We start from the raw sequence: 57,671 nt of genomic DNA on the forward strand, positions 1-57,671 counted from the left end.
TTTTATCCAAAAGCAAAAGCGGTATTGATTTGGACGAACTGCCTATTTTTGCTTCAGACGGTTATCCCATTTTTCAATTATCAGATGAAGAAGTCGAAGAAGTGGCTTTGATCTTCAAAAAGATACAAAAAGAAATCAATTCAGATTATATCTATAAATACGATTTAATCCGAAATTATGTTGCTGAACTAATTCACTTTGGGCAAAAACTACAGCCTATAACTGCTTTATATTCTAAACACAATTCGGCTGCAAGAGTTTCTTCTTTATTTGCTGAATTATTAGAAAGACAATTCCCAATTGAATCTCCGAATCAAAGATTAGAACTTAGAACTGCAAAAGATTTTGCCGCCAGATTAGCTGTTCATGTAAATCATTTAAATAAGGTTTTAAAGGAAAACACTGGAAAAACCACAACAGAATTAATCAGTACAAGATTAACCAACGAAGCCAAAATACTTTTAAAGCAGACAGATTGGAATATTTCTGAAATCGCTTATTCACTTGGTTTTGAAGAATTAGCGCATTTTTCTAATTTCTTCAAAAAACAAACTTCCTTGACGCCTTTAGCTTTTAGAAGTTAGTTTTTTTTTTTCAAGTTTCAAGTTTTACGAGCTGTAACCATACAGTTTGTCATCCCGAGTAACGAGGGATCTTCGCAAGAAGCTCCACAAAGTTTTTGGAATTTGGAACTTAAAGAATTGGAATTCCAAACCACTTTGATTTGAATTTCGCAAACATCGATTTGATATTTACAATTCCCCACATCTGCTTTGCTCCTACCTTTGTCTCATCAAATTAAAAGAACGAAAAGATGAATTTATCAAACAACAAAATACTGATAACTGGAGGTGCAAGCGGTATCGGACTTGGACTTACCGAACGATTTATTCAGGAAAACAATACCGTGATCATCTGCGGCAGAAGAGAATCAGTTTTAAACGACGTTAAAGCAAAGTTTCCTTCTATAATTACAAAAGTCTGTGACTTATCTATTGAAACAGAACGTATAGCTCTTTATGAATGGATTTCTGAAAATCATCCTGATCTAAACGTACTAATCAACAATGCAGGAATTCAAAACTGGAAATCGATAACAGATGCTGATTTTTACGAAAGCATGAAGGCAGAAATCAATACTAATATTGAAGCTCCGTTGCATTTAACTTCTTTATTTATTCAGTTAAAATCTTTAATGACAGTAATGAATGTGACTTCAGGGCTGGCATTCTCTCCTTTTGCAAAGGTTCCAGTTTATTCGGCTACAAAAGCTTTTTTTAGATCATTTACACTTTCACTTCGTCATTTATTAAAAGCAAAAAATATCGAAGTAATTGAAATTATTCCACCAGCCTTAAATACAGATTTAGGCGGAGTTGGTCTTCACGACGCACATCCAAGCGTAAGCAGTTTTATCGAATCTATTTTTGAACAATTAAAAGAAGGAAGATCAGAACTTACTTTTGGAACCAGCGAAACAAGATTAAACGCAAGCGCAGAAGAGTTGAGAAATCATTTTAATGCGATGCATTCTAATCTTTAACATTTAATTTTAAACACATAGAAACATAGTTTCGCTTTGTCTATAAAGGCGTTTTACTCACATAAATCCACATAGCTATGTGTTAGAAACTAGTTTCTTTCTGTAATCTTTAAAAGAGAATAAAAATCTATGTTTCTATGTGTTTTAAAAATAATCGTATTAAATGTCTTCGACTTCGCTCAGACTGACAATAAACAATAAACAACAAACAATAAACAATTAAAAAAAAATGGCAGTAAATACAAAAATAGCTCTGGTTACAGGCGGCAGCAGAGGTTTAGGAAAAAACATGGCAATTGCGATTGCTAAAAAAGGAATTGACGTAATCATAACGTACAACAGCAAAAAAGAAGAAGCTGATTTGGTGGTAAAAGAAATCGAAAACTTAGGTCAAAAAGCGGCTACTTTACAATTAAATGTTGCTGAATCAAAAACTTTTGATGCTTTCTATAAAGAAATAGAATCAACTTTAAAAAGTACTTTTAAAACTGATAAATTCGACTTTTTGATAAACAATGCCGGAATCGGAATTCATAATTCTTTTATTGGAACAACAGAAGCTGAATTTGATCAATTGACTAATATTCAGTTTAAAGGACCATTTTTCTTAACGCAAAAAGGATTAAACTTTATGAATGATGGAGGTGGAATCGTAAATATTTCAACTGGTTTAGCAAGATTCTCTTTCCCTGGTTACGCTGCTTACGCCTCTATGAAAGGCGCAATGGAAACTTTGACTAAATATCAGGCAAAAGAATTAGGCGCTAGAAAAATCAGAGTAAATATTGTTGCTCCAGGTGCTATTGAAACTGATTTCGGTGGCGGAGTAGTTCGTGACAACGAACAAATGAACCAACAGATTGCTTCAGTAACCGCTTTAGGAAGAGTAGGATTACCAGATGATATTGGCGGTGTTGTTGCCTTTTTATGTACTGAAGATGCTCGTTGGATAAACGCTCAAAGAATTGAAGCATCTGGTGGAATGATGTTGTAATGGAGTTTCAGGATTCAAGGTTTCAGTTTTAACCGCAAAGAACGCTAAGGTTTACGCAAGGTTCGCAAAGTTTTCTACATATAGCTTTAAATAACTTGAGCCCTTTGCGGTTAAAAACACAAAGAATATCAACCTGAAACTTTAAAACTGAAACAAAAAACTATAAAAAACAAAACCCGATAAGCATTAAAAACTTATCGGGTTTGTCGTTTCAAAAATAATTTGAATTAGTAAGCCGTTTTATTTTATTTGTACTTTCTTTAGAAATTCGCCATCCTGATCAAAAATTAAATTATAGAACTTTGAATCTTTAATTACTCCTACTTCGTATCTTTTTTTATCTACATTATCTACTACAGAAAAGACCTGTTTAACAGACTTTACAGGATAATTCGTTTTTAAATAGACTTGTGCTTTTTTAACCAATTTTAATAATGGAGTCTGCACTTTATAAACTTTAAAAATTCCATTTTCATCATATTGCGCATAAGCTACTAACTTTGGAGGCTGACTAAATTTAGCTTCAAAAATTATATCATCGTTTTTACCGCTGTATTCCACATTCCAAATAGCTTTCTTTTTGGGATATTGTTTTTCAAAAGTACTAATGACAATATCTGGAGGCACAATACTTGCTCCCTGCCCTGCTGCCCAACTACTATAAATAAAAATAGAAAATAGAATAATTGTTCTCATGATTAGTTTCTAATAAAAACGTAAAACTAAACAAATAAAAGTATTTTCCTACTTTTTATTTAATTTTTTTCAATAATTACATCAAAACCACCGTCTTTATCAAATTGAATATCAAAAAATTTAGCATCTTTTGTTATTCCAACTTCATAGGTAGTCACTTTTTTATAATCTACTACAACGGCTATTTCTCGAATAGCTTTTGCTGGATAATTTTTCTTTAGATAGGCCTGTGCTTTAACTGGTAACTGGCTTAAAGGAATCTGCAATTCATAAGCTTTCATATTACCTAAATTATCATAGATTGCAAGTGCCTTCGTTTTGTTGTCTACATTATATCGTGCCTCATATCGAATCTCGTCATTATCATCTCCTACATATTCTTCTGCCCAAACAGCTTCTTTACCAGGATATTCTTTTTCAAAAGCAAGTCTCACCTGTTCTGGTGGTGTAATTACCTTTTTCATGTTGGTTCCTTCTTGCGCAATTAAAAAACTGCTGCATAAAAAAGTCAAAATCAAAAACACGTTTTTCATAGTTTCTTTTTTAAATTAAACTTCAAACAACGTATTAAAAGTACTACTTTTTAATGACGTACAAATGAAGGGAACAAAATTTTTAAGAACGTTTTTTAATATTAAAAATCAAACCGTTACCTTAAGTTACAATCACAATTCTAACTTTTTTAGTCTATCAGTTAATTCTCGTTTATAAGTGATGCCAATTGGAATTCTTTCATTTTTAATTACGACAAAATCTTTTTCTGTTGCATCAATTTTGTCTAATGCTACAATATAAGATTTATGAATACGCATGAAATTCTTTTCTGGCAAACATTTCTCAAATTCAGTTGTCGTAATCGACGCCAAATAAGTACGTTTTGTGGTATGCAACTTTACATAGTTGCCAAAACTTTGTGCATATAAAAGCTGATCTAATTCTATTTCAATAAAATAGCCATCGACTTTTACACTGACAGAATTGATAATAGCTTCTTCTGTTTTCTTTGCATTTTCTGTTGCAAAAAAGCGGTCAATTGCTTTTAAAAACCTCGGGAAATAAATAGGTTTCAACAGATAATCAATTACGCCATAATCGTAGCTTTCGAGAGCAAATTCAGAATAAGCTGTTGTTAGAATAGTTTTAGGATGTGTTGGCAGAATTTTAAGCAATTCCATACCTGAAATCTCAGGCATATTGATATCCAAAAACATTAAATCTACTGTGTTTTCGCGAAGGAAATTCATAGCTTCAATACCATTATAGCCTTGAAAAACCAACTCTAACTGCGGGTTCTGTTTGATATAATTCGCCAAAACATAATGCGCAGCAGGTTCGTCATCTACAATGATACATTTTTTGGTTTCTCTCATCCTACAAACTTTTTAAGCTGTATTTCCAAATCTACAACGTAGGTCTTTTTATCATCTTGAATATCCAATTTATAATCTTTTCCATAAATCAGGTTCAAACGTTCTATGGTATTTTTCAAACCGATTTTAGTCGAAATCACATCATTTTTCTTCGGAATTGAATTCGTCACATGAAGACTTAACAATCCATTTTCAACAGTGATATTAATTTTTACAAAGCAGTTTTCAATTGCGCAGGTTCCATGTTTAAAAGCATTTTCAATAAAAGCGATTAATAACATCGGCGAAATTTTATACGCATTTTCGTTGTCCACATTACTTTCAAAAGCAATATCACAACGATAGCCTACTCTTTCTTTTTCCAGCTGCACATAACTGTTGATAAACTCCAGTTCGTCTTCTAAAGATACACATTGTTTACCGTTGCTTTCCAATTGATAACGCATTAACTGCGAAACTTTCATAATCAAATCCGGTGTTCTGTCTGGAAACTGAAGGCTGATTCCGTAAAGCGTATTAAAAGTATTAAAAAGAAAATGCGGATTTAATTGTCCTTTCAAAGAGTTCAACTGCATTTGATTAAACAATAAAGCCGCATCGGTTTGTTTTCTATGGATTCGATAAAACTTAAAGACAATTATCGGACTCAGAATACAGACCAAAGTCCCTAAAACACTCGCTAATTGATACGCATAACTTCTTTGATGCGAGTTTTGATACAAATGGCATTTGGCAAACATATCGAGCATTGTAATTTCATACAATATGACTGAAAACACAAAAACTCCAAAAAGCGTCAGAATAATGTAAGTAAAAGGTTTATTGGCTTTAAACAAAATTGGAAGCAGAAAAAAGCGGTTAAACTGGGCATGCATGTACAAAATGCAATAGAAAAATATACCCATAGCAATAGAAATGAAGGAACTGAATAACATCCAATCATTTTTCAAGGTATAAATTGTAAATGAAAAAAGGACAACTGCTACTTCCTGCCACCATTTGTTGTCCAATATGTTATCGATTCTTTTATTCATTCTTAATTTTCAAATAGGGTACAAAGTTCGAACAAATATTTAAGTTATATTTCGTAAAAATGACCAATTCAATTCGTCATTTACTAGTGCAGTACATCACTTAACCTGACTTTTATCAGGGTAAGAGAAATAAATTTGTTTCATCAAAAACATTTTATATCACACCTTGAGTTTATGTATTTCAAAAAAATTACCATTTTATTTTTATTGATTTTTGCCTCAATTGGTTATTCTCAAACCCTGTCTTTAAAAGAAGCAGTAAAAACAGGACTTGAAAATTACGGTTCCATCCGAGCAAAAAACAATTACACCAATGCATCAAAGGAAACTCTAAAACAATCTCGTCGTGATTATCTGCCCAACCTGAATTTATCGGCGCAGCAGGATTACGGAACTGTAAACGGACAAAACGGACCGCTTTACGGATTTGGAGGTTTAGGAGTTGCTTCATCAGGTCTGCCCCTTCCGGAACAAAACTGGAATTCGGCTTTTGGTGCACTTTATTTAGTCAACATGAACTGGGATTTTTTCACTTTCGGAAAAACACAGGAAAAAATCAATTTATCTAAAATTGATGTTCAGGCTAAAGAAAAAGATTTACAGCAGGAGAAATTCCAGCAGGAAATCAAAATTTCGGCTGCTTATTTAAATTTATTGGCAAGCCAGAGATTATTGATTTCACAACAGAAAAACTTAGACCGCGCAGAAGTCTTCAAAAAGACGGCTGTTGCGAGAGTTAAAAACGGATTATTGGCAGGAGTCGATTCTACATTGGCTACAGCCGAAGTTTCTAAAGCTAAAATTGCTTTAAACTTAGCTCGAAATTTCGTTAAGGAACAAAACAATAAATTAGTTGATTTAATGGGTGTTGCACCGCAGGATTTTGTTACCGACACCCTTTTTGTAACGCAGATTCCAAAAGAATTGATTCAAGGAAATGCTGCGAATGACAGTCTTCATCCATTGTTACAATTGTACAAAACGAAAATCGACTACAGCAATCAGCAGGTTAAATTGTACAAACGTTTCTATTATCCAACCATGAGTGCTTTTGGAGTTTTACAAACCAGAGCTTCAGGATTTGATTCGTCTTATGCTACAGACCAGACTGCCTTTACTAGAAATTACTGGGATGGTGTAAATCCGGATCGTACCAATTATTTAATTGGAGTTGGAATTACTTGGAATTTAACTACTCCATTTCGTTCCAGCAAACAAGTTATGGCTCAGAAATTTGTTTCTCAGGGATTGCAGGAAGAATACAATCAGGCGGACAGAGAATTAAAATCGCAATTGAACTTTGCCGAAGACAAGATCAAAATTACTTTGGAAAATTATGCCGAAGCGCCAATTCAGGTTGATGCAGCCAAAAGAGCTTACCTTCAGAAATCGACTTTGTACAAAAACGGTTTAACCGATTTAACCGATTTAACACAAACCATGTATGTCTTAAACCGTGCCGAAATCGACCGTGATATTGTCAACAACAATGTATGGCAGTCGTTTTTACTGAAAGTCGCTGCGACAGGTAATTTTGACTTATTTATAAATGAATTTTAACTATAGATCCAAATGAATTTAATACGTTTTGCACTCCGCAAACCCATCTCTATTTTAGTATTGGTTGCGGGTCTATTTTTCTTCGGAATCGGTGCCATCAAAGACATTAAAGTAGATATTTTACCGAAAATGAATTTGCCGGTTATCTATATTGCGCATCCGTTTGGAGGTTATACGCCAGACCAGATGGAGGCTTATTTTGCCAAAAACTACGTAAACGTTTTACCTTTTTCTAACGGTATCAAATCCGTAGAAACCAAAAATATTCAGGGGTTAATGATTATGAAATTAACCTATTATGAAGGAACCAACATGGCTCAGGCAGCTGCCGAGTTAAGTGCGCTTTCGAACAGAATCCAAGCGGCTTTTCCTCCAGGAACACAGCCTCCGTTTATCATTCGTTTTGATGCTTCTTCACTTCCTATCGGACAGTTGGTTTTGAGTAGTAAAATACGTTCTAACAACGAATTACAGGATTTAGCCAACGTTTATGTTCGTGCTTCCTTTACTGCAATTCCCGGTTTATTATCTCCGGCTCCCTTTGGCGGAAGCCCAAGAACTATTGAGGTTAACGTAGATCCAGATTTACTGCGTTCTCACAATATGACACCAGATCAGATTGTAGAAGCGATTCGTTTGAACAACCAGACGGCTCCTTCTGGAAATATGAGAATGGGTGACATCAATTATATTACGCCAACTAATAATACGATTAAAGAAGTGAAAGATTTTGAGCAGATTCCGATTTTCAAAGGCGGTGTTCAAAACTTAAAATTAGGTGATGTGGCAACCGTAAAAGACGGTGCCGACATTACTGCAGGTTATGCTTTGGTAAACGGAAAACGTTCGGTTTACATTAGTATTGCAAAAGCGGGTGATGCTTCGACTTGGGATGTGGTTCAGAAATTGAAAAAAGAACTTCCTAAAATTCAGAGTACACTTCCTGAAGATGTAAACATTACCTATGAATTTGACCAATCGGTTTATGTAATCAATTCGGTTAAAAGTTTGATTACTGAGGGAATTATCGGTGCGGTTCTTACTGGATTAATGGTTTTATTATTCTTAGGAGACCGTCGTGCAGCGTTAATTGTAATTATGACGATTCCTATTTCGATTATTTCTGGGGTTTTATTCCTGAAATTATTCGGACAGACAATCAACTTAATGTCATTATCAGGATTGGCTTTGGCAATTGGTATTTTGGTGGACGAAAGTACGGTAACGATTGAAAATATCCACCAGCATCTCGACATGGGAAAACCAAAAGCACTCGCCATTTGGGATGCCTGTCAGGAAATTGCTCTACCTAAATTATTGATCTTACTTTGTATCCTTGCCGTATTTGCACCAGCCTTTACTATGGTGGGTATTCCTGGAGCGTTGTTCCTGCCTTTGGCTTTAGCAATTGGATTCTCAATGGTAATTTCATTCTTGCTTTCGCAGACATTTGTTCCTGTAATGGCCAACTGGATGATGAAAGGACATGAAAAACACGAACACGGCCCAGAAATTACAGATGACGAAGCTGAATTTAATGACAGCGGTCTAACTCCGGAATCAGAACAAAATCTGATTACGCAGAAGAAAGGTTACGTAGAAAGAGAAGACACAAACAATAACGGAAAAATTAGTCCTTTTGAACGTTTTAAGATTCGTTTCATGCGAACTTTAGACCGTTTATTTGTCCACAAAAAAATAACTACTGTTATTTATCTAGTTTCAGCTACTCTTTTAGCAATTGTTTTGATCAACTTTATTGGAAAAGATGTATTTCCAAAAACTAACTCCAGTCAGTTTCAGCTGAGAATGCGTGCTCCTGACGGAACGCGTTTGGAAAGAACAGAAGAACAAGCCATTATTGTTTTAAAAGAATTAGAAAAAATGGTAGGCAAAGAACATATCGGAATTTCATCTGTATATGTGGGGCAGCACCCGTCTTTATTCTCTATCAACCCGATTTACCTATTTATGGCAGGTTCTCACGAAGCGGTATTTCAGGTGAGTTTAAAAGACATTCATTTGGATATGGATGACTTTAAAGATGATTTTAGAAACAGAATTAAAAAAGTATTGCCAGACACAAGACTATCTTTTGAACCAATCGAATTAACGGATAAAGTGTTAAGTCAAGGTTCTCCTACTCCAATCGAAATTCGAGTGGCTGGAAAAGATAAAAAACGAAACGAATTGTATGCGACTCAAATTGTAAATAAGCTAAAAGCGATTTCGTATTTCAGAGACGTACAGATTGGTCAGCCTATTCATTATCCAGCCATGAATATTGATATTGACAGAACCCGTGCAGCCGAATTAGGAGTGGATATGAATGACATTTCACGTTCATTAGTAGCTTCGACCTCATCTTCTCGATATACTGAAAAAAATACATGGGTCGATGAGAAAGCTGGTTTATCGTATAGCGTTCAGGTTCAAGTGCCTTTGAACAAAATGAAAAGCAAAACGGATCTTGGAGAAATTCCGGTGCTAAAAAATTCGATTCGTCCCGTTTTGAGTGACGTTGCTAAAATTACGCCTACTTATGTAAGCGGCGAAAATGACAATTTAGGAGCCATGCCATACATTACTGTTACAGCCAACATTAACCAGACCGATTTAGGAACGGCTACAAAAGATGTTGGTAAAACCATTAGTTCATTAGGTGAATTACCGCGTGGTTTGTTCATAACGCCTATTGGATTAAGTACTGTATTGACTGAAACATTAAGCAGTTTACAATCTGGATTATTGGTTGCTATATTTGTAATCTTCTTAATGTTGGCTGCTAATTTCCAGTCGTTCAAAGTTTCGCTGGTTATTTTAACAACGGTTCCTGCCGTAGTTTTAGGTGCCTTATTAATGCTTACGATTACCGGTTCTACGCTTAACTTACAATCGTATATGGGAATCATCATGTCGGTTGGGGTTTCGATTGCGAATGCCGTTTTATTGGTTACGAATGCCGAACAACTTCGAAAAATAAACGGAAACGCCTTAGAATCTGCTAGAGAAGCGGCGGCGCTGCGTCTTCGTCCAATCATCATGACTTCGGTTGCGATGATTGCAGGTATGTTACCAATGGCAATTGGACACGGCGAAGGAGGCGATCAGGTTTCTCCGTTAGGAAGAGCGGTTATTGGCGGCTTATTATTTTCTACTTTTGCCGTATTATTAATCCTGCCTCAGATATTTGCCTGGGCGCAAGCTAAAACAACGACACAATCTGTTTCTTTAGATCCTGAAGACGAAGAAAGTATCCATTATATTTCATCCATAAGCAAGTCGAAAGCTGGAAAGTCATAAAGTTGAAAGTCACATCGTCGTGTAATTAAAAATTAAACACATAGAAACATAGAATTTTATGTCAAAAAAAGAGAGAAGAAGAAACAAGTTTCCACACATAGCTAAACTATGTGCATTTAAATTAGTGAAACGCCTTTTTTAAAGCTTCGAAAACTATGTTTCTATGTGTTTAAAAAAAATACACGCAACGGATTAAAACATATTCATTATATAAAACCAAAAAATGAACACTAAAATTATAAAATATAGCCCGCTGTTTGTAGCAGCATTATTTTTCCTGAACAGCTGTAATTCTAAGAAAGAAGAAGTAGCTGCGCCAGAAATTCAGCCAAAAGTGGAGACGTTTCTTTTAGAAAAAGAAAAACTAACGACAGAACTGCGTTTACCAGCCGAATTAACGGGGTTTCAGCAAGTAGATTTATACGCAAAAGTGAGCAGTTTCGTCAAAACTTTAAAAGTTGATATTGGGACGAAAGTAAAAAAAGGACAGCTTTTAATTGTTTTGGAAGCGCCTGAAATTAGTTCGCAATTGGCTGCAGCCGAATCGAGATTAAAATCGATGGAAGCGATTTACGCCACCAGCAAAAGCACCTACAACCGTTTGTACGAAACGAGCAAAGTGGAAGGAACAATTTCTAAAAACGACTTAGAAATGGCAAGCGGCAAAAAGAATTCTGATTACGCACAATATCAGGCCGCAATTGCCGCGCATAAAGAAATCTCGATTATGAGAGGTTATCTTGAAATTCGCGCTCCTTTTGACGGTGTTGTAGCGGCAAGAAATGTGAATTTAGGAACATTTGTTGGCCCAGCAGGAAAAGGTTCCGATTTGCCATTGTTAACGATTCAGGAGCAAAGCAAATTGCGTTTGGCGGTTTCTGTTCCAGAATTGTATACTGGTTATTTACATCCAGGCGACGAAATGACTTTTAATGTAAAATCGCTTCCAGATAACTTTAAAGCTAAAATTACCAGAATGTCTGGCGCATTAGATTTAAAACTGCGTTCTGAAAGAGTCGAAATGGACGTTTACAACACCAAAGGAAACTTATTACCAGGAATGGTTGCCGAAGTTTTGTTACCGCTTAACGCGAAAGACAGTACGTTTGTAGTACCAAAATCGGCAGTGGTGAGTTCTGCTGAAGGTTTATATGTCGTGAAAGTTGTAAACAAAAAAGCGACAAGAGTTGAAATTAAAAAAGGAAGAGAAATCGACGATAAAATCGAAATATTTGGCGATTTGACTCCAAACGATAAACTGGTAAAAATTGCCAGCGAAGAAACTAAGGAAGGCGATATCATAAACGAATAACCTGCGTTTGTCTTCATTTTAGTGATTACCAATTACTGTACGCATTCTTAGGAGTGCAAATTTTTAAATTTGCCTTAACAGCCTTCATGAATTTGGGGGCTGTTTTTTGTTTTCTTTTGAAAATTCAATTTTGCGTGCTATCAGGTAAAACTACTTATCATAATTGTAATCAAATTAAATATATTTGATTATATATAAAATAACTTTAATCAAAAAATTATGATTGATCAGAAATTAGAAGTAAGTAACTTAATAAAACCGATAATTGACTCTTACAAAACTCTTAATGATGAATGGGATAATCTGCTAGAAATTGGACTAAAAGATTATTTAACTGATCAAACTGACAAATATTATTTCACTAATACATTCATACACAGAGGAGAAAAAGTTGAGTTTTATAAAATATATTATCCGATCAAAGCAAAATTTAAAAATCTATCATCAAATTTTAATGATTTAAACAAAATATTTGAAAATTATAAATATGTAACTATTATTGGATCTGCTGGCAGCGGAAAAACAACTTTAGTAAAGCATGTTTTTTTGACATCAATCATCTCACAATTTAAAATTCCAGTTTTAGTTGAACTACGATTTATAAATGATTATGGAGGTGATCTTGAAAGATTAATATTTGAAAAGACATTAAAATTATCTGCCAAACCTTCAGAACGTATTTTAAAAAGAGCCTTAAAAAATGGAAGTTTCTTGTTTTTATTAGATGGATATGATGAAATTTTTTCTACAAAAAAAAATGGAAATCAATCGTCAAATTGACTTATTTATTGACTCTTATTCCAAAAACTCTTTTTTAATAACAACTAGACCTGGAAGTGGTGCAGAAAATTTCTCAAGGTTCCATGATTTTTTTGTTGAACCCTTAACAAAATATGATGTAGAAGGTTTTATAAAAAAAATTGTTGAATCACAAGAGCGAAGACAAAGGATTATTGAAATTATTAAAGAGCAAAAAAACTCGGCTTATCTTCATTATTTAAAAAATCCCTTATTACTTTCTATGTTCATTGTCGCATTTGAGAGTCATCCGGAAATTCCTTCACGCAAAAGCTCTTTTTATAGAAATGTATTTGACACACTTTATTCTAAACATGATGGAATTACAAAAAATAGTTTTCCCAGAGAAAAGCTTACTAAATTTGAAAGAGAAGATTTTGAACGTATTTTAAATGTCTTTTCCTACCTAACATTAATTGAAGGTAAAATTGTGTTTACAAATGAATTTTTAACAGATAAACTAGCCGATGTTATAAAGTATTTAGATATTAAATGCAATATTGAAAATCTAATTTATGATTTAGTGACACCTATTTCAATTATAGTAAAAGATGGTTTTGAATATAATTTTCCTCACAGATCCATTCAAGAATATTTTGCAGCCAGTTTATATCAAAATTAAATATAGAAAAAAAAAGGAAAGCCTATGAGAATTTACAATCAACTCTAGTAAATTCAAGTAATGATCAAAGCTTTAACTTTTGGAGTATTTGCAACGAACTTGATGAAGAAGGATTTACTACCTTTTTTATTATTCCTCAACTAGAAAACTATTCATCAATCTTGGATATTAAAGACGACTTGCTTCTTTTTGATAAATATATGGAGTTAATAAATGGAGGAATTATGTATGATAATTTTGTAGATAAATCTTCAGAAGACAATAAAGAATTTATAATATTTAGAACGGTAAATTTCCGCACCCAATTATTACAATTTACAAAAGCTTACACTTACATAAAATTTGCACATTTTTGTAGAAATACTGTTTTAGAAGAAAAATTAAAAATCTATATAGCAAACAAAAAAATTACAAAAGGCGATGTAAAAATGACTAAGGAATTAAAAAAAATCTTAATAGATAATGGAATCGTTGAAATTATAAGAGATTTTAAAAACGAAATCGATAAAAAAATAGAATTTTTAGAAGCAAAATTAAAAAATGAAGATAATAAAACAGATAAATTATTAGGATTGTAAAATATATCTTTTTTTACGATGCATTAAAGATGATATTGTTAAATCTAAACAACGATAGAAATAATAAAACCTCGATCTTAAAAAAATCGAGGTTTTTCAATTTCACAATCCCTACCCCTCACTCAAATAAGGATTCAAAATCTCCGCCAATTCATTGAGCCAATAATAATTGTCTTTAAAATTGGTTAGTCCAATTTGGAGGGTTTCGTGTTGTCACATTACACCGAGAGCTAAAATGCAGTTTACTTGTCTTAGTATTTTAGCAATATCTTCGGGGTCGAAAAGTCTATTCTTGAACTTCAAAAAAACGACAGCCAAAGAGAATTAGAAAAATGGTAAACTTTTTATAAATTTGATTTTTACAAATAACATTCTAGTGTATTAAAATCAATAATGTATGCCTTCTGAAAGTAAATTAGAATACAAATATGGATCGCTTTGGGTCAAAGATGGCTTTTTGTTAGTATTTTATATTTTCCTCTTTAACGAACTTAAAAATGATGATAAAGATTTTATTGAATTAAAAAAGGAGCTCGTGCAAAACATCGATAATATATTTATAGACATGTTTGCCTTTCTTGATTTTAATGAGTTTATAATTTCAGATGAAGTAAAAAATATTTTAATAAATCATATCGAAAACATAATTTTAAAAATGGACGAAGAAAGTGATTATTTTTCACTACAAAATTTAGACGAAATATTATCTCATGTCAGAATTTATCATTTAGAAAATCTGGATTATGAGCCTTCACAGGAAACGATAATCGGTCAGTATTCAAAGGATTTTAAGGAAGTAAGGAATAATTACATAGAAGAGTTCGCTGATATAAAATCATTACTTGAAAAAGATTATCGCATTTAAATAAAAAACTCGATTCTTAAAAAAAAAATCGAGGTTTTTCCATTTTAATAAACCTTACTCCTCACTCAAATAAGGATTCAAAATTTCCGCCAATTCATTGAGCCAATAATAATTGTCTTCAAAATTTGTTAGTCCAATTTGGAGGGTTTCGTGTTGTCGCATTACGCCGAGAGCTAAAATGCAGTTTACTTGTCTTAAGATTTTAGCCATATCTTCGGGATCTATGATGTGGTTAAAAAAATCAATCAGCCTTGTTTCGGCTTCTTTGGAAAGGGTGTTGTTTTTCATAAAGTGAAGAATTTAAGAAAAAACCCTCATACCTTAGCAGTCTTACGCTTCTTCACGGCGTCAAAGTCCTTTCGGAGCTTTACTACATAGCACGAGGGCAAATTTTATGTTGTCTTAATGTGAAGATTTAAGAACTTCAAATATACGTAAAAAACAACAAAAAAGTAAGAAAATTAATATATTTTATTAAAACTCACATAGAAGTGTCACAGGATATTTCTGTTCCCTAAAAACATGCATATGATGATCCAAATCCTTAAAAATATCTTCAAATCGGTCAAAAGAAGATTCGTAACCGTAACCACCATCTCTTTTAAAACTTTCCTTGATTTTTAGTTTTCCTATCACTTCAAATTTATCTTTAAAACTTATAATATCTCTATGGGTTACCAAATGATATGGCAAGCCAAAGAAAATGCCATCTTGTTTAAGATATTTCCAAATTTCATCAACACCTGGCTGATATTCTAGCATTGTTCTCCAATCGTAGCCTGAACCAATTTTTCGTCCAGCAATAAAACAGGATTTTAAGTCTTCTACTGTTGGTTTGTCTTTGCCTTTATAAGTAGTGGCAACTAAATCGTATGTACATTGTCCGCGTTGCTGCGTAACTTTAGCACAAACCACAGCATAGTAATTTTGGTCTGAAAGCTGAAACGTCAATACATCATCGGGTTGAAAATAGAGATTTTTAATGATTCTGTATTTCTTTCTATTTCTAACTTTTACATTCGGGATACTTATTTTCTTCAGCAATTTATCAAGTTCTCTCTGTCTTTTTTTGCCTTCATTAGCATCACATTCCGCTGTCCAAACGTTTACTCCCGCTTTTAAGTCTGTAACTCGTTTTACTTCATCATGAATTTCAGGGGTTAGTTCTCCAATTTCCCAAAAAGCAAGAGCATAGGCAGTAACGAATATTTCATGGTAAAAATCAGAATCGATTCCATAATCCTCTTTTATAAATGGCAATTCTTTTTGGATAGTTTCGATACTTGCATCGCTGTCATACAAATCCATTATTCGTTCGTAAGTATCGCGGGCTAAATCGCCATCAATTATTTTTACTCCGTCCGTTGCCATTTGTTTTAGAATTATTTATAAAAAGAAATTTAGGCTAAATATAAAAGGTTATTTTTACAAAAAAGAATATTCTATTAATAATACAATCAAACTGGAAACAAAAAATTATGCATACTTTTGAGTAACATATCTTTGATTATCTAATAAATGTTTAAAATGAAGTTATCGGTACTTTTATTTCTATTTACTTCACTTTCTTTTGCTCAAATGCGAAACTATGAAATGATGAAAAAAGATTTACTAAATGATGTCATTAGACAAGAAACATTTAATAATAAAGGCGAAACTTTCATTGCTAAAAAAATTGATTCTGTAAACGTAGAACATTTATTAAAATTGATTCTTGAAAAACCATACATAACCAATCCAGACTTTCAAAGTGAAAACCTTATACTAACTGGCGAAGAATTAGAATATCTTTCTAAAGCTATTCGACAACAATATAAAAATGAATGGCAAGAAAAGGACTTTAATAATCGTAAATTACTTCAGAAATCGGATATTTTAGAATATCTCAATAAAGATCTGACTAGTCAGGTTCTTATGATTTCGAAGCCTATATATATTAAAAGTGATAACACAGCATTTATATATATTGCAAGTTTGCATCGTCACAAAGGTTATGGGAATTCAAGTCTTGCACTTTATACAAATAAAGACGGGATATGGAAAAAATCTTTTAATATTATTGAAGACAATTATTAATAAAAGTTTACCCTATAAAGAGACGCTCAAGCAATCAAAGGGCTATCAAACTTGAAAAAAAACTCTGCAACTTTATCCCTTTGTCCCTTTCGACCTTATTTCAAAACAAACTCATTTTCCTTCAAAGTATTCAAAACTTCGGCAATAATTTTAGAACGGCATTCGGAGTTTTTACCATGCGGCCCTGTTTTTACCCAATACCGAATATTAAGCTGAATGACACCTGCTGCCGCAACATCTGTAATCACCGCGGCGTTTTCATAATCTTTGTCGGTTACGTCTTCGTTTTTGTGGAGTACTTCTTTTACGAGTTCAATGGCGTGGTGATAATCTGAACCGTATTCTAGTCCAACGGTAAAAGTCTGTAAAAGAAAGCCTTCGCTATTGTAGTTGATGAGTGTATTTTTAATTAAAAGCGCATTGGGAATATAGATGATTTTAGAATCGCTCTTTACTTCGGTGTCACGCAGATTCAGGTTGATGACTTCGCCTTTTACACCGTTGCTTTCTATAATATCGCCAATATTAAAAGGACGTTTAAAAGCCAGCAGAATTCCAGCAAGGAAATTTTCACCAATGTCTTTAAGCGCAAAACCAATTACAAAAGCTGAGATTCCCGCGCCGGCAAGCATGCTTTGCGCAACTCCATCAAGACCTATAATCTTAAACATAAACAAAACCCCAATAATAATCAAAACCGATTTGATTAAACGGGCAATAAAAACAGCCAGAAGTCGGTCGTGCATTTTGGCTTTTAGTCGGTTTCCCGCAAAAATACCAATGCGGGTCGCAATGAACCACGAAACCAGAATGACAACAACAGCCAGAATAAATTTTGGCGTAAGATCAACAATACTGTAATAATAATTTTCTAAATGTTTAAAAACGTCCTGAACGAAATCTTCCATAATAATCGGCGTAAAAAGTAAAGCTTTAAAATTACGTTTTCAGAAATGGAGAGGTTTACAGGATTTACCTAGAATTTTATAAAATCTGATGTTGCTTGTTCCTTGCTACTGCTTGCGTTTCTCTTGTTTTTTTTTCCACAAAGGCGCTGTGACACAAAGTTTTTTTAAAAATTTATTAATGACAATATTGATCAGTTCTAAGGGCATTCTCCTAAATCAATTTCAGAATAAGTTTAATTTACCTTAGAAAAACAATTTTTAGCCTATTCTGAAAATTAATGCCTTATTTTCGTTTACGGCCATTTCATAAGCGTCTTTAATGTTTTGAAAATATTCCAAAATGAAGGCTTTCTGGCTAGGTCTTGTAAATGAATAATTTTCTTTTTCGCCTGTTTCCCAAAACTCCAAAAATCTTTCAATTGTTATTTGGTCTAATATTGTTTCCTTGTTTTTCTTAACTTCTTCAGAAGTTGAATAACCTATATAACCATCTTCGGGAGAAAATGAGTTATTGCCTTGGATTATTTTGCCCACTGCTTCACTGCCAAGTCCTGAAAACTTATTTAATATTTCAAGTAAATCAATTGCGAAATAACTCAAATCTGCAGTTTCCTTCAAGGATTCTAATTCCGAAAATTTATTCTTTCTCTGATTTTTTAATTCCTCGTTTGAAAGTTTGTATAGTGAACCTGTTAATGACATATTTTTTTTAGTATAAGTTTAGACGTAAAAACAAATATAACATTTAAAGAATGATTTCGACAAAGTATAATCATAAAGGAGAAAAGCCTTTATTCCTTTGTCTCGCTGCTTCTTTTACAGCTTCTTATAAAATCATAACTACTTAAATTTAAACTTTTTATATTGTTTTTATAACTTTTAAGAGCTACACTTAAAAACACTAAAACCCTAAATTTACATAATCCGTAAATTAATATAGTACTTAAAAACAATTGTTATGCAGACTATACAAAAAGTAATCGAATTACTCTCTCAAAAATACAAATCCCGTATTTCTATTCTTAACAATAATTTAGATGGCAGATTCAGTTCTATATTAGATACGAAGAATGGAACCATGTTTTCTGTTTCGTTCGATTCACTTTATGTATTCAAGGATTCAGACAACAATTTTTGGTCCACTACGCCAAGATCTTTCATTTACAACGATAAAAAATATTATCCAAAAGCAGGAGAAGAATATACCCGAAAAGACGGTATCAAATATATTTTTACTACCAGAGAAGAAGTTCTGGAAAAAGCGGCTGCTTATTTTGGAAAATTTATTGATTCTAACTACGGAATCAAAATTGTCAACCAAAAATTATTCTTTTACGAAGGCCGTGATAAAACAGAAAAAATCGATCTGAACCATCAAAAGTTTAAATCTAAATTATTTGGTAAAATTGATACTTATATCTCTTTTAATTAAAATTAACTGGTAAATAGCCAGCAAAGACACAAAAAAAGCGGTTCAAAAACGGAATAACCTACGTTACGCTTTTATTGTTAGTAGTTACCCAAACTGTACGCATTTTTAATGCGGTATTTTAAAATTTTGATTTGGTTTTAAAATACAAAATTACAACTTGTTCAAAGAGACAGCACTTTAATAGGTGCTGTCTTTTTTTGTCTGAATCTTTCATAAAATTAGAAAGCTAACACTCTAAGCTCTAAAAGAATGCTTCTTTTAACTTGAAAAAAAACTTATTTTAATATAAAAAAAACTTTTAGTGGCTGAATCGATAAATTTCGTAATTTTAAATTTACAGTTTCAAAGACAAAAAAAATCCACATGTTATGCCACTAACAAAAAAAATCACGGACTTACTGTCTAAAAAATACAATCATAATATTAGTATTTTAGGCACTTATACCAGCAGTAAATACACGTCTATATTGGACAATGACAATGGGACTATCTTTATTGTGTCTGATACTGACCTCTACTCTTTTAAAGATCAGGACAGTAATCTTTGGGTCAACGTTACAGATTCTTTTCATGCAAACGGAAAAGAACATTACCCAGAAATGGGAGAATCGTACAAGCTCGATCATGGCGTACAATACAGCTTTACCACAAAAGAGGCAATTGTAGAAATGGCATCTGACTATTTCGAAAAACACACACCTAATATTGCTTAGGATACTTATTAAATATTGTTTTTTTTACAGTAACAATTAGATCAAACTCTTCAAAACAGTACACAGCCAAGTGCTGTTTTTTTTTTGTTGCACAATTACTGTTTCCTACAAAAAAAAAGAACAAAACTTATTTCCTTTTCTATATATTTGCTTCCTAACCTATTAAAATTTTAAGTTATGTTTATTGTTATACTAGTTATTGCATTCATCTTTATTGGTGTATTAATTTATAATTCACTTATCGGAAAAAGAAATCAAGTAACCAATGCTTTTTCTGCTATTGATGTGATGCTGAAAAAACGTTTCGATTTGATTCCAAATCTGGTAGAAGTGGTAAAACAATACACGAATTACGAACAAAGTACTTTAACAAAAATCGTGGAACTTCGTGCAAAAGCTACTTCTAGTTCCTTAACCGATACTGAAAAAGCAAGTTTGGATACCGAATTAAGCACTACTGTAAAAGGTTTAATGGTTACGGTTGAAAATTATCCTGATTTGAAAGCCAACACTAATTTCCTGAACTTACAATCGACATGGACAGAAAGCGAAGAACAAATCGCTGCTGCAAGAAGAACCTATAACGCTGCCGTAACCGATTACAACAATGCTATTATGATGTTTCCTGGAAATATATTTTCTGGCATGTTGAATTATACCAAAATCGATGTTTTAGAAACTCCAGAAGAAGAGCGTAAAAACATTAGTGCAAAAGAGCTTTTTAACAATTAATGGATTCAGAAAATACTAGTACTAAAGCCTTGCAAGAGGTTTTGAATACATTAGAAATTGACCGAAAAAAAATATCCGAAACCTACAAAAGTGCTTATATCTTACTTGGCCTTGCTGGACTGGTATTGCTTGTTGGCTTTCTAATCCGTTTTCCTACATTAGCAATATTTGGAGCTTTGGTTCCTGCTATCATTGGCATTATAACCTATTACAGAGTAGATGATGATGCCAGAAAGTATAAAAACACTTATAAAATTAATGTGGTTGGATCTGCTTTAAAAGAGATTAATGAAACTTTGACCATTACACCTCAAAGCGGCTTACCACATTATGAATTTGTGAGTTCCGAGCTTTTTACCACTAGACCAGATCGTTATAAGACACAAGATTTAGTAAACGGAACAGCCGATAAAACCGCTTTTTGGTTCTCAGAAGTACATGCCGAGTACAAAACCGAAACGCATACTAAAAACGGAACCCGCACAGAATGGCATACGATTTTTAAGGGAATTATTTTTGTAGCCGATTTCAATAAAAACTTTAATGTGTCAACTATTGTTCGTCCAAAAAGTTTTGGAGATTCTATTGGTTCCTGGTTTTCTAAGAATGTCTTCAGTTTCGGCAACACCGATTTGGTTCAATTAGAAAACACTGAATTTGATAGTAAATTTGTAACCTATTCCAGAAACCAAATTGAAGCGAGATATATTCTGACTCCAGCCATGATGGAAAGAATTCTGAATTTAAACAACAAAACAGACGAAACAATTTCGATTTCTTTTATACACTCTAAAATGTATATTGCTTTTCCGTTGTCTCACAATTACTTTGAAGCTCCAATTCATTCTTCGCTGTTAGATCCTAATTTACTTACTGACGATCTTTCGATTGTGCGTTTTATGCAGGATATAGTGCAGGAACTGGATTTGAATACTCGAATTTGGGGAAAGGAATAAGAGCAATTTCTTTTATGAATCTAAAAAATTATACATAAAAATGAAACGATTCCAAATCATATCTTCTCTTTTGTCTTTTCTTTCATCAAACCGTAATAATTCAGAAAGGAAAAACTTTACAAATGAACAATCGAAAGAAATGATGGATTCCGATTTAATATTGAAAGTTAAACTCGCTATAAATCCGAAATTTCAAGACTGGGTTTTATTTAAAAATGGAACTTATATCGTTTTTGACAATGCAGACATAATTAGCGATTTAGAAAGTGAAGCTCTACAATTAATGAAAGAATTTGGGCCAGTTTATGCAGGAGGTTCTGCTGGAGACTTTGGAACGGCTAATTTAGGAAAAAATAAAGGCTGGGTAATTTCAGGACATGGATACGGTATGTATACTTATGTAGCGCCAAGCGAAATACCAGAAAAAACAAATGATGTAGAAATTGGTTTGTTTGGTAGGAATAAAAGAGATATGGATAGTCAAAATCCAATTGTAATTCACGTCAATCGAAAAACGACTTAACAATGATTAAGTTTTACTTTATATTTTTTTTGATTTCTTTCCATATACTTGGGCAAGTTATTCCTGAAAAAGAATTTGTTATCAGCTATTCTATAGGTCATTATAATTTTAGCAAAACTGGCGAATTTGAAAAAAGAGAAAACTTTAAATTCGTTCTCGATGAAAACTTTTTTGTTTTAAAAGAATTTCAGTCAATTTCTAATCGATATGCTTACAATTCTCAAACAAAGAAAAACGATCGTAAAGTTTCAGATACGGTATTTCAATTTCCAAATAAAAAAATAGAAAAGTCAGTACTGGAAAATTTAATAAAACAATTAAATCAGAACGGTAATAATTTCAATATTGATTTTATCAATTCTAATATTTCAAAAGAAATATCAAAAAAGCAGATTATAAAAATTGCAAAGAAGCAAGAGAAACTTTACTGCTTTAGAAATGACTCGGGAAAGAATAAGATTAAGGAAATCCAAAGTTTTCAAAATTTTGAAAAATACATTCAGAATATTAATCCCGAAACCAATAATTGGATAGTCTATTTTGATGTTTGGAATTTTGCAGCAATAAACTATTCTGGTTCTAATTATAAAATGAATTTTAATACTGTTTTGGGTCAGCCTATTCGAATTAATAATTCAAATGAAATAGTGAATTTAAATGTCAATTTAGCTTTATTAGAAATGATTCCAAAAAATTCTCTTTTAGCTAAACAAGTGACAGTTGAAAATATCAAAACGGATTATATTAATTGGTTTATTCAAAATATAGATTGAGATCAATCACCTCAAATGTTTCTTGAGGATTAAGCAATCTACTTCGTCTATCACGATCATTTAGTACGGGGCGATCCTGTCATTAAAAAAAATGCAAGACCAAAGTTGATCTTGCATTTTTGTAATTTGATACATCTCAATAAATCGTTTTACACCGTCTGACGCTCATGTATTCCTTCTTTGATTTCTTCCACCATTTTTTTATTAAAAGCAGGCAAATCATTAGGATTTCGGCTGGTTACTAATCCGTTGTCTACAACTACTTCTGAATCTTCCCATTGCGCTCCAGCATTTTTCAAATCGTTTTTAACAGAGAAGAATGAAGTTACTTTTCGACCTTCTAAAACACCCGCATCTACCAGAATTTGAGGACCATGACAAATAGCTGCTACTGGTTTTTTACTTTTAAAAAAGGAACGCACAAAATTTACCGCATTCTCTTCTCTTCTTAATAAATCAGGGTTTATAACTCCTCCCGGAAGAACCAAAGCATCATAATCAGCTTCGTTTGCCTGGTCTAATACCACATCAACATCATATTCCTTACTCCAATTACCGTCTTTCCAGGATTTGATAGTTCCTGATTTCAAACTGATGATATCTGCATTCCAACCTTGCTCTTCTAGATAAGCTTTAGGTGATGCTAATTCTGATTCTTCAAAACCGTTTGTGGCCAATATGGCTATATTCTTTTTCATAATTTTAAATATTTAAACATTACTAAATTTGATTTATCTAAAATTAGTTATTTGATACGGCCAGCGAAAACAGCTGATGTTAAACCTTTCTTTAATAAAAGTTAATTAATTGAATTTCAGTTTTTTATTAAAAATAAAACAAAAATTATATAAGATTCATGTCAGCTTAGTTCCTTATTTTATACCATAAATGCTTCATTAGGACAAACATAAAATCCGGAGACTTCGCCTAGAATTTACTTCAAATCTCTCTTGATAACGAAATATTTAAAGCAGGCCATTGAATCTTAAAAATAATTGTAAGTTTATACTATCATTATCGGCTATAAAAATCCCAAAATATGAATCAAAAGTTTCTTTTAGTATTTCTGATTGTTTTGTTTTCCTGCGAAAATAAAACTGAAATAAAAGACAATTCTTATGACGAATTTACTTCTATTATTTATAAAAACTCAGAGTTGGTTCCTGTAGACGGTTTTCTAAAAAACTATAAAGAAATTGGCTCGGGAAACAAAACCATTTATGCCATTCAACATTGTCATGAAAACGTTAAAGATATTGCAGATACCCGTTCTTGCACCGATTTTTACTTTAGCTTAAAAACAGATTCTTTGAAAGTTGGAGAGGTTTACTTTTTTCAAAACGATGATATTTTCGATACCTATTGCTTACAGAGGGGCGCAGCAATCGGAATAGTAAAATTATATGGAACAAAAGGAAAACTAAAAATAATAAAGTTTGACAAAAACAATCTTAAAATAAAAATCGAAGGTGAAATAGTTTCTGATTTTCTATATAAAGACCAACTTGAAAAAGTTACACTAATAAAGGATACTATACTTGATTTTAAAACAAAATAGTTTTTTCTGTTTTTGAATTTGTAAAAAATCTCTATTCAATTTCTACCTCAAATCCTTTTTAATCACCAAATACTTTAAATCTGTTTTTCCCACATTGCTAATTCCGTGCTCGGCATTTGGCGGACAGTAAAAACTAGTATTTGGGCCAGCCGTTTTGGTTTTTCCGTCAAGATAGAATTCCGCTGTTCCTTCTAAGATGTAAAAAAATTCTTCCTCAGGATGATGATGTGGCGCGTGGGTAGATTTTCCTGGTTCAACAATACTCATTTTTAAGGTGTTTTCCTGAGTAAAATCTTTATCGGCAAACCAATATTGATAGCCGACTTTGGTTTTCTTCGCTTTGTCTAATTCAAAATGATTGACACAGTTTTCAATTGTATATTGAGGCGGTGCGGTTTCTTTTTTGGTTTCCTGAGCAAAGGCAATCTGCTGGAAAAATAAAACAGTGAATGTGATTTTTATAGTAGTTAGTGTATTCATTTTTTTTATTGTAATGTTACGAAAAATATCAATACAGCTAGCTGTATTCTTATTTTCGTTATAAAGACACTCCATAAAAATCAAATATTTAGAGGTGTGGCTTCAACTTCTCTTAGCCTGGCCAAATTGTGGGGTTTGTATTGGTCAACGATAGCTTTTCTTTAGTTCATTACTCCTAAAAATCTACTGCAAGGAAAAGCCATTATGTTACAATTTTTCCAATTTAACATCTCCTTCACTTATTAAATGTTATTTTTGGGAATCTTTATCAAGACAATTTATCTAAAAATTTGATTATCACATTTCAGTTTTAGTCAAAACAGCAACCATTATAATTTACCATTTATGAATGTTTTACTTATTGAAGATGATAAGCGCATCAGCGATTTTATAGTAAAAGGATTAGAAGAAAACAATTTTACTGTTCATCTTGCTGAGACTGGAGAAATCGCCAGAGATCTTATCCAACACGATATTTGGGATATTATTTTAATGGATATTATGCTTCCTGGAATTGACGGTATTCAATTAACTAAATTAATGCGTTTTAAAAAAAATCATACGCCTATTTTAATGCTCAGCGCCTTAAGTGACACCGATGATAAGGTTAATGCTTTAGATTCTGGCGCAGATGATTATTTGGTTAAGCCTTTTCATTTTAAAGAATTGATTTCAAGAGTTAATGCTTTGACAAGACGAACTAAATTTAACTACGACAAAGCAGCAACTTTGTATAATTTAGGAAGTTTAACTATAAATCCTGAAGAACATAAGGTTACAGAAAATAATGAATTGATTGATTTGTCTCCGAGAGAATATAAACTCCTGCTTTTTTTATTGGAAAACCGAAATAAGGTAATTTCAAGAACCCAGATATTAAAAGCCGTTTGGGGAATTAATTATGACAACAACACCAATGTCGTTGATGTTTATGTGTCGTATCTGAGAAATAAAATCGAGCGTAACCATAAATTTATCCATACCATAAAAGGTACAGGATATATGCTTAAAGAATAATCATGAGAATACGTAATCGATTTACTCTAATATCTTCTTTGACTTTTAGCGTTGTATTTGTCATTGCTTCTATTATAACCTATTTTTCATTCTATACTTATTCCGAAAAAATTGTTTATAATGAGCTTCAAAAAACGTGTCTGCTAACGGGTATTTTTTATCTGGAGAAAGATGAATTACCAGAAAATCAGCATTTGTTAATTGGACAGCAATTCCGAGAAAATTCGGTAGAAATCATTACACGGGTTTATGATAAACGAAATCAAATTGTTTATGGAGACAAAACTTCAGATAACAATATAAATCCTGAAAGACTTGATTATATTCGAAAAAACCGAAAATTAAGCTTTAAATCAAAGCATCATTTCTATTTCGGAAGTTATTATCATGACAATCAAGGAGATTTTGTTGTTTTTGTAAAAAAGAACGATGTCGAATTCAAAACCATGACCGATAGACTACAGATTATTATGATTATGGTTCTAATCATTGGATTAATAACTATTTATATTGTAAGCCGTGTGCTTTCTAATTTGGCTTATAGTCCCATAAAAAATATCATCGATCAAGTAAATGAAATTCAGGCTTCATCTCTCGATCGACAAATTGTTACTCCAGATACGAAAGATGACATTCAGGAACTTGTAGCAACTTACAACAACTTATTCAACAGATTATCAGACACTTTTTCCATTCAGAAGAATTTCATCAATTATGTTTCGCATGAATTCAAAACGCCTTTAACCGCAATTTCAGGAAATCTTGAAGTATTTGCCCAAAAAGACAGAACAAGTACAGAATACAAAGAAATGTCTGAGAAAGTATTAGAAAACGTCTATCAGATAGAAGATACTTTGAATACACTCATGATGCTTTCGGGACTTCGAAACAATACAGAACTCAATGAAATTTTTAGAGTCGATGAATTACTTTGGGACATAAACGATCAACTACCAGATATTTATGAACTCAAAAGTTCGCCGATACAAATCGCCCTTGAAGTTGAAAACGACAAACTGCTTTCCATAAAAGGAAACAACAACGAAATTAAAATTGCTTTGTATAATATTATCGAAAATGCTGTCAAATATTCTAACGGAAACCCAATTAAAATAAGTCTGCTTCAGCAAGGTAATCAGCTTAAAATTATAATCGAAGACCGCGGAACTGGAATCAGTGAAGACGATTTATTATTTATCAAACAAACTTTTTACAGAGGCAAAAATGTAAAAGATATAAAAGGCAGCGGCGTTGGACTTTCGTTGGCCAATATTATCTTTAAACAAAACAATATAAACTTTACCATTACTTCCAAAAAAGATCAGGGAACAACGGTAACATTAGAGTTTCCGCCACTCTAATCATTTTCTAATCCAGCTCTAACCGCCTTATAACATACATCAAATTAGTGGCTAATATACCGCAGATAACTTTGCAGGATATTTAAACTACTTAATTTGAAACGTATACTTTTAACCTTGTTTGTTATTGTTTCACACAAAAGTGTGGCGCAGCTTACTGCAATAAACGATACAATTGTTCTTTCCAGATCAAAAGCCGAGGCTTTATTCCTGGAAAAGAATATTTCTCTTATTTCCGAAAAACTAAACATCGATATTGCCGATGCACAGGTAATTCAGGCAAAATTATGGCCTAATCCAACACTGACTATTGGCGAAATCAATCTTTGGAACAATGCTACGGCACAACAACTTCCTCCTCTATGGGGAAATTTTGGTAAAACATCTCAAGTTACTGCAGAATTAGAACAGCTAATTCAGACTGCCGGAAAACGTAAAAAGATGATTGCCATGGAAAAAGTGAATGCGGCTATTGCCAAAGAATACTTCAAGACTTTTTTGCGTAATCTAAAAATCGAATTCAGAGGCAATCTAACGGAACTGCAATACAATCAAGCTCAAACAGCGATTTACAAAAAACAGCTTTCGTCTATGCAGATTTTACTAAAAGCGTACAGCAATCAGGTAAAACAAGGCAATGTCGGCAAAGGCGAATATATTAGATTAAAAGCAACTGAACTTGGTTTTCTAAAAGAAATAAGTGATTTACAAAAAGACAATAATGCACTGCAAAAAGAGCTTAAAGTTTTGATGAATCTTCCTGCTTCAAGCTTTATCAAACTTACTGATGATGGTTTTGTTCCTGATAATAAAAACATTGAAAACATCAACCTAGGAAATCTTATGGCTTCGGCTGTAGAAAATCGTCCAGACATGAAAGTTCTTAAACTTGGAAACGATTACAACGACAACAAATACAAATACGAAAGAGCGATGCGAACTCCAGACGTTACTCTTGGTGTAAGTTATGACCGCGGAGCGAGTTTAATGAATGATTTCGTAGGAGTTGGCTTTTCTCTTGATCTTCCTTTTTTTAATAGAAATCAAGGAAATGTCAAAGCTGCAAAACTGGCAGTAGATCAGGGAAAATTATTAACTGAAGAGAAAACATTAAGCGTACAATCGGAAGTACTGCAATCTTATGAAGATTTATTGGTTACGAAAAAATTATATGAAAATGTAGAAGCCAATTACGAAGAAGATTTGAATAAACTTCTAGAAGCTTATCGTAAAAACTTCATGCAGAAAAACACCAGTATGCTGGAGTTTCTGGATTTTGTCGATGCCTATTTAGACAATAAATCAATCCTTCTTAATGCTAAAAAAGACCTCAACAAAAATCTGGAAGAACTACGGTATATCTCAGGTCAGGAAATCAATTAAAACTTAATTATCTAAAAATAACATCAAAAATGAAAAAATATATTGTATTCCCGATACTTGGGGTAATGCTCGTTTACGGATGCGGCAAAAAAGAAGAAGTAAAAGAAACGAAAGACGAAAAGTTCTGCATTGATAAAGATCTAAAAGAAAAAATTACAATAGAGCCAGTACAAAAACGCGCTGTAAGCGAATCGATAAATCTTACTGGAAATATTACTTACAATGGTGATAATGTCGTTCAGTTTAACAGCCTTGTTGAAGGTATTATTACCAAAACTGCTTTCTCTTTGGGAGATTACGTTAGAAAAGGACAAGTTCTGGCAGAAATAAAAAGTACCGAATTAAACAGCATGCAGTCTGAAAGCAAATCATTGCAATCGCAGATAACAGTAGCGCAGCGCAATTTACAATCGGTTAAATCTATGTTTGAAGATGGAATTTCTTCTCAAAAAGATTTAATGCAGGCACAAAGCGAATTGGATGTTTTAAAATCATCGCTTGAAAACGTAAGAGCCAATCTGGCCATGTTTAGTGCCAGCAGCGAAAGATCTGTATTTCAGATAAAAGCTCCAACGGAAGGTTATATCGTAGACAAAAATATAAGTCCAGGAATGCAGATTACAGATGGCAGCGAACCACTTTTTACTATTTCTGACCTAAAAGAAATCTGGGTTTTGGTAAATGTTTACACCAGTAATTTAAAAAACATCTCTGAAAATATGCCTGTAGATGTTACAACACCAGCATATCCGGGAGAAATTTTTAAAGGGAAAATAAAAATGATGGCCAAAGTTTTTGATGCCGATGAACACGTTTTGAAAGCGAGAATCGTAATGGAAAACAAAAACTTAAAACTAAAACCAGGAATGACCGCAGATATTATTATTGATAAAAGTCTGGGTGGCGAAACATTAGTCGCTGTTCCAGCAAAAGCAGTCATTTTTGATAACAACCGCGATCATATTTTAATCTACAAAAATGACTGTACAATAGAAACCAGAGAAATTAATCCGATTATAAAAAACAACAACTGGGTTTATTTTGACAAAGGAGTCAACGAAGGCGAAATGGTTATTACCAAAAATCAGCTTTTAATACACGAAAGATTAAAAAACTAATTATCCTCAAAAACGGATAAACACAATAAGACATGAAAAAATTTGTACAAGGTTTAGTTGCTTTCTCGCTAAAAAACTCCCTCATCGTTTTTTTCCTGACCGCTATATTACTAGTCGCCGGTATTGTAAGCTACATTCATACACCCATTGAAGCTTTTCCAGATGTGACCAATACAAGGGCGAGAATCATTACACAATGGCCGGGAAGAAGTGCCGAAGAAGTAGAAAAGTTCATCACGCTTCCTATTTCAAAACAAATGAATACAATACCCAAAAAAGCAGAAGTACGTTCTATTTCGCTCTTTGGATTATCGGTTGTAACCGTATTATTTGACGACGGTGTCGAAGATTTTTACGCACAACAATATGCCTCAAATCGCCTTAACGGGCTTGATCTTCCAGAAGGAGCCGATGTAGAAATCGACCCGCCGTCTGGAGCAACGGGTGAAATATTTCGATATGTAATCAAAAGTGATTTACCCATAAAAGAAATCAAAGCCATTCAGGATTGGGTAATCGAAAGAGAATTGATCTCGGTTCCAGGTGTTGCCGATGTGGTGAGTTTTGGTGGTGAAGAAAAAATGTTCGAAATCAAAATCAATCCAACACAATTAGAGAATTACAATTTATCAGCTTTAGATGTTTACGAAGCCGTTTCAAAAAGTAATATCAATGTTGGTGGCGATGTTATTCAGCGTGGCGATCAGGCTTACGTTGTTCGAGGCGTTGGATTAATCAACAAAATCGAAGACATTGGGAATATTTTAATCGAAACAAAAGGTTCTGCACCGATATTAGTAAAAAATGTAGCCGAAGTTTCCATTTCAGCAAAACCAAGATTAGGACAAGTTGGTTTAGATGGAAATGATGATGTTGTTGAAGGAATCGTTGTAATGCTTCGAGGCGAAAATCCGGGAGAAGTAATCAAAAAACTAAAAGTACGTCTTGATGAACTTAACGAAAGAGTCTTATCGGATAATGTCAAAATAGTTCCGTTTATTGACCGTACAGAATTAGTCAATACAACCGTAAAAACGGTTACCAAAAACCTTATTGAAGGCGTTTTATTGGTATCGTTAATTGTGTTTATTTTCCTTTACAACTGGAGAACATCATTAATTGTCGCTTCTGTAATTCCGCTTGCGTTCTTATTTGCCATTGTAATGCTGCGAATTCAAGGATTGCCTGCCAATTTAATTTCGATGGGAGCGTTAGATTTTGGATTACTTCTGGAAGGAACCCTCGTTATTGTTGAACAAGTCTTTGTTTCGCTCGAAAAGAAAGCGCATAAAGTGGGAATGGAACGTTTTAACAGCATGAGTAAAATGGGATTGATCAAGAAAAGCGTTGGAAGTGTTGCTACCTATATTTTCTTTGCGCTTATTATTTTGATTGTGGCGCTAATGCCAATTTTTTCATTCACGAAAGTAGAAGGAAAAATGTTTTCTCCCCTAGCCTTTACTCTAGGTTATGCATTGTTAGGATCATTAATATTATCCCTTACTTATGTTCCCGCAATGTGTAAAGTAATGCTGAAGAAAAATATTGTCGAGAAAGAAAATATGATTTCGCGTTTCTTTAGAGAAAATCTGTATAAATTGTTTCAATGGAGCACCAAACATCGCAAAACAACTATATATGCGTTTTTAGCTTTATTGGCGGTTTGTTGTGTACGATTTGCATTTTACGGTTCAGAATTTATTCCGAAACTGAATGAAGGAGCTATTTATGTAAGAGCAACATTGCCAAACAGCATCAATCTTGACGAATCAGTAAGGTTGACGAAGGAAATGAAAACTAAAATCAGGAAATTTGAAGAAGTAAAATTTGTCCTTTCGCAAACGGGAAGGCCTAATGACGGAACAGATCCAACAGGATTTTTTAATATCGAATTTCATATTGAATTAAAACATAAAGACGAATGGAAACATGATATCAGCAAAGAAGAATTGATTTCCGAAATCAAAAAAATACTCGATGTATATCCAGGAATCGCCTTTGGTTTCAGTCAGCCCATTCAGGATAACGTTGAAGAATATGTTGCCGGAGTCAAAAGTCCGCTGGCGATAAAGATTTTTGGGAATGATCTTTTTGAACTCGAAGCAATGGCAGCCAAAGTGGCCAATTCAATTAAAGACGTAAAAGGAATTGAAGACATTAATGTTTATAAAAACATTGGTCTTCCTGAATTACGAATTCAGCTTCACGATGAAAAAATGGCACGTTATGCCGTAACAACCGCCGATGCGCAAGCTGTAATTAGAATGACAATTGGAGGACAAGCAGCTACCAAATATTATGATGAGGAAAGAATCTTTGATATTACTTTACGTTTTGAAAAAGAATATCGTGACTCAAAAGAAAAAATTGAAGGCATCCTGATTCCAACCATGAATGGTAAAAAAGTGCCTTTGAAAGAAATTGCAACTGTAGAATACAAAACAGGGCCAACTTTTATTTATCGAGAAGGAAACAGCCGTTATATCGCTGTAGGATTTAATATTGAAGGACGAGATTTGGGAAGCACCATTGAAGAAGCACAGAAAAAAGTGGCTACAGAAGTAAAACTTCCTAAAGAAAATGTAATCAAATGGGCTGGAGAATTTGAAAGCAAAGAAAGAGCCTCTAAACAATTAGCGATGATTGTTCCTGTTGTTTTGGTATTGATTTTATGTTTATTGTATTTCAATTTTGGTAATTTCAAAGATACTATGATTGCTGTAACGGCAATGCCTTATGCCTTCATTGGTGGATTCTTGTCGCTTTGGGTAACAGGAACAGTATTCGGAATATCTGCAGGAATTGGATTTATTATCCTTTTTGGTGTCAGCGCAATTGATAGTATTGTCCTCATTGGAATGATTAGGGAAAATATGCGCAGCGGAATGCATTTAAGAGATGCTATTGCACACGGAATTCACAGCAGAATCCGACCAATCGTAATGATTGCGCTTATGGGATCTCTAGGATTATTGCCTGCAGCATTATCAACAGGAATGGGTTCTGAAGTACAAAAACCATTAGCTATTATGATTGTGGGAGGTTTAATAACCTGTATGATTTTATCTTTAACAGTACTACCGCAAGTATTCTATTTGGTGTACCGAAAGAAAGAACAGAACAACGAAGAATCTTAATCTTACTTACTATATAAATCTCAGAAAACCACCTTTAGACATTTTGTCTAAAGGTGGTTTTATTACAATATATCAAATCGAAAAAATACCTTATAATAACATAATTAAGATTTTTAGAGGTAAAACAATTCAAAAACAAGCTTTAACATAAACATCTTTAAATCATTCAAAATACACATTTATTCATTTAAATTCTCTTTATCATGAAAAAGATAGCTGACACTCAAAACACAAATGAGAAGGAAGAAAATAAACTTCTTAATCATGTAAAACTTAGCATAAATGAAAAATTTCAGGATTGGGTTTTATTTAAAAATGGAACTTATATCATTTTTGAGAATGCCAATACGATTCCAGATTTGGAAAGTGAAGCTATAAAACTAATGAAAGAATTTGGTCCAGTTTACACAGGAAGTCCAGCAGGTGATTTTGATTTTACTGATTTAAAAAAGACTGAAGGCTGGATTGTTTCAGGGCATGGATACGGAATGTATACTTACGTAAATCGAAATGAGATAAAATCTGATCTAATAGATATTCAAGAAATTGGTTTATTTGGAAGAAGTAAACGAAATTTAGATGGTCAGAATCCTGTTGTAATCCATATTAATCGGAAAGCGGAATAAATTAGAAAATATCTCCATTCATTATTAAATGAATTCAAATCCGTAACTCCATAATTGTTATTCTTAACAGAATTATTCTTGTAAACTTTAACAAAGTTCTAATGTAAAAATATAAGTTCTCTCCTAGCCCCGATCGAAATGGCATCTTTTTGTGGTGGGGTTCACCACAAAAAATATAATGTAGAGCGGGACAAATGGTCATAAAAAACCGAAAAAGATCTGCTCCTTAAAAAAAAATACACCAATTAAAAGTTCAATAAAATAAGGTCTTTACAAAGAATTTTAAAAACACTTATTGTACGATAAGAAAATATTATGATAAAAATATTTCATTATTAGAAAAACCGTCATACATTTGCCTAACAGTGTTAAACGATTTAATACTCGAATATAATGGCTAGCAAAGATCGAATTTTAAGACAAAAAGAAGAAACAAGGAACAACATCCTTGGCGCTGCTTATGATATCGTAAAAGAAGAAGGCTGGAATGGTTTGAGTATGCGTAAAATTGCCGACAGAATCGAATATACTGCTCCTATTATTTATGAATATTTCTCGAATAAAGAAGCAATATTAGAAGAACTGACAGGCAAAGGTTTTATCAAACTGACAAAAGAACTGCAAATTGCAATTGATAAGTTTGAGAAACCCGAAGATCAATTAGAAGCCATGTGGATGACTTACTGGGACTTCGCTTTTACTAATACTGAAATGTATCAGTTAATGTTTGGTGTTCAAATGACCTGTTGCGCACAGCGATGTTCGGCTCAAGAGGGACCTTACAAATTATTCACTCAGGTAATTGCTGAAGTAATGAAAGACAGCAATCCGAGTCAAGATATCATAAAACAAAAGTATTTCACTTTCTTTTCTGTTATTCATGGCTTAATTGCCATCAACATCATTAACAAAAGTGATATTTTAGAAACAATAAATGCTCAAATTTTGAAAGATGCCATTGGTGGTATCATCAAATCAATACAATAATATTTTTTTCAATTTTTACTTAACAGTGTAAAATAATTTAATTTGGATAATGTAAAATCCTTTTTTTTATAACTTCCACTTAACACTGTTAGAAAATTTAATAGAGATAATAAAAAACTCTTTTTTTAGACTTTTACTTAACACTGTTAAATATTTTAATACTGATTTAAGAACAGATTGAAAAATGATTAAAGTTTGGCAGTTTGCGCACATTTACTTAACAATGTTAGATAATTTAATTCAATTAAATATGAATCCCGAGAATGCCAGAATACCAAAGAATTTTATCCGAGAAAATGTTCAACCAATTAAAACCACAATGAAAATGAAAAATGTAATTATAACCAGTTTTATTCTGGCCCTAGTACTAAGCAGCTGTGCTGATAAAAATCAGGCACCTACTGCTCCACCTCCGCCGGTTTTACCAGTTTTGGCTATCACAAGTGCCAATACAACAACTGACTCTGAATATCCTGCTGCCATACAAGGAACTGTTGACGTTGAAATTCGTCCACAGGTAAGCGGTAACCTTGACAGAATTTTTGTTGATGAAGGATCTTACGTAAGCAAAGGACAAACTTTATTTAAAATAAACGAACGTCCGTATCGTGAGCAGTTAAACAATGCTTTGGCAAGTCTTCACGCAGCTGAAGCGGCTTTAATCAACGCTAATTTAGAAGTTGATAAATTAACGCCTCTAGTTCAAAACAAAGTAGTTTCTGATTATCAATTGAAAACAGCTAAAGCTTCTCAAAAAATTGCTGCTGCCAATATCGAACAAGCAAAAGCAATGGTAGGTTCTGCTAAAATTAATTTAGGCTATACCAACGTTACGGCTCCAGTGAGCGGTTACATAGGAAGATTACCTAAAAAACAAGGGAGTTTAGTTTCGGCCTCTGATGTTGAAGCGTTAACGACTTTATCTGATGTACACGAAGTATTTGCTTATTTCTCTTTAGGTGAAACAGATTTCATTCACTTTAAAGAACAATATGCTGGAAGTTCATTAGGCGATAAAATCAAAAAATTACCTCCGGTTACTTTGATTTTGGCCGATAACAGCGCTTATCCAAAAACAGGAAAAATCGATATGGTTGACGGTCAGTTTGATAAAACTACCGGAGCAATCACGATTAGAGCAACTTTCCCTAATGCAAACGGAATTCTACGTTCTGGAAATACAGGAAGAATCCGTTTAGGATTAAACCACGACGATGCGATTTTAGTACCGCAAGCGGCTACAATCGAAATGCAGGATAAAGTATTTGTTTTCACTGTAGGTAAAGACAACAAAGTAACTAAAATGCCTATTACAGTTGTAGGTAAAAGCGGAACCAATTATTTAATTAAAGACGGCGTAAAATCTGGTGATCAAATCGTGATGAGCGGTATTGACAAACTTCAGGATGGACAAGCGATTCAGCCAGAAAAATCAGCTAAAGTTGCCGAAGTAACTAACAAAAAATAATCAGAAGAAATAATGTTCAAAATATTTATACAAAGACCTGTACTGGCAACCGTAATTTCCATTTTATTGGTGATTCTGGGGGTATTGGGTTTAACTAAACTGCCTTTACAACAGTTTCCTGATATTGCGCCTCCATCGGTTTTGGTAACGGCGGTATATCCGGGAGCCAACGCAGAAACGGTTTTACGTTCTGTGGCACCTTCTATCGAAGAATCTATAAATGGTGTAGAAAACATGACTTATATGAGTTCTACAGCGAGTAACGACGGTACTTTGGCAATTACAGTTTTCTTTAAACTGGGTACAGATGCCGACCAAGCTGCGGTAAACGTACAAAACAGAGTTGCACAGGCAACGAGTCAGCTTCCTGCGGAGGTTGTACAGCAAGGTATTGTTACGGCAAAACAACAAAACAGTTTCATCATGGCAATTGGTATGTACACCGATGATGAATCAAAATACGATCAGACGTTTGTTGCCAACTATGCACAGATTAATATTATTCCAGAGTTAAAACGTATTCCGGGTGTAGGTTCTGCCAGTATTTTTGGTGGTGTAAAAGATTACTCTATGCGTGTTTGGTTGAATCCAACACAAATGTCAACTTATAAAGTGACGCCAAGCGAAGTTATGGGCGCGATTCAGGACAAAAGTTTGGAAGCGGCTCCAGGAAAATTTGGAGAGCGAAGCAAAGAAGTTTTTGAATACGTTATTAAATACAAAGGGAAATTAACTAAACCAGAAGATTATGAAAATATTGCTATACGTTCTAATGCAGATGGCTCAGTACTTCGCTTAAAAGATGTAGCTAGAGTTGAACTTGGTGCTTACTCTTATAACAGTTTAACGCGTTTAAATGGTAAAAAAGGAATTGTAATTGGGGTTATTCAGTTAGCTGGATCGAACTCAAATGATATTCAGATTGCCATTAACAAAATGATGGAAAAGGCTTCTAAAGATTTTCCAAAAGGCATAAAACACAATATTTTCTATAGTACAAAAGTATCTCTTGACCAATCTATCGAACAAGTTGAGCATACATTACTAGAAGCTTTTATACTGGTATTTATTGTGGTATTTATCTTCTTGCAAGATTTTAGATCAACATTAATCCCGGCTATTGCTGTACCTGTAGCAATTTTAGGAACGTTCTTCTTCATGCAGTTATTCGGATTTTCGATCAACCTTTTAACGCTTTTCGCATTAATTCTGGCGATTGGTATTGTGGTCGATGACGCCATTGTGGTAGTCGAAGCGGTGCATGCGAAAATGGAGCATAAACGTTTGTCTCCAAAAATCGCAACCCATGAAGCAATGCACGAAATAACGGGTGCTATTATCTCGATTACGCTGGTAATGGCTGCTGTATTCCTGCCGGTTGGTTTTATGGAAGGCTCAACAGGAGTTTTCTATCGTCAGTTTGCCTTTACGATGGCGATTGCAATTGTAATTTCGGCAGTAAATGCCTTAACATTAAGTCCAGCGCTTGCGGCATTATTCTTAAAAGATAATCACGGAGCACACGATCACGATGCGCCTTATGTGAAAAAAGGATTTAAAGAAAAATTCTTTACCGCTTTCAACAGCAGCTTTGAATCGTTGACAAATCGTTATGTGGGCGGACTTAAATTCTTAATCAGAAGAAAATGGTTGAGTTTAGGCGGATTAGCTTTAGTTGTTGTAGCAACTGCTGTAATGGTTAAAACAACTCCTGCAGGGTTTATTCCAACAGAAGATCAAGGATTTATTGCGATTGCAGTAAATACACCATCTGGAACATCATTGGACGGAACTCAAAAAGTTATGACCGAAGCGGAGAATACTTTAAGAGGTTTAGATGCTTCAAGATTCGTAACAGCGATTTCAGGTTTCAACTTATTGACGAATTCTACAAGTCCATCTTCTGCAGTTGTATTCGTATTGCTTAAACCAAACGAAGAACGCGGCGAAGTAAAAAACATTGACGAAATCATGAATCAGGTTCGTGGTAAACTGGGCAGTATTTCTGGCGGAAGTTTCTTCGTATTCAGTTTCCCAACTGTTCCTGGATTTAGTAACGTTGAGGCTTTAGATTTGGTTCTTCAAGATAAAACGGGAGGAAAACTGGACAAATTCAGTGGAATTTCTCAAAACTTTATCGGCGAATTAATGAAACGTCCAGAAATTGCAGTTGCCTTTACTTCTTTTAAAGCCGATTATCCACAATTGCAATTGGAAGTTAATGATGAAAAAGCAAATCAACTCGGTGTTAATGTAAAAGACATTTTACAAACCATGCAGGCTTATTTTGGTAGCGCACAAGCATCTGACTTTAACCGTTTTGGTAAATATTACCGAGTTGTTGTTCAGGCTGATATCGAAGACCGAGCAGATCCAACAGCAATTGACAGAGTTTTTGTAAAAAACAAAACAGGCGAAATGGTGCCAATAAATACTTTAGTAAAACTAACTCGTATTTATGGTTCTGAAACTGCTTCTAGATATAATTTATTTAACTCAATTTCTATTAATGCGATTCCGAAACCAGGATTTAGTTCCGGAGATGCCATTAAAGCAATTGAAGAAGTAGCAGCACAACAATTACCTGCAGGTTACGGGTTTGAATTCTCGGGCCAAACTCGTGAGGAGATTTCTTCCGGAGGGCAATCGGCTACAATTTTCTTACTGTGTTTGATATTCATTTATTTCCTACTTGCTGCACAGTATGAGAGTTATATCCTTCCTCTAGCGGTTATTTTATCAATCCCTGCAGGTATTTTTGGAGTATTCGTTGCTATTGGTTTAACTGGAATTGAAAACAACATTTACGTACAAGTTGCTCTTGTCATGCTGATCGGATTGCTCGCTAAAAATGCCATCTTAATTGTGGAATTTGCAGTGCAAAAACGAAAATCAGGAATGGCGTTAGTTAAAGCTTCAATCGATGCTGCCAAATTACGTTTGCGACCAATTATAATGACGTCTCTTGCCTTTATTGTTGGTTTAGTACCAATGATGAGCGCCAAAGGGCCATCAGCTCAAGGTAACCACTCTATTAGTATTGGTGCCGCCGGAGGTATGATTTCAGGAGTAATTCTAGGTTTGTTTATCATTCCTGTTTTATTCATCATCTTCCAACATTTACAAGAAAAGGTTTCTGGAAAACCAGTTGCCGTAATTCATAACGAAGAAAAATAATAATGGAAAACTATATCACAACCATACTTGTTGCCATCATATTTGGCATCGGATATATATCGTACAGAATCTCAAAAGATCTAGAAACTAGAAAAGATACTTGTACAGAAATTTAACCCTTTGCGTGAAAAAATGTTTTTAACACATAGAGACATAGTTTTTTTGTCTATGTCTAACAAAAGAGAGCAAAAGAAACAAGTTTCCACACATAGCTAAACTATGTGCATTTAAACAAGTGAAACGCCTTTTTTAAATCCTCAAAAAACTATGTTTCTATGTGTTTAAAAAACTAAACCCTAAGGATAAAAAAAAATTAATAAAAAGACTAAATGAAAAATCATATAACCAAAATCGTGGTCTTCGCCATTCTGATCACGACTTTAATATCCTGTAAAGTTTCGAAGGATATTGAAACTCCAAAAGATGCATTTCCTGAGAATTTCAGGAATGCATCAGTTTCGAGTGATACAACCAGTATTGCCGATGTGGAGTGGAAAAATTTCTTTACAGAAAAAGATATTATAAAATTAATCGACAGCGCCGTTGCGAGAAACAACGACCTTCAGATTGCCGAAAAGAACATTGAAATTGCACAATACAGATTCACTCAATCAAAATGGGGAAATGTACCTCAGGTTAATTTATTTGTAAACGCAAGTACAAGCAATCCGTCTGACAATAGTTTTACGGGATTGAACTTAAATCAGGCAATTGGAGCTAAACATATAGACGACTATTCTGCTGGAGCTTCTCTTTCTTGGGAGGCTGATATTTGGGGAAAGATCAGAAACCAAAAGAAAGGGGCTTACGCGGGATATTTACAATCTGAAGAAGTAAAAAAAGCATTGCAGACCAATATCGTTGCCAATGTTTCAAGAGGATATTATAATCTTTTGATGCTGGATGCGCAATTGGATATTGCCAGACAAAATCTTCGTTTAAACGATAGTACAACCAATATTATCAAATTAAAATACGATGCTGGTCAGGTAACTACTTTGGCGATTCAACAATCGGAAGCACAGAAATTAAACTCAGCGCAATTGATTCCGTTATTGGAACAGAATATTTCGATTCAGGAAAATGCTTTGAGTGTTTTGACAGGTTCGTTTCCAAATTCAAAAGAAAGATCAGTTAAGTTAAGCGCACTTGAAGTAAAACACAATACAGCAATCGGAATTCCCTCTTCATTAGTAAGCAGAAGACCAGACGTAAAAAGTGCCGAATTAGCTCTTAAAGCTGCCAACGCAAATGTTGGAATCACAAAAGCCGATTTATATCCGGCTCTAAGAATTACAGCTCAAGGTGGATTAAATTCTTTCGAAACCAGCAATTGGTTCAACATTCCGGCTTCTTTATTCGGAACTGTTGCGGGAGGTTTAACACAACCGCTTTTGAACAATAAAAGAGTGAGAACACAATATAATATCGCTGTTGCAGAAAGAGAAAAAGCTGTTTTAGCTTTTAGACAACAAGTTTTGGTTGCTGTAAGCGAAGTTTCAGATGCTTTGGTTAAAGTAGAGAAATTACAACAGCAGGAAACTTTCTTAAAAGAAAAAGTAAAAACATTACAACAAGCCATTAAAAATGCCAACCTTTTGTTCAAAAACGGTATGGCAGAATATCTTGAGGTTTTAACCGCTCAGGCTAATTTATTACAAAGCGAATTGGAACTTGCTGACATCAAAAGACAACAACTTACAGCTAATACAGATTTGTACCGCGCTCTAGGCGGAGGCTGGAAATAATACCTGTTACATTACCCGTTAATTATTTATTTTTTGAGATGAAAACGCTGTGAGACCTTTGAGTTTCATGGCGTTTTTTAGTTTTTTGCCGCGAAGGCGCTAGGGCGCGAAGTTTTTTTTAAGTCTCTCGCAGATTTTGCTGATTGTGGAGATTTATTCTCAATTTTTTGTCAATTTCGACGAAGGAGAAATCTCCGCGAGAAACTCTACAAAGATTGGACTCTCGTTGCGGAGCTACTTGTGAAGATTTCTCCTTCGTCGAAATGACAAAATTGCGGTTATTTCTTTATTTTTGAATAGTAAATCTAGTGCCTTAAAAAAATAAAAACTTTGTGCCTTAGCGTCTTCGCGGCAAAACCAAACCAATCTATGACTTTCAATCCAGAAATATACCTCAACAATCTAAAACAAACCATCGAAAGTTATTACCCACTTTCTGATCAGTCTTGGAAACAGATTGAAAGTACTACACATTTCCAAACGCTTAAAAAAGGAGAAACGCTATTACAAAATGGAGAAATTGCTAAAAATCTTCATTTCATTGCGAAAGGTGTTTTAAGAGCTTTTATAACAGATCAGCAGGGAAATTTCTATAACAAAAACCTTTTTATGGAAAATTATTTTGCAGGTTCTAAAGTTTCTTTGATGCTCCAAACTCCGTCCAATTTTACAATTGAAGCTTTGGAAGATTCCGTTGTAATCAACATCAATTATAAAAAATATATGGAGCTGATTTACCAAAATGACGATCTCAAAAACTTCTATATCGCTCATTTAGAAAAAAATTGGATTATTGATAAGGAACAAAGAGAAGTCGCCTTGGTCATGCAAAACGCAACCGAAAGATATATCAACCTTTTGGCGAAACATCCTACTATTGCAGATCGTGTTCCGTTATTGCATATTGCTTCTCATTTAGGAATTACGCCAACACAGTTAAGCCGAATCAGAAAAAGTCTTGAAAAAGATTTGTAAATCAACATATGTAAAGGTTTTTCTAAAAGACCAGAATTATCTTTGCTTTATAATTCAAACTTGTTATTACAATGCACACTATAAACCTCATCAAAGATAATATTGACAATCTTACCACACTTTGGAAAACCGTTGCAACTCCTCTCCTTTCCTATCATAAAAATGATCCTTTTGAATTTTCTCAAATCAAAAATTCAGGCTGGCCCAATAGATTATGGTCTCGAGAAGATATTACCGAAGAAAGTTTTCAGCAGATTCTAGAAACCATGGAGAAAAATCCAGGTTTGGTGGTTCCATATTGGGATATTTTCGGAAGTAATTCTAAAGAAATTTTCGAAAAGAATGGCTTTCATATTCGAATTCAGCTTGTCGCAATGGCTTTAAAACTGCGAGAAAAATTCCCACTTCAAAGCGACCTTACTTTTAAAAGAGTTTTAAATGAGGAAGATGCTAAAACTTGGTCAGATATTTATCCGCTTTCTTTTAGTTATGTGATCAGCAAAGAAACGTTGGTGGCTAATTACGAAAATGTGAAGTTTTATCTGGTTCATTTAGAAGGAAAAGCAATTGGAACATTAACTCTTTTCCAAACCGAAAAAACAATGGGAATTCACGGTGTCGGCGTTATTCCTGAAATGCGTAAAAAAGGTTTCGCCGAAGAAATCATGAAATTTGCTATCAACGAAGCTATTGATGCCAATTGCGAATATGCACAATTACAAGCTTCAGCTTTAGGAAAAGGTATTTATACAAGATTGGGTTTTGAAGATTTGTTTACGATTACGAATTACCAACTCGCGTAAATTCCAAATTTTAAAATCCAAATTCAAATTAATCAAACTGTTAAATCTCTCGCAAAGAAACGAAGTCGCAAAGTTTTATTTTTAAACCACAGATTAAAAAAGATTAAAGGATTTGTTTCCCGCAGATTTGGCAGATTGAGCAGATTAGATTTTTAAGCCCGAAAATAAATAATCTGCTCAATCTGCCAAATCTGCGAGAGCTAAAAAACTTTGCTACTTCGTTTCTTTGCGAGAACTATTTTCAATTTAAAGTCTATCCCGAGGCTTTGCGACTAAAATCTAAAATCAGCATCTTGTCCAAAATGCCCCGAAAATAGTCGCAAATGTGTATTTCGTATAAAATAAAACATTATTAGATTTGTAATACATTAACTAATAATCATTTAAAACAAATACCCAATGAAAACAACCAAAATCATTTTCTGGACTACTACCATCCTTATCTTTTTATTTGAAGGTGTTATGCCGGCTTTAACTTCTCAGACTGAATTAGCGAAAGAAGGAATAAAACATCTTGGCTATCCGGAATACTTCGGAAATGCATTAGTCGTTTTTAAAATTCTTGGCGTTTTAGCTTTAATAATTCCACAAGTTCCAGGACGTATTAAAGAATGGGCTTATGCTGGATTTGCATTCGACTTTATTTTTGCATCAATCAGCCACTTTGCGGTAGACGGAATTGATTTTCAAGGTTTCTTCCCACTAATTGTTCTTGCCATTTTAGTAGTTTCTTATGTGACTTATCATAAAATACAGCGTTATAATAATATCGCGCTCTAAAACTCAAACTTTATGATTGAAGTTTTTAAAACCAATGTTCAGGAAGAGTCTCAATGCCAACTTATCATTGAGCTTCTTCTGGAACATTATCCACACAGTTCAATCAACTTTGATTTAGAAGATTGTGACAAAATTTTACGTGTTCATGCCAATAAAATATCGAATGCCAAAATTATTTCGATCCTAAATTTTCATGGCTATTCCTGTGAAGTGCTTCCTTAAAAAACAAAGCTTACAAACAATTCATTTTTAGTATTTTACAATTATTTGTCGTATATTTGAAATACTATCATTCCCCTAATTCTATAAATTTAATTTGACAAAAATGTACTGTGGGTTCTTTTTAACTCATAGGTTTGCATTTGCTGTCGATTCTCTAATTTCTAAATTAAATAAGATGAAAAGTGCTGTCCAAAATACTATTTTAGAAACCTACACTAAGTTGAATGATATTCTTGAATATTTTTCTCCAGAAGAAATTAATGTAGTTCCCATTGAAGGAAGCTGGACTGGCGGACAAACGGTACAGCATATTATTTTGGCATGTTCTGGAATTCCGATGTTATTTGCTGGAAAAACCGAAAAAACAACTCGTAAACCAGATGAAAATGTCAAACAACTCGATGCTATATTTTTAGACTTTACTACCCAATACCAATCTCCCGAAAATATAAAACCTCCTGAAATTGATTATGAAAAAAGTACTTTGACGGCTTCTGTCAAAAAGATTCAAAATGATTTGTTTGAAGCGGCAGAAACTTACGATTTAACATTGATTTGTCTGGATGCTAAAATTCCTGGTTTTGAAAATTTCACTATTTATGAGTGGCTTCACTTTGCCATAGTGCACACACAAAGACATACGCATCAGTTAAAATCGATTTATGAAATTCTCAAGAAAAAATAACTAGCAGTAACCAAAACCAATTTTTATGAGATCAAAAGTCAAAACCATAGTTTCATCTGGTTTAGTAGCCGGTACATTAGATATTACAGCCGCTATTTTAATTTATTCCGTGATTCTTCATAAAACAACAGCCGAAAAAATCCTGCGGTCTATCGCAAGCGGTATCTTTAAAAAAGAAGCCTATACCAGCGGAATAGAGATGACTTTTTTTGGACTGGGTCTTCATTTCTTAATTACTTTTATATTTGCCTGGTTTTATTTTAAGATCTTTCCTTATATTCCGTTCTTTAAAATAAATACATTATTATCCGGAATCGCTTATGGTTTCTTTATCTGGGTGGTAATGAATTTACTTGTACTTCCGATAGTTTTTCCTGTTTTGCCAGAAAAGAATTTAGACTTTGCATTATTGCTTTCCATATTGCTTGTAATTTTTTGTGTTGGTGTACCCATAGCTTTTATAACACGCATATATTACGCTAAATGGTATTAAAATCTTAAAAAAAAGTCAATTTCTCATTTCTTTATTTCCTACAAATACCATTTATTTCAAAAGTGCTATTTTTTAACAAAAAATTTAGCGAAACACCTGTTTAACAAAGGTTTCAGGATTATTTTGGATTCTTACAGAATTACCATGTCTAAGCTTTTGAGTTAATTTTTTGATCGATTGGATTAATCGTCCCTTTATCACTAAAGTAATTTTATCTAAAATTATTTACGGCGACAAAATCAGATGAAAATATGCTGTATCTAATTTTTAATGGCGCTGCTGACTATCCTATTGAGTAGCATTTCTGAACCTTGACGTGTTATTAACCGAACAAAAATTAATCCTCATGAAAACAATATCAAATAAATCAAAAATAGTTTTTTTATCTACTTTTCCGCCAACGCAATGCGGCATAGCAACTTATACTCAAGATACCATTAAAGGAATTACAGATGTTTACGGTAAATCTATTCAATGCGAAATTTGTGAACTTGTTTTTGAACCAAAAGAACATCCTACACAAGCTTATACCCTGAACACAAAAAACAGAGAAGAATATGCTAAAGTAGCTGAAGAAATCAATAAAGACGAAGCTGTAAAATTAGTTCACATTCAGCATGAGTTTGGTTTGTTTTCAGGGAATTACGGAGATCATCTTTTAGATTTTTTAAATGCCATAAAAGTACCTGTTACCTATACTTTTCACAGCGTCATTCCAAATCCAAATGACGAATTGAAAACATTTGTAAAACTGCTTTTGACTTATAGCAACTCGGTTTTTGTAATGACCAATAAATCTAAAGAAATCCTAATTAACGACTACGATATCAATGAAGAAATAATTACTTGCGTGCCTCACGGAACTCATATCGTTGTTTATGAAACTCCAGAAACGGCAAAAGAAAGATTAAACATTCAGGACAGATTAGTATTATCTACTTTCGGACTTTTAGGCGAAGGGAAAAATATAGAAACAGGATTACAGGCGCTTCCAAAAATTGTAGAAAAAGCACCAAATGCTTTGTATCTAATTATTGGCAAAACACATCCTAATTTAATTAAAGACGGGAAAGATCCTTATCGTGATACATTGGAAGGCATTGTTAAAGAATTAAAGCTTGAAAATAATGTTCGTTTCGTAAATCAATATTTAGATACTGATGAACTTTTAGAGTATTTGAAAGCTACAGATATTTATATGTTTACCTCTAAAGATCCAAATCAGGCGGTTAGCGGCACTTTTTCTTATGCGATGGGTTGTGCTTGTCCGATTGTAGCTTCTAAAATTCCGCATACCACAGAAGTTCTAACTGCAGATTCTGGAATTTTATGTGATATTGGAAATCCAGATCAATTTGCAGCTGCAGCTATTAAATTAATTGAAGATGAAAACTTGAGACATGAAATGGGGATTAATTCATTTACCAAAATGAGAGCCTCTTCATGGGAAAATGTTGCAATCACACAAATGAATACGTATAAAAAATTAATTGAAAATCCGGCAGAAATAAAATTCAGTTATCCTGACATTCAATTACGACATATCAAAAAACTAACAACAGAATTAGGTATTATCCAATTCAGTAAAATTTCAATTCCAGATTTAGAGTCTGGATATACGCTTGACGATAACGCCAGAGCATTAGTTGCTTTCTGTATGCATTACAAACAAACTCAGGATAAAGAAGATTTAGGTTATATTTTAATCTATTTAGATTTTATTCAACGCTGCCAGCAGCCAAAAGGAAATTTCATCAATTACGTAGATCAGGAAAATCGTGAACATGTGGAGCAAAATGCCGAAGTGAATTTAGAAGATTCAAACGCAAGAGCCATCTGGGCTCTAGGAACTGTAGTTTCGATTTCAGATATTCTTCCTGAAGCGATTTCTAAAAAGGCAGCAAAATGTTTACTGCATTCTTTAAAATGGGCAGAAACCATTCAATCTCCACGCTCAATAGGATTTGCAACTAAAGGTTTGTATTTATATCATTCCACAATTCCTAATTTGTATGTAGCCGCAATTATCAATAAACTAAATGCAAAACTACTGGCCAATTACGAGGATACGGCAACAGAAGACTGGCAGTGGTTTGAAAATTATCTAACATACGGAAATGGAATTCTTCCAGAATCAATGCTTTATGCTTATTTAATTACAAACAAACCCGTTTACAAGAAAGTAGCTTTAGATTCGTTAGATTTCTTAATTTCTAAAACGTTTCCAAACGGAAATTTTAAAGCCATATCCAATCAAAGTTGGCATCACAAAGGATCAGAACCGCAAGAATACGGAGAACAACCAATTGATGTAACGTACACAATTATGACTTTAAATGCATTTTATAATGAATTTAAAACACCGCAGTACAAAAAGAAAATGAAAGCGGCTTTTAACTGGTTTTTAGGTAAAAATCATTTGAACCAGATTATGTATAATCCAGTAAGCGGCGGTGGTTATGACGGACTTGAAAAACACAATGTAAATTTAAATCAAGGTGCCGAATCTACAGTTTGCTATTTAACAGCGAGATTATTAATGGAGAAATTAGCCATGTCACAATCTAAAGTGATTCCGTTAATAAAAAACCGATCAGGAATTGCTATCAATTCATAAAGTATAAAGGCGAAGCTAGCCAAATACCTCTCTTTTAAAACCCGGAAAATCCCTTTCTTAATGAAAGGGATTTTTTGTTTACGGAAAAAAGCAACGCAAGTTTGTTTCAATTATTGTGCATTTATGAAAATTATATAAGGCTGTGTAAAATTTGTGTAAAATTTTTTAACAAGTATTGAGCTAACTTTCCTATATAATTCAGTCAGTCCCAAAAACTGTTAAAGAATTGATTTTCATTTTAAAAACATTCATCTAAAACAAAAACATTTTGATTCTCAACCTAAAAAATACATTTGCCGAAATTGGAGAAACTACTTTGTTCGCCAAAAAGTTTTTTAAGGAGGTTTTTATTCCGCCTTACGAAACTAGGGAGTTTTTGAAACAATGTTATGTTATTGGCTATAAATCACTTCCGTTGGTAGCTATTACAGGTTTTATTATGGGTTTGGTACTTACGCTTCAGTCAAGGCCGACTTTAGTGAAATTTGGTGCCGAAAGCTGGCTTCCTGGAATGGTAGCGCTTTCTTTAATTAGAGAAATTGCTCCTGTAATTACCGCCTTAATTTGTGCCGGAAAAATTTCATCAGGAATTGGCGCCGAATTAGGATCCATGAAAGTAACAGAACAAATAGACGCGATGGAAGTTTCGGCTGTTAATCCTTATAACTATCTAGTAGTGACAAGAGTTTTAGCCTGTACGCTAATGGTTCCCGTTTTAGTGTTCTTTGCAGATGCGATTGGAATAGTTGGTGGTTATGTAGGAATTAATATTCATGGAGATGTAAATTTCTATAGATACTTAACTCAAATTATTCAGTCATTGGAATTTTTAGATTTATTTCCAGCGACCATTAAAACCTTTTTCTTCGGATTTTTTATTGGAATGATTGGATGTTATAAAGGATTTAATGCTTCAAACGGAACCGAAAGTGTTGGACAAGCAGCAAACTCAGCAGTAGTTACAGCATCATTAAGCATTTTTATTATTGATATGGTTGCCGTTCAAATAACCGATTTATTTTTTTAAAAATGGACAAAGAAAAACTACATAAAGAACCTAAAACAAAAGAAAAAAAGCAGACTCCAATTATTGAAATTAAAGATCTGCATAAAACTTTTGGAAAAGACAATAAGATATTAAAAGGCGTTAATCTGACTTTGAATAAAGGAGAAGATTTAGTCGTTTTAGGTCGTTCTGGATCTGGTAAATCAGTTACCATCAAATGTATTGTAGGATTGATTGAGCCAGATAAAGGAGAAATTAAAGTGTTTGATGAAAACGTACTCAACATTTCCAAAAAAGAACTGAATGAAATCAGAGTGAGGATTGGCTTTTTGTTTCAAAGCGGTGCATTATATGATTCCATGTCAGTTCGGGAAAATTTGGCTTTTACCTTAACCAAACACAAACGAGATTTAAGTGCTGACGAAATCGAAAATGAAGTAATGGAAGCGCTTGAAAATGTCGGTTTAGCTGATGCTATTGATAAAATGCCGTCAGAACTTTCAGGCGGTATGAGAAAAAGAATCGGCTTGGCGCGAACTTTAATCTTAAAACCAGAAATTATTTTATACGATGAACCTACAACAGGTTTAGACACTATAACATCAAGAGAAATCAGCGAATTGATACTTGATATTAAACACAAACAAAAAACATCTGCAATTATCATCACGCATGATATGGCTTGTGCAAAATTAACTGCCGATCGAATCATTGTTTTAAAAGACGGTGTCATACATGCCGAAGGAACTTACGAAGAATTAGAAAAAGACGAAGACGAATGGGTACGCTCATTTTTTGAATAAAGCAAAATAAAAAATAGAAATCATGGAAAAGCAATCGGGATATACTTGGAAATTAGGAATGTTTGTAACAATAGGTTTACTGCTTTTTATAATGGCCGTATATTTTATTGGAAAACAAAAAAACCTTTTCGGTTCAACCTTTCATATTACTTCTCAGTTTAAAACGGTCAGCGGTCTGGAAGTCGGAAATAATGTTCGTTTCTCCGGAATTAATGTTGGAACTGTCGAACAAATTCAATTAAAAAATGACTCCACTGTAATCGTGGTTTTGGTCATGAAAGAAGATGTCCGCAAATTTATTAAAACAGATGCAACAGCCAGCATTGGTTCAGACGGACTTATGGGCGATAAAGTTTTGACTATTTCTCCTGGTACAAAGTCACAGCAAATTATTGGAGACAATGGCGTAATAGCTTCTGTTGACGGAATTGAAATGCATGACATTATGAAAAGTGTTAAAAAGAGTGTCGATAATATCGGCGTAATTTCAGATGAAATAGCGATTTTCAGCCATAGTATGAATAATGGAAACGGAGCCCTTGCTCGTTTGGTTAAAGATGATAAAATGGCCAACAGCGTTTCGAATACTCTTTCGAACCTGGAGTCTGGTACAAAGGGTTTCAGCGATAATATGGAAGCAGCTAAAAGCAACTTTCTTCTAAGAGGTTACTACAAGAAAAAAGAGAAAGAAAAAGCAAAAAAACAAGAAGAAATAAAGGAGAAAAAAGAAGAACAACAAGAAAAAGCTGCTAAAGAAAAAGAAAAGAAAGAGAAAGAACAACAAGAGAAAGCTCAAAAAGAAAAAGAGGAAAAACAAAAACAGGAAGAAGCTAAAAAAGCTGAAACTGAAAAGAAATAATTTTCATTATAACATTGAAAGTTAAGATTTGGAAGTTGGAATTCCAAACCGTTTATAACGAACAGTTCTATATTACAACTTTTTAGTTTAAAATTCTGACAAAAATCTTCTATTTTTAATCAGCTGTTTTAAACAGCAAAAACTTACAATACATGCCTACTTCATTTAAACATACCGCCTTAAAAGTTTTAAAGATTACCGGAATTACAATTGCGGTAATCTTGTTTTTGCTATTTATAATTCCGATGTTGTTTCCTGGTAAAATTGCTTCGGAAGTAAAGAAAATTGCTAACGAACGATTGGATACCAAGTTGGATTTTACCAAATCTAAGCTTTCGTTTTTTACTCATTTCCCATCCCTCACTGTTTCTTTAGATAATTTGTCTTTAACGGGTTCTAAACCTTTCAGCAATGATACTTTATTGAAAGCTGATGAAGTTGCTTTCGGAATCAATTTACAACGTTTGATTTTTGACAATGAAGTCAAAATCAATAAACTCTATGTTTCTGATGCCTTAATTAATGTAATGGTAAACGAAAAAGGTCAAGCCAATTACAATATTTATGTGGCGCCAGAAGACCGAAAAGATGAAAAAGAAGATCCAAATGCTCCTGAAGAAGGAACCGCAATAAGATTAGAAAGAATCGATTTAAAAAACTGTCATGTAAAATACAATGATCGTTCCGCTAAAATCTTAGTTGATGCTAAAGGATTTAATTACGTTGGAAAAGGAAATTTAAGCGAAGATATTTTTGATCTGGCGACAGATGCCAGAATCGATAACTTAGATTTCTTTTATGATAGAACGGGTTATTTAAGGAGGAAAAAAGTACAAGCCGATTTAATTACCCGAATCAATACGCATTCGCTTTCGTTTATTCTTCAAAAAAATGAATTAAAAATCAATAAACTGCCTTTAAAATTTACTGGGTTATTTACCATTTTAAGAGACGGATACAAAATCAATATTAAAGCGGCTTCAGAGAATACAACTGTCAAAGATTTATTGTCTGTAATGCCTCCTGAATATTTGACTTGGCTAGAGAAAACAGAAATTTCGGGACGAAGTGACTTATTACTGACCTTTAAAGGAGATTACAATGTTCCTAAAAAACAAAAACCAAATTTAGCTTTCAATCTCAAAATTAATGAAGGCTCCGTTAATTACAAAGACGCACCTGTTCCATTAAAAGATTTTCAGATGGATCTAAATGCTATTCTTCCGTCTTTAGATACCGAACAACTTTTAGTAAATCTTAGAACCTTGAAATTTAAAGTGGGCGAAAAAGATTATTTCAATGCTTATCTGCACAGTAAAGGTTTAAGTGAAATGAACATCAATGCCAGTGTAAAAGGAGATCTAGATTTAGCTGTTGTTGATGCCGCACTAGGACTAAACAGTGTTGATTTAAAAGGAATTTTAAAAACGAATATACAAGCCAGAGGATTATTCAGCACTTCTAAAAAACTGTTTCCAAAAACGATTGGAGGCATCTCATTACGAAATGGCTGGCTGAAAACCGAATATTATCCAAACCCAATTACCAATATTACCTTTGTGGCTAATATGCTGAACAAAGCAGGAACTTTTCAGGATTTAATTGTGGCGGTCGCTCCTGCTTCTTTCACATTTGAAGGAAATCCAGTTTATGTAAATGCAACCTTATCTGACTTTAGTGATTTGGCTTATGATGCCAAAATTAAAGGCGAATTGAACGTAGGCAGAATTTATCAGGTTTTCTCTCAAAAAGGATTGGATCTAACGGGTTATGCCAAAGCCGATCTTTCGTTAAAAGGAAAACAAAGTTACGCCACGACTGGACAATATGATAAACTGGACAACAAAGGAACTTTGATTCTTAAAAATATAAAAGCAACTTCTGAATTATTCCCAAAAGCTTTTTTCATCAAACAGGGAAATTTCCGTTTTCAGAATGAGAAAATGTGGTTTGAGAAATTTAATGCTTCTTACGGAAAATCTGATTTTGATATTAACGGTTATCTTCTAAATACGATCAATTACTTTTTAGAATCTAACGGAACTTTAAGCGGTAATTTCAACTTAAAATCAAAACTGATCAATGTGGATGAATTTATGGCGCTTGAAGAAGGAGAAAATAAAGATCAAAAGACTGAAATTGAATATGCAAAAGAAGATCATCCAAAAATGAGCGGTGTTGTTATGATTCCGAAAAATTTAAATGTCTCTTTAACGGCAAATGCAGATAAAATCGAATACAACGGACTTATTTTCAATAAATTATCAGGAAAAATTGGTGTAAAAAAAGAAGGATTTTACTTAGAAAACACTACCTTTAATATCATTGACTGTATTTTAGGAATTAATGCCTCGTATAAAGACGAATCGCCTACAGCAGCACATTTTGACGCACACTTTACGGCAAAAGATTTTGATGTGCAGAGAGCATACAAAGAAATTCCGATGTTTCATGAGATGGTTACTGCAGCCGAAAAAGCCCACGGAATCGTTTCTGTCGACTATAAAATTAAAGGCGACTTAGACGGAAATATGAGCCCAATTTATGAATCTCTGCAAGGTGGCGGTACTTTGAATCTACGCGATGTAAAAATTAAAGGCCTAAAATTATTTGACGGAATTAGCTCTAAAACAGGACAAAATGGTTTGAATAATCCTGATATGAAAGGAATTGAAGTCAAATCAACAATAGATAAAAACCTAATTAATATTGAGCCATTTACCTTTACTGTAGCCAGCTTTAGGCCTACAATAAAAGGAACTACAAGCTTTGACGGACTTTTGGATCTTAAAATGCGTCTTGGACTTCCTCTTTGGGGAATTATTGGATTTCCAATTGTCATTACTGGAACTCATGAAGCTCCAAAAATTAAAATCTTCAGCAAAACTGGGCAAGAAATTAATCCTGCAGTTTATGATGAAAAACATAATAAAGTGATTCGCAAAGAAAAAGTAAGTAAACCCAAAGCAAAATCATAATGAAATCGAAATCACAACATAATAATAGTGCATTCGAAAAGTTTGCTACAAAAGTTTCTAAAGCTGCAGGAAGCACAACGGCTTTCATAAGTGCCTTTATTATAGTTGTAGCTTGGGCAGTTTCAGGGCCTATTTTCGATTATTCAGAAACTTGGCAGTTAGTTATTAATACGGGAACAACCATTATTACTTTCTTGATGGTTTTCTTAATTCAGAAAGCCCAAAATAAAGATTCACTTGCCATTCAGTTAAAATTAAATGAACTCGTTGCATCCAATGAATCATCCAGTAATAGTTTGGTAGATATTGAAAGTATGACCGAAGAGGAAATGATCATCATCCAGAAATATTACCATCGTTTAAGTGAATTAGCCAAAAAAGATGAAAGTATTAAAACTTCTCATTCTATAGCCGAAGCTCATGAACTTCATAATCGTAAGCAACAGAAAAATAATAAACCTATAAATAAAAAAACTACCAAAAGTCCCACCAAAAACAACACCAAAAAATGAAATTAAGTTCAACCGAAACTTATTGGCCTCTAAAAAATGCCATGAAGCACAGTTATCCCTCCATTGATACGGATCTCACTACTGATATTCTAATTATTGGCGGAGGAATTACTGGAGCGCTGACCGCTTATAAGCTGGTCAATGAAGGAAAAAGAATTATACTGGTAGACCGACGCGACGTTTGCGGAGGAAGCACCTCCGGAAGCACCGCATTGCTGCAGTATGAAATTGATGTCCCTTTACATCAGCTTATTAAACTACGAGGCGCCAAATGTGCTGTAGACAGTTACCAAAATGGCAAAAAAGCCATTTTTGATCTTCGCAATATTATTGATAATATTGGCTGCGACTGCGATTTTGAGTTTAAGAAAAGTATCTATTTTACCACCTTGAAAAAAGATGTTCCTTTTCTAAAAAATGAATACAAAATGCGAAAACAGCATGGATTTGAAATCAGCTGGCTGAGTCGATTTGAACTTCAAAAAATGGGTTTAAACGCCATTGCAGGCATCGAATCTAAAACAGCTGCTGTAATGGATCCTTTTAAACTAGCAAACGATCTTTTATATCACTGTCATCAAAAAGGAATGCAGATTTATGACCGTACAAACATAACTGCAATCCAGCATCAAAAAGGAAAAATTATCGCGCATACTGATTCTAAAAATACAATAACAGCCTCTCATATTATACACTGTACAGGTTATGAGAGCACGGAAACATTAAATGAAAAAGTAGTTGATTTAAAAAGCACCTATGTCATTGCTTCTGAAAGTCAGCCTGATCTTCCGGAACATTTTAAACATGCTATATTCTGGGATACAGCATCGCCCTATCATTACATCAGAACTACTGAAGACAATAGAATTATTATAGGCGGTGGCGACGAAGATTTTAAAGATGCTAGAAAACGAGATAAATTATTGCCTAAAAAAGAACAGTATCTTCTAAAGCAGTTTTTTAAGCGTTTTCCAGATCTTGATTTTAAAATTGATTACTCCTGGGCAGGAACTTTTGGAGAAACCAAAGACGGACTTCCCTATTTCGGAAAACCAAATCCAAGACGAAATGAACATTATATTTTGGGATTTGGAGGCAACGGAATTACGTTCAGCGTTATTGGAATGAATTCTATTCTGGATTCTCTCCACAATAAAAAAAATACAGATTTAGAGTATTATAAGTTTGGAAGGTAACTTTTTATAGATACAAAGGCCCAGAGTAACAAAGTGACAAAGGTTTTAACTATGTGTGGAAAGCCTTTGTCACTTTGAATCTCTTTTTAAAGAACTAACTCCATCTGAATATTGCATCTCTTATATGGCGTTTCCAATCCAAAAACTTTCTCAAAACCAAGTTTATAATATAGGTTTATTGCAGGTTTTAGAATGGTATTGCTTTCTAAATAGATTTTTTTTGCTCCCAGTTCTTTAGCTTTATCAGCAATTGCTTTTCCTAAAAGCCAGCCAATACTTTTTCCCTGCGCTTTTGGAGAAACAGCCATTTTTGCCATTTCAAAATCGTATTCCGAATTTTCCATTTTGATAAGAGCGCAGACGCCTACGGGTTCATTTTCATATAAAGCAACCAAGATTTTTCCACCTTTTTTCAAAATATATTCTTCAGGATTATCTAATGCTTTATAATCAGATTCTTCCATTTCAAAATATTTAGAAATCCATTCTACATTTAATGCTCTAAAGGCTTCTTTATATTTAGGCTCATATTCTACAATTTCTACATCTTTGCTTTCACGAAGTTTTTTCTGATCGCTCACTCTTTTAAACATTGACTTTTGACCTAATAAATGCTCCCATTCTTCCAGTGCCGCCCAAAGATTGTGTTTTGATTCTGAAATTAAACCATCAATAGCAACATCAATATCTTCTAACTGCTGCTGAATCGTTTTAGAAAGAGAAAGTCCTTTTGCAGTCAAAACGACATTATTTCTTCTTTTATCATCTGTTTTTAAACTTTCTTCTACTATTCCAGCATTCGTCATTTCTTGAATAATTTTACTGACAGAAGGCTGTGAATGACCAATTTCATTTGCAATTTCAGTAATTGTTAATTCTCTTTCTTCGGTCAAAACATAAAAAACAGGAAACCATTTCGGCACAAAATCAACACCGTACAATTCATAAATTTTAGAAGCATCATCTGTTATAGCTGCTGTCATTAATCGTAAACGACTTCCTAGAGCCGCTTTACCTACTTTATCAAAAAATTCCATAATAATTAATTATATAACTAGTTATACAAATGTATAATTTTTTTTAAATACTAAGCAAATGAGGTTCTAAGATTCTAAGTTTTTTAACTTAAAATTCTTAGAACCTCAGCGTTTATATATCATGCTTTAGAGCTAACGACTTTATATTTAATTATTTAGTTACTATTCTAATTCAAAACTTTGGATCTTAGCGTCTTAGAAGCTTAGTAACTTAGGCTTTTACGCCGTTATAGCCAACGAATTCAAATTAAACTTATACTCTTTTGGACTGCAGTTGAATTTTTGTTTGAAGATTTTTGAGAAATAACTTCTGCTCGTAAAACCGATACAATACACGATTTCAGAAATATTTAAATCAGAAGTTCTGATTAAGATTTCTGCTTTTAATACGCGCATATGTGTAATATAATCGTTGACTGTACGGTTGTGAATCATTTTAAATCCTTCCTGCAATTTATTTGGAGATAAACCTGATTTTTTGCTTAACGATTTTATTGAAAAAGCTTCTTCTGGACTTGTTTTTATAAATTCCGAAAGTTCTTTGATTTCTTCCATTTCTCTTAAAGTCAATCCATTTGAATCATTTGCAAAAGCATGTAAATCGTCTGAATGCTGTTGAATTTCCATTGCTAGAATAATTCTCATAATCCCTTCTTTTAATAAATTTCTAACAATTCCGCTTTGTGTAATCGAATTAAGTTGCTCGATTTTTTCGGCAATCTGTAAATTATAAGAACCAATATAAAAGAAATCCTGCACTAGATTATTTTCAAAAAAAGTATCCTTTACCTGTTGATTTAAAGAATGAGATTGAGTTATGGCATCAGTTTGAGTTCCAACAATAATTAAAGTCAGTTTGGTTTTCTTTCCTTTTTCAAAGTATAAAACATTATCCTGATTCTGTTTCGAAGTAACAATAGCCGTTTGAAACGTTTTTAATTTTCGTTCCTCTCCATTCAATCCGAAACTATGTGATAAATTTCCTTTAGAGCAATAGGCAAAATAAATAGGCGAAGACTTTACATTAAGGATATCCAATCGAACATCTGCTGAAAATGTCATATCAAACTGCACATAAGAAATATTATCATTAAAGGAAGCTCCAACAATAGAACCTTCTGCAAAACTGTTTTCGACTTCCAATGAGTATTCGTCTAAATCAAAAGCAACCTTACCTCCAAAATTAGCTTGAAGTTCATCAAATATATTCTGAGTTTTCTCTGTATTTATAGTAATAATTTTCATGACGATGGGATTTAAATTCTACATCTGCAAAACAAACTTTAAAACGAACTACCTTATTAGTATTTCTAAAAATCTGAATGTCAAAGTTCGCCCAATCACAGACCAAAAATGTTATATAATTTTCTGGTTTTGTTTTATAATTCCTTATTAATGCTTATTTTAACATAAATCAACAAACATCGGTTTATACAATATGAAAAGTTTTTCTTTTGCCCCAATAAGTTCAAAAAAATCTAAAATCTTAATTTTAGGTACGATGCCTGGAACAAAATCTTTAGAACTCAATCAATACTATGGACACAATCAAAACAATTTTTGGAAATTTCTATTCTCAATTCTCGAAGAAGAATTTTCATACGATTATGAAACTAGAAAAGAATTATTAATCAAAAAAAATATTGCCCTTTGGGATGTCTTACAATTTTGTGATCGTGTAGGCAGTTTGGACAGCGCTATCAAAAACGAAATTGCCAATGATTTTGAAAATTTTCTAGAAAATCATCCATCAATTAATGTTATAATTTTTAATGGACAAAAAGCAGCAGCCTTTTTTAAGAAATATGTCCATTTAAAGAAAGAATATAAACAAATCACTCTTCCATCTACCAGTCC

General features: G+C 33.4%; 54 protein-coding genes (2 of these 54 cut by a window edge). 42 read left to right on the top strand and 12 right to left on the bottom strand.

The annotated features are described in order from the left end of the window. The 3 genes from P2W65_RS21160 to P2W65_RS21170 all read left to right on the top strand — a co-directional run. Window positions 1-584, top strand: the 3' portion of a protein-coding gene (locus tag P2W65_RS21160) for a helix-turn-helix domain-containing protein (RefSeq protein WP_289660924.1). Its footprint begins 340 nt before the window's first position; 584 of the gene's 924 nt are visible here — the last part of the coding sequence; its start codon lies beyond the left edge, outside the window; its stop codon occupies window positions 582-584. A 230-nt stretch (window positions 585-814) separates the two neighbouring features. Then, entirely contained in the window at window positions 815-1,543 is a 729-nt protein-coding gene (locus tag P2W65_RS21165) for an SDR family oxidoreductase (RefSeq protein WP_289660925.1), read from the top strand. A gap of 229 nt (window positions 1,544-1,772) precedes the next feature. Then, a complete protein-coding gene (locus P2W65_RS21170) occupies window positions 1,773-2,537 on the top strand; it encodes an SDR family oxidoreductase (protein ID WP_289660926.1) in 765 nt (254 codons plus the stop codon). A gap of 240 nt (window positions 2,538-2,777) precedes the next feature. Here P2W65_RS21170 and P2W65_RS21175 read toward each other — a convergent pair whose 3' ends face one another. From P2W65_RS21175 to P2W65_RS21190, 4 genes are all read right to left on the bottom strand, one after another. Beyond that, window positions 2,778-3,233, bottom strand: coding sequence for a hypothetical protein (locus tag P2W65_RS21175; RefSeq protein ID WP_289660927.1), 456 nt, complete (start codon window positions 3,231-3,233; stop codon window positions 2,778-2,780). 59 nt (window positions 3,234-3,292) lie between these two features. After that, window positions 3,293-3,766, bottom strand: coding sequence for a hypothetical protein (locus P2W65_RS21180; protein WP_289660928.1), 474 nt, complete (start codon window positions 3,764-3,766; stop codon window positions 3,293-3,295). A 132-nt stretch (window positions 3,767-3,898) separates the two neighbouring features. After that, a complete protein-coding gene (locus tag P2W65_RS21185; protein WP_289660929.1) occupies window positions 3,899-4,603 on the bottom strand; it encodes a LytR/AlgR family response regulator transcription factor in 705 nt (234 codons plus the stop codon). After that, on the bottom strand, window positions 4,600-5,637 hold the full coding sequence (locus P2W65_RS21190) for a sensor histidine kinase (RefSeq protein WP_289660930.1): 1,038 nt from the start codon (window positions 5,635-5,637) through the stop codon (window positions 4,600-4,602). Before P2W65_RS21190 ends, P2W65_RS21185 begins: the two co-directional genes overlap by 4 nt. 174 nt (window positions 5,638-5,811) lie before the next feature. Here P2W65_RS21190 and P2W65_RS21195 point away from each other — a divergent pair, with 174 nt between their 5' ends. The 7 genes from P2W65_RS21195 to P2W65_RS21225 all read left to right on the top strand — a co-directional run bounded on the left by P2W65_RS21195 (window position 5,812) and on the right by P2W65_RS21225 (window position 14,675). Further along, the gene (locus tag P2W65_RS21195; protein WP_289660931.1) at window positions 5,812-7,197 is read left to right on the top strand and encodes a TolC family protein; all 1,386 of its coding nucleotides are present in this window, start codon (window positions 5,812-5,814) and stop codon (window positions 7,195-7,197) included. A 12-nt stretch (window positions 7,198-7,209) separates the two neighbouring features. Further along, a complete protein-coding gene (locus tag P2W65_RS21200; protein WP_289660932.1) occupies window positions 7,210-10,500 on the top strand; it encodes an efflux RND transporter permease subunit in 3,291 nt (1,096 codons plus the stop codon). 223 nt (window positions 10,501-10,723) lie between these two features. Then, the gene (locus P2W65_RS21205) at window positions 10,724-11,812 is read left to right on the top strand and encodes an efflux RND transporter periplasmic adaptor subunit (RefSeq protein ID WP_289660933.1); all 1,089 of its coding nucleotides are present in this window, start codon (window positions 10,724-10,726) and stop codon (window positions 11,810-11,812) included. 219 nt (window positions 11,813-12,031) lie between these two features. Then, the gene (locus tag P2W65_RS21210; protein ID WP_289660934.1) at window positions 12,032-12,592 is read left to right on the top strand and encodes an NACHT domain-containing protein; all 561 of its coding nucleotides are present in this window, start codon (window positions 12,032-12,034) and stop codon (window positions 12,590-12,592) included. Then, window positions 12,570-13,232, top strand: a complete 663-nt coding sequence (locus tag P2W65_RS21215) for an NACHT domain-containing protein (RefSeq protein WP_289660935.1) — start codon at window positions 12,570-12,572, stop codon at window positions 13,230-13,232. Before P2W65_RS21210 ends, P2W65_RS21215 begins: the two co-directional genes overlap by 23 nt. 86 nt (window positions 13,233-13,318) lie before the next feature. After that, window positions 13,319-13,810, top strand: coding sequence for a hypothetical protein (locus tag P2W65_RS21220; protein ID WP_434783367.1), 492 nt, complete (start codon window positions 13,319-13,321; stop codon window positions 13,808-13,810). Between the two features lie 397 nt (window positions 13,811-14,207). Further along, the gene (locus P2W65_RS21225; protein ID WP_289660939.1) at window positions 14,208-14,675 is read left to right on the top strand and encodes a hypothetical protein; all 468 of its coding nucleotides are present in this window, start codon (window positions 14,208-14,210) and stop codon (window positions 14,673-14,675) included. 54 nt (window positions 14,676-14,729) lie between these two features. On the opposite strand, the gene P2W65_RS21230 is transcribed toward P2W65_RS21225, so the two are convergent. Together P2W65_RS21230 and P2W65_RS21235 are read right to left on the bottom strand one after the other, a co-directional pair. Next, window positions 14,730-14,963 carry a hypothetical protein gene (locus tag P2W65_RS21230; RefSeq protein WP_119791785.1) on the bottom strand — a complete coding sequence of 78 codons (234 nt, stop codon included), beginning with the start codon at window positions 14,961-14,963 and terminating at the stop codon, window positions 14,730-14,732. A gap of 186 nt (window positions 14,964-15,149) precedes the next feature. Continuing rightward, window positions 15,150-16,046, bottom strand: coding sequence for a hypothetical protein (locus P2W65_RS21235; RefSeq protein WP_289660943.1), 897 nt, complete (start codon window positions 16,044-16,046; stop codon window positions 15,150-15,152). 156 nt (window positions 16,047-16,202) lie between these two features. On the opposite strand from P2W65_RS21235, the gene P2W65_RS21240 reads away from it, so the two are divergent. Continuing rightward, window positions 16,203-16,751: a hypothetical protein gene (locus tag P2W65_RS21240; protein ID WP_289660945.1), complete on the top strand. Its 549-nt coding sequence runs from the start codon at window positions 16,203-16,205 to the stop codon at window positions 16,749-16,751. A gap of 95 nt (window positions 16,752-16,846) precedes the next feature. Here P2W65_RS21240 and P2W65_RS21245 read toward each other — a convergent pair whose 3' ends face one another. Both P2W65_RS21245 and P2W65_RS21250 read right to left on the bottom strand, forming a co-directional pair. Then, a complete protein-coding gene (locus tag P2W65_RS21245; RefSeq protein WP_289660946.1) occupies window positions 16,847-17,659 on the bottom strand; it encodes a mechanosensitive ion channel family protein in 813 nt (270 codons plus the stop codon). A 258-nt stretch (window positions 17,660-17,917) separates the two neighbouring features. Next, window positions 17,918-18,361 carry a DUF1877 family protein gene (locus P2W65_RS21250; RefSeq protein ID WP_289660947.1) on the bottom strand — a complete coding sequence of 148 codons (444 nt, stop codon included), beginning with the start codon at window positions 18,359-18,361 and terminating at the stop codon, window positions 17,918-17,920. A 256-nt stretch (window positions 18,362-18,617) separates the two neighbouring features. Here P2W65_RS21250 and P2W65_RS21255 point away from each other — a divergent pair, with 256 nt between their 5' ends. The 6 genes from P2W65_RS21255 (at window position 18,618) to P2W65_RS21280 (ending at window position 22,788) form a co-directional block, all read left to right on the top strand. After that, window positions 18,618-19,091, top strand: a complete 474-nt coding sequence (locus P2W65_RS21255; RefSeq protein WP_289660948.1) for a hypothetical protein — start codon at window positions 18,618-18,620, stop codon at window positions 19,089-19,091. 368 nt (window positions 19,092-19,459) lie between these two features. Continuing rightward, the gene (locus tag P2W65_RS21260; protein ID WP_289660950.1) at window positions 19,460-19,804 is read left to right on the top strand and encodes a hypothetical protein; all 345 of its coding nucleotides are present in this window, start codon (window positions 19,460-19,462) and stop codon (window positions 19,802-19,804) included. A gap of 177 nt (window positions 19,805-19,981) precedes the next feature. Then, complete coding sequence (locus P2W65_RS21265; protein ID WP_289660952.1) at window positions 19,982-20,536, top strand: LemA family protein; 555 nt, start codon at window positions 19,982-19,984, stop codon at window positions 20,534-20,536. Next, window positions 20,536-21,492, top strand: a complete 957-nt coding sequence (locus tag P2W65_RS21270) for a DUF3137 domain-containing protein (RefSeq protein ID WP_289660954.1) — start codon at window positions 20,536-20,538, stop codon at window positions 21,490-21,492. The genes P2W65_RS21265 and P2W65_RS21270 overlap by 1 nt, the downstream gene beginning before the upstream one ends. A gap of 40 nt (window positions 21,493-21,532) precedes the next feature. Continuing rightward, entirely contained in the window at window positions 21,533-22,015 is a 483-nt protein-coding gene (locus tag P2W65_RS21275) for a hypothetical protein (RefSeq protein ID WP_289660957.1), read from the top strand. Window positions 22,016-22,017: 2 nt separating this feature from the next. Next, on the top strand, window positions 22,018-22,788 hold the full coding sequence (locus P2W65_RS21280) for a hypothetical protein (RefSeq protein WP_289660959.1): 771 nt from the start codon (window positions 22,018-22,020) through the stop codon (window positions 22,786-22,788). 149 nt (window positions 22,789-22,937) lie between these two features. On the opposite strand, the gene P2W65_RS21285 is transcribed toward P2W65_RS21280, so the two are convergent. Further along, on the bottom strand, window positions 22,938-23,486 hold the full coding sequence (locus P2W65_RS21285; protein WP_289660961.1) for a type 1 glutamine amidotransferase domain-containing protein: 549 nt from the start codon (window positions 23,484-23,486) through the stop codon (window positions 22,938-22,940). A 341-nt stretch (window positions 23,487-23,827) separates the two neighbouring features. On the opposite strand from P2W65_RS21285, the gene P2W65_RS21290 reads away from it, so the two are divergent. After that, a complete protein-coding gene (locus P2W65_RS21290; protein WP_289660963.1) occupies window positions 23,828-24,346 on the top strand; it encodes a hypothetical protein in 519 nt (172 codons plus the stop codon). 42 nt (window positions 24,347-24,388) lie between these two features. Here the strand turns inward: P2W65_RS21290 and P2W65_RS21295 are convergent, their stop codons facing one another. Then, complete coding sequence (locus P2W65_RS21295) at window positions 24,389-24,826, bottom strand: cupin domain-containing protein (RefSeq protein ID WP_289660965.1); 438 nt, start codon at window positions 24,824-24,826, stop codon at window positions 24,389-24,391. Between the two features lie 345 nt (window positions 24,827-25,171). Here P2W65_RS21295 and P2W65_RS21300 point away from each other — a divergent pair, with 345 nt between their 5' ends. The 23 genes from P2W65_RS21300 (at window position 25,172) to P2W65_RS21410 (ending at window position 54,777) form a co-directional block, all read left to right on the top strand. Continuing rightward, window positions 25,172-25,843, top strand: a complete 672-nt coding sequence (locus P2W65_RS21300; RefSeq protein ID WP_091493264.1) for a response regulator transcription factor — start codon at window positions 25,172-25,174, stop codon at window positions 25,841-25,843. A gap of 2 nt (window positions 25,844-25,845) precedes the next feature. Beyond that, a complete protein-coding gene (locus P2W65_RS21305) occupies window positions 25,846-27,204 on the top strand; it encodes a sensor histidine kinase (RefSeq protein ID WP_289660969.1) in 1,359 nt (452 codons plus the stop codon). Between the two features lie 96 nt (window positions 27,205-27,300). Next, complete coding sequence (locus tag P2W65_RS21310; protein WP_289660970.1) at window positions 27,301-28,587, top strand: TolC family protein; 1,287 nt, start codon at window positions 27,301-27,303, stop codon at window positions 28,585-28,587. Between the two features lie 29 nt (window positions 28,588-28,616). After that, entirely contained in the window at window positions 28,617-29,705 is a 1,089-nt protein-coding gene (locus P2W65_RS21315) for an efflux RND transporter periplasmic adaptor subunit (RefSeq protein ID WP_289660972.1), read from the top strand. Between the two features lie 32 nt (window positions 29,706-29,737). Next, on the top strand, window positions 29,738-32,842 hold the full coding sequence (locus tag P2W65_RS21320; protein WP_289660974.1) for an efflux RND transporter permease subunit: 3,105 nt from the start codon (window positions 29,738-29,740) through the stop codon (window positions 32,840-32,842). 203 nt (window positions 32,843-33,045) lie between these two features. Continuing rightward, entirely contained in the window at window positions 33,046-33,468 is a 423-nt protein-coding gene (locus P2W65_RS21325; RefSeq protein ID WP_289660976.1) for a hypothetical protein, read from the top strand. A 393-nt stretch (window positions 33,469-33,861) separates the two neighbouring features. Next, window positions 33,862-34,455, top strand: coding sequence for a TetR/AcrR family transcriptional regulator (locus P2W65_RS21330; protein ID WP_068842436.1), 594 nt, complete (start codon window positions 33,862-33,864; stop codon window positions 34,453-34,455). Between the two features lie 250 nt (window positions 34,456-34,705). Beyond that, on the top strand, window positions 34,706-35,923 hold the full coding sequence (locus P2W65_RS21335; RefSeq protein WP_289666213.1) for an efflux RND transporter periplasmic adaptor subunit: 1,218 nt from the start codon (window positions 34,706-34,708) through the stop codon (window positions 35,921-35,923). A 12-nt stretch (window positions 35,924-35,935) separates the two neighbouring features. Continuing rightward, complete coding sequence (locus P2W65_RS21340) at window positions 35,936-39,100, top strand: efflux RND transporter permease subunit (protein WP_289660981.1); 3,165 nt, start codon at window positions 35,936-35,938, stop codon at window positions 39,098-39,100. Window positions 39,101-39,429: 329 nt separating this feature from the next. Continuing rightward, window positions 39,430-40,848: a TolC family protein gene (locus P2W65_RS21345; RefSeq protein ID WP_289660983.1), complete on the top strand. Its 1,419-nt coding sequence runs from the start codon at window positions 39,430-39,432 to the stop codon at window positions 40,846-40,848. Between the two features lie 369 nt (window positions 40,849-41,217). Then, window positions 41,218-41,823, top strand: a complete 606-nt coding sequence (locus tag P2W65_RS21350; RefSeq protein WP_289660984.1) for a Crp/Fnr family transcriptional regulator — start codon at window positions 41,218-41,220, stop codon at window positions 41,821-41,823. Between the two features lie 71 nt (window positions 41,824-41,894). Further along, window positions 41,895-42,626 (top strand): GNAT family N-acetyltransferase, encoded by a 732-nt coding sequence (locus P2W65_RS21355; RefSeq protein ID WP_289660986.1) that lies wholly within the window; start codon window positions 41,895-41,897, stop codon window positions 42,624-42,626. 399 nt (window positions 42,627-43,025) lie between these two features. Then, the gene (locus tag P2W65_RS21360) at window positions 43,026-43,406 is read left to right on the top strand and encodes a DoxX family protein (RefSeq protein ID WP_179005423.1); all 381 of its coding nucleotides are present in this window, start codon (window positions 43,026-43,028) and stop codon (window positions 43,404-43,406) included. A 12-nt stretch (window positions 43,407-43,418) separates the two neighbouring features. Beyond that, window positions 43,419-43,628, top strand: a complete 210-nt coding sequence (locus P2W65_RS21365; protein ID WP_289660987.1) for a hypothetical protein — start codon at window positions 43,419-43,421, stop codon at window positions 43,626-43,628. 175 nt (window positions 43,629-43,803) lie between these two features. Further along, window positions 43,804-44,313: a DinB family protein gene (locus P2W65_RS21370; RefSeq protein ID WP_289660989.1), complete on the top strand. Its 510-nt coding sequence runs from the start codon at window positions 43,804-43,806 to the stop codon at window positions 44,311-44,313. 25 nt (window positions 44,314-44,338) lie between these two features. Then, window positions 44,339-44,806 carry a DUF1440 domain-containing protein gene (locus tag P2W65_RS21375; protein ID WP_289660990.1) on the top strand — a complete coding sequence of 156 codons (468 nt, stop codon included), beginning with the start codon at window positions 44,339-44,341 and terminating at the stop codon, window positions 44,804-44,806. A gap of 346 nt (window positions 44,807-45,152) precedes the next feature. Next, window positions 45,153-47,423, top strand: a complete 2,271-nt coding sequence (locus tag P2W65_RS21380; RefSeq protein WP_289660992.1) for a glycosyltransferase — start codon at window positions 45,153-45,155, stop codon at window positions 47,421-47,423. Window positions 47,424-47,691: 268 nt separating this feature from the next. Next, window positions 47,692-48,450: an MlaE family ABC transporter permease gene (locus P2W65_RS21385; protein WP_179005415.1), complete on the top strand. Its 759-nt coding sequence runs from the start codon at window positions 47,692-47,694 to the stop codon at window positions 48,448-48,450. Window positions 48,451-48,452: 2 nt separating this feature from the next. Then, window positions 48,453-49,232, top strand: a complete 780-nt coding sequence (locus tag P2W65_RS21390; protein WP_289660996.1) for an ABC transporter ATP-binding protein — start codon at window positions 48,453-48,455, stop codon at window positions 49,230-49,232. Window positions 49,233-49,254: 22 nt separating this feature from the next. Beyond that, entirely contained in the window at window positions 49,255-50,091 is an 837-nt protein-coding gene (locus P2W65_RS21395) for an MlaD family protein (protein WP_179005411.1), read from the top strand. 152 nt (window positions 50,092-50,243) lie between these two features. Next, entirely contained in the window at window positions 50,244-53,069 is a 2,826-nt protein-coding gene (locus P2W65_RS21400; protein ID WP_289661001.1) for an AsmA family protein, read from the top strand. After that, on the top strand, window positions 53,069-53,581 hold the full coding sequence (locus P2W65_RS21405; protein WP_289661004.1) for a low affinity iron permease family protein: 513 nt from the start codon (window positions 53,069-53,071) through the stop codon (window positions 53,579-53,581). Before P2W65_RS21400 ends, P2W65_RS21405 begins: the two co-directional genes overlap by 1 nt. Next, the gene (locus P2W65_RS21410) at window positions 53,578-54,777 is read left to right on the top strand and encodes an NAD(P)/FAD-dependent oxidoreductase (protein WP_289661006.1); all 1,200 of its coding nucleotides are present in this window, start codon (window positions 53,578-53,580) and stop codon (window positions 54,775-54,777) included. Before P2W65_RS21405 ends, P2W65_RS21410 begins: the two co-directional genes overlap by 4 nt. Before the next feature lie 86 nt (window positions 54,778-54,863). Here P2W65_RS21410 and P2W65_RS21415 read toward each other — a convergent pair whose 3' ends face one another. Both P2W65_RS21415 and P2W65_RS21420 read right to left on the bottom strand, forming a co-directional pair. Beyond that, entirely contained in the window at window positions 54,864-55,814 is a 951-nt protein-coding gene (locus P2W65_RS21415) for a bifunctional helix-turn-helix transcriptional regulator/GNAT family N-acetyltransferase (RefSeq protein ID WP_289661008.1), read from the bottom strand. Window positions 55,815-56,033: 219 nt separating this feature from the next. After that, complete coding sequence (locus P2W65_RS21420) at window positions 56,034-57,059, bottom strand: helix-turn-helix domain-containing protein (RefSeq protein WP_289661010.1); 1,026 nt, start codon at window positions 57,057-57,059, stop codon at window positions 56,034-56,036. Between the two features lie 193 nt (window positions 57,060-57,252). Between P2W65_RS21420 and P2W65_RS21425 the strand changes: the two genes are divergently transcribed. Continuing rightward, window positions 57,253-57,671: the 5' portion of a DNA-deoxyinosine glycosylase gene (locus P2W65_RS21425; protein WP_289661013.1), read on the top strand. It continues 67 nt past the right edge of the window; only the first 419 of its 486 coding nucleotides appear in the window; it begins with the start codon at window positions 57,253-57,255; the stop codon falls past the right edge of the window.

Source organism: Flavobacterium panacagri, from assembly GCF_030378165.1.
GTDB lineage: Bacteria > Bacteroidota > Bacteroidia > Flavobacteriales > Flavobacteriaceae > Flavobacterium > Flavobacterium panacagri.

What these genes read in the sequence shown, in the direction of transcription:
- P2W65_RS21405 (WP_289661004.1), top strand. Translation starts at nt 53,069, where the DNA reads ATGAAATCGAAATCACAACATAATAATAGTGCATTCGAAAAGTTTGCT.
- P2W65_RS21185 (WP_289660929.1), bottom strand. Translation starts at nt 4,603, where the DNA reads ATGAGAGAAACCAAAAAATGTATCATTGTAGATGACGAACCTGCTGCG.
- P2W65_RS21235 (WP_289660943.1), bottom strand. Translation starts at nt 16,046, where the DNA reads ATGGCAACGGACGGAGTAAAAATAATTGATGGCGATTTAGCCCGCGAT.
- P2W65_RS21260 (WP_289660950.1), top strand. Translation starts at nt 19,460, where the DNA reads ATGCCACTAACAAAAAAAATCACGGACTTACTGTCTAAAAAATACAAT.
- P2W65_RS21280 (WP_289660959.1), top strand. Translation starts at nt 22,018, where the DNA reads ATGATTAAGTTTTACTTTATATTTTTTTTGATTTCTTTCCATATACTT.
- P2W65_RS21340 (WP_289660981.1), top strand. Translation starts at nt 35,936, where the DNA reads ATGTTCAAAATATTTATACAAAGACCTGTACTGGCAACCGTAATTTCC.
- P2W65_RS21380 (WP_289660992.1), top strand. Translation starts at nt 45,153, where the DNA reads ATGAAAACAATATCAAATAAATCAAAAATAGTTTTTTTATCTACTTTT.
- P2W65_RS21415 (WP_289661008.1), bottom strand. Translation starts at nt 55,814, where the DNA reads ATGGAATTTTTTGATAAAGTAGGTAAAGCGGCTCTAGGAAGTCGTTTA.
- P2W65_RS21240 (WP_289660945.1), top strand. Translation starts at nt 16,203, where the DNA reads ATGAAGTTATCGGTACTTTTATTTCTATTTACTTCACTTTCTTTTGCT.
- P2W65_RS21355 (WP_289660986.1), top strand. Translation starts at nt 41,895, where the DNA reads ATGCACACTATAAACCTCATCAAAGATAATATTGACAATCTTACCACA.
- P2W65_RS21420 (WP_289661010.1), bottom strand. Translation starts at nt 57,059, where the DNA reads ATGAAAATTATTACTATAAATACAGAGAAAACTCAGAATATATTTGAT.
- P2W65_RS21395 (WP_179005411.1), top strand. Translation starts at nt 49,255, where the DNA reads ATGGAAAAGCAATCGGGATATACTTGGAAATTAGGAATGTTTGTAACA.
- P2W65_RS21315 (WP_289660972.1), top strand. Translation starts at nt 28,617, where the DNA reads ATGAAAAAATATATTGTATTCCCGATACTTGGGGTAATGCTCGTTTAC.
- P2W65_RS21350 (WP_289660984.1), top strand. Translation starts at nt 41,218, where the DNA reads ATGACTTTCAATCCAGAAATATACCTCAACAATCTAAAACAAACCATC.
- P2W65_RS21295 (WP_289660965.1), bottom strand. Translation starts at nt 24,826, where the DNA reads ATGAATACACTAACTACTATAAAAATCACATTCACTGTTTTATTTTTC.
- P2W65_RS21265 (WP_289660952.1), top strand. Translation starts at nt 19,982, where the DNA reads ATGTTTATTGTTATACTAGTTATTGCATTCATCTTTATTGGTGTATTA.
- P2W65_RS21370 (WP_289660989.1), top strand. Translation starts at nt 43,804, where the DNA reads ATGAAAAGTGCTGTCCAAAATACTATTTTAGAAACCTACACTAAGTTG.
- P2W65_RS21365 (WP_289660987.1), top strand. Translation starts at nt 43,419, where the DNA reads ATGATTGAAGTTTTTAAAACCAATGTTCAGGAAGAGTCTCAATGCCAA.
- P2W65_RS21300 (WP_091493264.1), top strand. Translation starts at nt 25,172, where the DNA reads ATGAATGTTTTACTTATTGAAGATGATAAGCGCATCAGCGATTTTATA.
- P2W65_RS21335 (WP_289666213.1), top strand. Translation starts at nt 34,706, where the DNA reads ATGAATCCCGAGAATGCCAGAATACCAAAGAATTTTATCCGAGAAAAT.
- P2W65_RS21215 (WP_289660935.1), top strand. Translation starts at nt 12,570, where the DNA reads ATGGAAATCAATCGTCAAATTGACTTATTTATTGACTCTTATTCCAAA.
- P2W65_RS21180 (WP_289660928.1), bottom strand. Translation starts at nt 3,766, where the DNA reads ATGAAAAACGTGTTTTTGATTTTGACTTTTTTATGCAGCAGTTTTTTA.
- P2W65_RS21225 (WP_289660939.1), top strand. Translation starts at nt 14,208, where the DNA reads ATGCCTTCTGAAAGTAAATTAGAATACAAATATGGATCGCTTTGGGTC.
- P2W65_RS21375 (WP_289660990.1), top strand. Translation starts at nt 44,339, where the DNA reads ATGAGATCAAAAGTCAAAACCATAGTTTCATCTGGTTTAGTAGCCGGT.
- P2W65_RS21165 (WP_289660925.1), top strand. Translation starts at nt 815, where the DNA reads ATGAATTTATCAAACAACAAAATACTGATAACTGGAGGTGCAAGCGGT.
- P2W65_RS21255 (WP_289660948.1), top strand. Translation starts at nt 18,618, where the DNA reads ATGCAGACTATACAAAAAGTAATCGAATTACTCTCTCAAAAATACAAA.
- P2W65_RS21285 (WP_289660961.1), bottom strand. Translation starts at nt 23,486, where the DNA reads ATGAAAAAGAATATAGCCATATTGGCCACAAACGGTTTTGAAGAATCA.
- P2W65_RS21360 (WP_179005423.1), top strand. Translation starts at nt 43,026, where the DNA reads ATGAAAACAACCAAAATCATTTTCTGGACTACTACCATCCTTATCTTT.
- P2W65_RS21190 (WP_289660930.1), bottom strand. Translation starts at nt 5,637, where the DNA reads ATGAATAAAAGAATCGATAACATATTGGACAACAAATGGTGGCAGGAA.
- P2W65_RS21270 (WP_289660954.1), top strand. Translation starts at nt 20,536, where the DNA reads ATGGATTCAGAAAATACTAGTACTAAAGCCTTGCAAGAGGTTTTGAAT.
- P2W65_RS21195 (WP_289660931.1), top strand. Translation starts at nt 5,812, where the DNA reads ATGTATTTCAAAAAAATTACCATTTTATTTTTATTGATTTTTGCCTCA.
- P2W65_RS21390 (WP_289660996.1), top strand. Translation starts at nt 48,453, where the DNA reads ATGGACAAAGAAAAACTACATAAAGAACCTAAAACAAAAGAAAAAAAG.
- P2W65_RS21175 (WP_289660927.1), bottom strand. Translation starts at nt 3,233, where the DNA reads ATGAGAACAATTATTCTATTTTCTATTTTTATTTATAGTAGTTGGGCA.
- P2W65_RS21210 (WP_289660934.1), top strand. Translation starts at nt 12,032, where the DNA reads ATGATTGATCAGAAATTAGAAGTAAGTAACTTAATAAAACCGATAATT.
- P2W65_RS21170 (WP_289660926.1), top strand. Translation starts at nt 1,773, where the DNA reads ATGGCAGTAAATACAAAAATAGCTCTGGTTACAGGCGGCAGCAGAGGT.
- P2W65_RS21275 (WP_289660957.1), top strand. Translation starts at nt 21,533, where the DNA reads ATGAAACGATTCCAAATCATATCTTCTCTTTTGTCTTTTCTTTCATCA.
- P2W65_RS21325 (WP_289660976.1), top strand. Translation starts at nt 33,046, where the DNA reads ATGAAAAAGATAGCTGACACTCAAAACACAAATGAGAAGGAAGAAAAT.
- P2W65_RS21230 (WP_119791785.1), bottom strand. Translation starts at nt 14,963, where the DNA reads ATGAAAAACAACACCCTTTCCAAAGAAGCCGAAACAAGGCTGATTGAT.
- P2W65_RS21290 (WP_289660963.1), top strand. Translation starts at nt 23,828, where the DNA reads ATGAATCAAAAGTTTCTTTTAGTATTTCTGATTGTTTTGTTTTCCTGC.
- P2W65_RS21200 (WP_289660932.1), top strand. Translation starts at nt 7,210, where the DNA reads ATGAATTTAATACGTTTTGCACTCCGCAAACCCATCTCTATTTTAGTA.
- P2W65_RS21245 (WP_289660946.1), bottom strand. Translation starts at nt 17,659, where the DNA reads ATGGAAGATTTCGTTCAGGACGTTTTTAAACATTTAGAAAATTATTAT.
- P2W65_RS21410 (WP_289661006.1), top strand. Translation starts at nt 53,578, where the DNA reads ATGAAATTAAGTTCAACCGAAACTTATTGGCCTCTAAAAAATGCCATG.
- P2W65_RS21400 (WP_289661001.1), top strand. Translation starts at nt 50,244, where the DNA reads ATGCCTACTTCATTTAAACATACCGCCTTAAAAGTTTTAAAGATTACC.
- P2W65_RS21345 (WP_289660983.1), top strand. Translation starts at nt 39,430, where the DNA reads ATGAAAAATCATATAACCAAAATCGTGGTCTTCGCCATTCTGATCACG.
- P2W65_RS21250 (WP_289660947.1), bottom strand. Translation starts at nt 18,361, where the DNA reads ATGTCATTAACAGGTTCACTATACAAACTTTCAAACGAGGAATTAAAA.
- P2W65_RS21205 (WP_289660933.1), top strand. Translation starts at nt 10,724, where the DNA reads ATGAACACTAAAATTATAAAATATAGCCCGCTGTTTGTAGCAGCATTA.
- P2W65_RS21330 (WP_068842436.1), top strand. Translation starts at nt 33,862, where the DNA reads ATGGCTAGCAAAGATCGAATTTTAAGACAAAAAGAAGAAACAAGGAAC.
- P2W65_RS21305 (WP_289660969.1), top strand. Translation starts at nt 25,846, where the DNA reads ATGAGAATACGTAATCGATTTACTCTAATATCTTCTTTGACTTTTAGC.
- P2W65_RS21320 (WP_289660974.1), top strand. Translation starts at nt 29,738, where the DNA reads ATGAAAAAATTTGTACAAGGTTTAGTTGCTTTCTCGCTAAAAAACTCC.